Genomic DNA, 53,398 nt, shown 5'->3' with positions numbered 1-53,398 from the left:
GGACCTCTTCGACCGGGTGGCCCGGGAGGGCGTGGAGGATGACCGCCTCTACCGCCTGCTCAGCGCCTGTGGCCGGGCCCTCAAGGCCGACCCGGACAATGCCCTGGGCATCCTGGCCTACGCCGAGCACTGGCTGCTCCACTGCCTGGGCCTGCTGCCCCACCCGCGGGTCTGCGGGCGCTGCGGGAACGAGACGGCGCCCCTGGCCCTCCTCGACCCGGACCAGGGCTGGTGCTGCACGGCCTGCACGGCCGTGGATCCGGCCGAGGCCCTGCCCCCCGGCGCCCGGGAATACCTGCGCCGGCTGCGCACCAGCGGCGCCGAGACCGCCCCCCGCTTGGATCCCGGCGACGAGGGCCAGGCAGCCGTCACGGCCCTCCTGCGGGCCCGGCTCCTCCAGGAGCTGGGGGGCGGCCTCCGGAGCTACGACGTGCTCTGGCGAACGATCTGAACTTGCCTCCGCCGGCCCAGGCGACGATGGGATGCCATGGTTCGAGGGTGGACATGCGGCTGGGTGGCTTCTTGACGAGATGGGATGGCGGGACCCGCCGCTGGGCGGCCGACCTCGCCGTGCTCCCCTTCCTGGGCATCGTGGCCTACTTCCTGTTCAGGGCCTCGGACTCCCTGAAGCCCGGGGAGGCGGCGATCCTGATGATGGCGGCCGCCGGCCTCGTCCTGCTGGGGCGGCGGTGGTACGCCTGGCAGCAGGCCCTGGCCCCGGAGAGCCTCCTGTCCGATTGGGCTGCGCGCATCCTCCAGGGTGACCACGCGCGGATGGCGCCCCCGGCGGGCCTGGATCCCGAGACCCGCCAGGTGGTGGAGGCCCTCAACGCCCTGTTGGAGGAGAACCGCCGGGTCGGGGAGCAGCTGGCGTCCATCCACCGGGCCGTGGCCCGGGAATGGGTGGATCTGGATGGCCTGCTGGCGGAGATCCAGCGGCAGGCCATGGTGGACCGTGCGGCGCGGACCGGGGCGGGCGAGCGTTTGGCGGCCTACGGCCGGGACCTGAGGGAGACCGTGGAGGGCTCCCTGAGGTTCGATCGGATCGAGCTGGATCAGCGGCTGCGGGCAGGCCAGTACCAGCTCCTGGGCCGGACCTTCTGGACGGCGGTGGAACAGGCCCAGGGGCGGCTGGGGGAGATCGAGACCTTGCTGACGGAGCTGCGGGGCACCTTCCCGCGCCTGCAAAAGGAGGAGGAGGCGCTGGGCCGGCTCGCGGACGCCGGGCTCCGGCAGGGCGAGCGCCTGGACCTGGCGGTCAAGGGGCTGTCGTCCCACGCGCCCCGGCTCATGGAGGAAGTGAAGGCCCGCGGGGAGCAGCTCCGGAGGTTCCGGACCTCCGCCGATGGCGTGAGGGATCAGCTGGAGGCCCTGGGCCGGCGCATCGAGGCCTTCAGGGTGGAGTCGCAGCGTCGCATCCTGGCTTTCGGGGGAGCCCAGGGGGCCATCCATGCCATCGGCGAGGCGGCTCAGCAGACGGGGCTGCTGGCGGTGAACGCCGCGATCCTGGCCCAGCAGGGCGGGGGCGCGGCGGGCATGCAGGCCATCGGGGGGCGCCTCCGCGGCCTGGCGGACCAGACCTCCCGCGGGACCGCGGAGCTGGAGCGCGCCCTGGACGAGCACCAGCGGGGCATGGAGCGCGAGAGCAGCGGGCTGTGGGATCTCCAGGAGGTGGTTCAGGCCCTCGGCACGGACCTCCAGGAGCTCCTCCTGGCGGCAGGCCATGTGGACCGGCAGGGCCAGGACCTGGAGCGCGCCCTGGAGGCCCATGCGGGGCTGGTGGAGCAGGTCCGCGCAGCCTCGGAACGGGCGGGGAGGTCCCTCGCGGAGGTCGGCGGATGCTCGATGGCCTTCCGGGAGGCGCTGGGCCGGCAATGGGGCGTGGAGGCCAAGGCCGCCGTGGGGGTGGAGGAGCTGTTCCGGTCCGGCCGGCACATGGCCGATGTGGGCAGGGAACTCTCCAGGGCCAGCCGGAGGACCGTGGAGGAGATCGGGGAGATCCTCGACGGGCACCAGAAGCTGCGCCAGAGCGAAGCCTACCGCCAGATCGCCTCCGGCGACCTCGCCTGCCTGCTCGGCATGGAGGGAGCCGGGGAACCGGTCTGGAACCGGGCGGTCTGGGCCAGGGCCGAGCGACGCACACGCCTGCTGGAGGCGGGAGGCCCCCTCCCGCCCCTGGGCCGCCGGGAGTCCGCAGGCGGGCTCCGGCTGCTCCTGCTGGGGCAGGATGCCCTGGGGCGTCCTGAAGCCTCCGCCCTGGCGGCCTGGTCCTGCGATCCGGAAGCGAAGACCTGGCGGCTGGACCTGATCGATGGGCTGAGGACCGAGGACCACCGGCAGGCGCTCCAGGAGGTGCTCCGGGAGAGTGCCCTGGAGGCCTGCCTGCCGGGCACGGCCGTGCGGGTCGCGGAGACCGGCGTGGACCTGCGGCTGCCCTTCTCGTACCCCGGGTTCCCGCACTTCCTGGCGGGCCTGGGCCTGGAGCTGGCCGTGGATCCGGCGGAGTGGGATGCGCCCTTCCGGGAGGCGGAGCCGAGGGCGGTTCCCGTCCAGCCGTTCCTCTGGTGCGGGCCCGACATGGACCGGTCCAGCCGCCTTGGCCTCATGCGGCTGGTGCACACCTGGGTCCGCAACGATCCCCAGCACGAGAGCTTCATGCTCTGGCTGCCCTACGAAGGGCGGCGGCCTCCCTGTCCCAGGCTGGCGGAGGCCGAGGTGGAGCAGGGCCTGGAGGGGCGGCCGAAGGTCCGCTGCGTGGGTCTGGATGCCGATGCCTCGGGACTCCGGAGCCTGCTGGACCGCTTGGTCGAGGCCGGCGCCGAGGAGGGGGAAGGGGGCGCCGTCCTCTGCGCGGCGGGGCTGGGCCATGCCCATCCCGAGGCCCTGCTCCTGCGGCTCTTCCAATCCGGCGAGGGCATGGCGGATTCACCGCACCCGGACCTGGTGGCCCCCCGCGCCCGCTTCCGGGCCGAGGTGCTGGGTGGAGACGGAGACCCCCACTGGGCCGCCTGGCTCATTCTGGAGGACCTCCAGCGGAAGGGCTGGGCGCTGCCCCTACCGCAGGTATGAGGCCTTGATGCGGCCTGGACGGGGTTGACAGGGCCGCCGCGGCGCCGATACCTGATGCAAGCGATCTTTGGACCTCCTCCAGACGGTGTGTGATCCAGGGCCCGGGATTGCCGCCAACCAGCTTCCACTCCGGTGGCGGCGGGACTGCGGGAGGCCACGGAACGCCACCCACAGGAGACACCATGTCCAACTTCGCGCTCCGGCGCGGCCGGGGGCTTGCCTGCCCGGACCTGCCGCCCACCCTCCAGCCCCACGCCATCCTCGCCGCCGCCCCGGCTTCCGATCTGCGGCGCACGGCCGCGCTGTCCGGCCTGGTCTACCTCTTCCTCGCAGGTGGGGCCATCGCGCTCGCCTCGCTCGGGCCGAAGACGGTCCTGGCACCGATCCTCCCGCCCGCCCCTCCCTGGAGGCCGGTGGAGCTCGACGGGCCCCCGCGGGCGAGACCCCTCGAACGCACGGCCCCCGCGCCCGCCGGGGGCGGAGGCGGGGAGGCCACCGCCACCCACGCCGCCGCTCCCAGCCGCGAGGAGGATCCCCAGGTCCCCGCGGATGGCCTGTCCACGGTGGATCGCAGCCACGAGACACCCGGGGTGGGGCCCGCCCTTCCGGGACCCGCCGTGCCTGCGCCCGGGCCCACGGGAACCGGCACCGGTCCGCAGATCCACGACTTCACGGCCTCCGCGCCGGCCATCCTCCATCGTGTGGATCCCCTCTACCCGGAGCTGGCCCGCCGGGCCCGGGTCCAGGGCACGGTGGTGCTGATGATGGTCGTGGACGAGCGGGGCGTGCCCATGCAGGTGCGCGTCCTCGACGGCCCCGCGTCTCTGCAGGACGCCGCTCTGCAGGCCGCCCGGCAGTGGCGCTTCGAGCCGGCCCAGATGGATGGCCGTCCGGTGGCCGCGAGCTTCCGGCTCACCTTGAACTTCCGGCTGAGGTGAGGCGGCCATGGTCGGGAGACTCCGAAGCGACATCAATGTCACGCCCCTGGTGGACATCGTCCTGGTCCTGCTCATCGTGTTCATCACCCTGGTGCCGGCCCTGCCCCGCGCCCTGGCCACGGTCCTGCCCCGCAGCGGGACCGGGCCGGCCCCGGCCCTGATCCGTCTCACCTTGGCGGCGGACGGCACGCTCGCCATGGACGGCGCGACGATCACCCTCGCGGAGCTGCCCGGGCTGCTCCGCGCCACCACGGGGAAGGTGGTCCTGCGGGTCCATCCTTCGTTGCCGTTCCATCGCGCCACGAGCGTGCTGGATGCGGTGAAGGGGGCGAGGTCGGAAGCGATGCCCGCCCTGATCGCGGCGCCGGAGGATGCCTAGTTCGTGCTAGCCTCGACCCTTGTGGATCAGGGCGTCGCTGCTCGCAAGGGCAGAGGAAAGTCCGGGCTCCACAGGGTGCTGGGCCTGGCAACACCAGGGCGGGGCGACCCGACGGAAAGTGCAACAGAGAGCAGACCGCCGATGGATCCTCGGATCACAGGCAAGGGTGAAACGGTGGGGTAAGAGCCCACCGCCGGACTGGCAACAGGACGGGCACGGTAAACCCCCCAGGGAGCAAGACCAAATAGGCCGGCGCACCGCGCAAGCGGCGAGGGTTGACCCGACCGAGCCGGCGGGTAGGTCGCTAGAGGTGGGTGGCGACATCCATCCCAGAGGAATGACGCCCCGCGACAGAACCCGGCTTACCGATCCACCACGGCCCCCGCCAGGGGGCCGTGTTTATATTCTCCGGGGGTTCACCTTGCAGCGCATGCGCTGCAAGGATCTATCGGCGCGCTGCGCGCCTCCGCCTGACGCACGCCTTGCGTGCTCCCGCTCGCGAGCTCGCGGAGTCGGAGCCTCCCCCCGGACCTTCGCGCTCAGCCCGGCAAAGCCGGGCCTCTGCTTGACGATTCCCCCGAAGGTTCGGCTACGCTGATGGCTTCTCCGGATAGGCCTCTGACCCGCTTCCGCCATCGCTCCTGTTCCGCGCCTGGACTTGGCGCCGGGGCCCTGCGCCTGGGCTGACGCAAGGGCGCATTGCGCAGGCATTGCCGCCGCGCCTTCGGGCGGGCGGACCATCCCATTCCGGAGATTCCGATGTTCCATGATCCCCTCGGCCTGGCCCGCCGCCTCGAGCGCGCCCAGGTCCTTCAGAACGAACGCTTCAACCAGGCCGCCGGCGGCAGGAGCCTGCCGGTGGGCGGCGGCTTCGCGCACTTCCGCGGCGAGAGCCATCCCCTCAACCAGGCGCTGGGCCTGACCCGGCCCCTCGCCGAATCCGATCTGGAAGCCGTCGAAGGCTTCCTCGGCGCGCCCACGGTGCTGGAGCTGAGCCCTGCCGCCGATCCGTCCCTCTGGCCGATGCTGGCCCGGCGCGGCTACCGGCTCCAGGCCTTCCAGCAGCTCTGGGTTCGCGGGCTCGACGCTGCGCTCCCGCCGGAGGGTGGGGCGCGGATCCGTCTGGCGGAACCGGCCGAGGCCGGAACCTTCAACCGCCTGGTGGCTGCGGGCTTCCAGGAGCGCGATGCCTGGCGGGACCTGACACCACCCTTCGAGATGCCGCTGGGCGTCCCGGAGGCTTGGGGCTTCCTGGCCTTTGCGGGCGAGGAGCCCGCCGGGGGCGGCATGCTGGGAATTGTGGATGGGGTTGCCCTCCTGTCAGGCGACGCCGTGCTCCCGCGCTTCCGAGGCCGGGGTTTTCAGCAGGCCCTCATCGCCGCGCGGCTGGCTTTCGCGCGGGACCGGGGCTGCGACCTGGCGTGCGCCTCCACGGCGCCGGGGACCGCCAGCCAGCGCTCCTATGAGGCCTGCGGCTTCCGCGCGGCCTATCCGAAGGTGGAGATGGCGCGGGGCTGAAGGCCAGGGCGGAGAGGGCGGGATGCGATAGTGGGGGGATGCGCCGTCCCGCTCCCCCCACCGCCGCCCTCCTCGTGACGGCCCTGGCCTTCCATGTGGACATGCTCCTCTACTACCTGCTGGTGCCGCTGCTGCCCCGGTACGCGCGGGACCTGCACCTGAACCCGATGGAGGTGGGGATCCTCTTCGGGAGCTACGCGGTGGCCCTGCTGGCGGCCACCTTCCCCGTGGCCATCCTCACCGATCGCGTGGGCCGGAAGGCGCCCATGCTGTGGGGGCTGGCGGGGCTGGCCATCACCACCCTGGTCTTCGCCCTCTCGAAGCAGTACTGGCTGCTGGTGCTGGCCCGCTTCCTCCAGGGTGTGGCCGGGGCCGCCACCTGGCTGCCGGGCATGGCCCTGCTGGCGGACCACTTCCCCAGCGAATCCCGCGGCCGGGCCATGGGCACGGCCTTCGCCGCCGCCAACCTGGGCGTGCTCATCGGGCCGCCGCTCTCCGGCTTCCTCGATCAGCACGCCGGCCCCGCTTCCCCCTTCGTGCTGGGCGCGGTCCTGGTGGGCCTGGACGCGGCAGGCCGGGCCTTCCTGCTGCCCGAGGTGGAGCCGGACCGGGGGCCGCGGCTACCCTTCCGACAGCTGCTGTCCAATCCAACCATCCGGGTCTTCGCTGGGGCCATGGCCCTGGGCTCCTGTCTGTGGGCCCTGCTGGAGTCCACCCTGCCCCTGGACATGGACCGCCGCCTGGGCCAGTCCCCATCCCAGATCGGCCTGTATTTCGCCGCGGCGGCCCTGGCCCACACCTTCACCTCGCCCCTCATGGGCCGGCTCTCGGACCGCATCGGGCGGGTGCGGGTGCTGCGCATGGGGCTGTGCCTGGCCCTCGTGCTGATCCCGCTCCCGGTCCTGCTGCCGCGGCCCTGGATGGTGGCGCTGGCCATGATGGGCCTGGGCAGCACGGCCAGCTTCATCATGAGTCCCAGCAGCCCCGCGGTGGCGGACCAGGTGGAGCGCCAGGGAAGCCAGAGCTTCGCGTCGGCCTTCTCCATCCTGAACCTGGCCTACTCCGTTGGCCTCATGGTGGGCCCTCTGGTGGGCGGCGCCCTGGTGCAGGGCCTGGGCCTCCCGCTGGCCATGGGCCTCTGCGGCCTGGGCTTCGGCGCCTACCTGTTCGCCACCCGGGGCGTCACCGCCTGAGGGCCCGGTAGATCCACCGTTCCGCATCCCCGGTCCAGGCGCGCCCATCCAGGCCGCCGTAGGCCGCCGGGGCGCCGAAGCCGGCCTCCGCGAGACAGGCGCGGACCTCGGTATCCGTGGGGATCCAGATGTCGTGGCGGAAGGCCTGGCCCTGGCAGCGGCGCTCGGTGCGGATGCGCCGGCCATCGGGGGTCCAGGTCGCGCGTTCCTCGTAGCCTTCCTCCGGGAACTCCAGCCATTCCCCCTCCACGTCGGCCACGGCGTTCCGCAGGAACTTCCGGCCCGCCAGGTCCAGGAGGAGGGCGCCGCCGGGCCTCAGCACCCGGGCGAACTCCGCCAGCTGGCGGAGGTTCTCCGCCTCCGTGGCGAAGTAGCCCCAGCTGGTGTAGGCGCAGAAGACGCCGTCGGCGCAGCCATCGCGGAAGGGCAGGGCGCGGAAGTCCAGGCGGGCGAGGGGGGCGGGCTGCTCCGCCGCGTGGCGCCGGAGGTTCAGGGCGCTGAGGTCACCACCCGCCACCTCCAGGCCGCGGGCGCGGAGGTGCGGATGGAGGCGCCCCCAGCCGCAGGGCAGGTCGAGCACCCGGCTGCCCGGCGGCAGATCCAGCAGGGCCGCGAGTGCCGGCCCTTCCGTGGCGGCGTCCGCGGCCTTGTCCGCGTAGATCTGGAAGTAGGCAGGGTGGTCGAAGTCCCAGGCGAACCATTCCATAGATCGAGTGTGGCACGGCCCCGGGACAAAAGCAGAGAGCCGGCTCTGCCGGCTCTCTGCGCGGGGGGGCCGGGGGTGTGCGCGTAGCGCGGGACCCCCGGAGGGCATCAGGCCTCGTCGGAATCCGCCTTCACGAGCTTCACGATGGGCGTGGACTGGGGCGTGTTGACGATGCCCTTCCAGAGGTAGCGCGTGCCGCGCTTCTGGCCGCTCTTGGAGATCAGCTTGGTCTCCTCAAGCTCGGTGAACAGGCGGCGCAGGGTCGCCGGAGCCCAGTCGCAATCCTTGAGGTCGAGGGCCACCTGGGCCTCGAAGCTGCTGAGGGAGCCCTTGTCCTGGAGGAGGTGCATGAGGTCCTGCTTCAGATCTTCCAGCTCCGTCTTCGAGCGGCGTGCCTTGGCCTTGAAGGCCGGCGGGGCGGCCGGCGGGGGCGGCGCGGAGGGCTTGGGGGCAGGCGGCGCGGGGGCCTGCACAGCCGCAGGCGCCTGGGCCTGCACGAGCATGCCGTCGAGGTAGATGTCGCCCCGCTCGGGGCGGAAGAGCATCACCACGGAGCCGGGGGCCAGGCCTTCCTGCTGGAGTGCCGTGATCACCCGCTCCCCGATACGGGATTTCTGGTCGGCTGACAGACTTGGAGATTGGATAATGACGATGGCCATGACGACTCCACTATGTATACGGTGGATACATAATATCACCTCCGTATTTTTAAATCTGTAAAATACGAGACGCCGGGTGGACCGGATAGACTTCCTACCGAGGATCCCATGCGCAAGCCCAAGCCCGAACGTCCGGAAGAACAGCAGCGCTTCGAAACCTTTCTGCGGTCGCGCCAGCTCAAGCTGACCGGTGAGCGGCTCGAGCTGGTGGAGGAGGTCTTCGGCCAGGTCCACCACTTCGACGCGGACCAGCTGCACATGGCCCTCAAGCAGAAGGGCAAGGCCATCAGCCGGGCCACGGTGTACCGCACCCTGGACCTGCTGGTGCAGTGCGGCCTGGTGCGGAAGAGCAGCTTCGGCGACCAGCACGCGCACTACGAGGCCGTGCGCAGCAACGAGCACCACGACCACCTGATCTGCCTCAACTGCGACGCCATCATCGAGTTCTTCCGCCCGGACCTGGAGGCCCTCCAGGAGGCCATCTGCCACGAGTACGGCTTCCGGCCCATGCACCACAGCCACCAGATCTTCGGCCTGTGCAAGGAATGCCAGAGCCGCGAGACGGACGCGCCGACGCTGGCCCACCGGATGAGCCAGCTGAATGTTTAGCTGTCGGCCCTCGGCTGTCAGCTATCAGCGAAAGCGTGGGACGAGGCGATCTTCAACTGAGAGCTGACAGCTGACAGCTGACAGCTGATAGCTGACTGCCCCGCGAAGCGCTAGGCTAGGCCATGCCGAAACTCTCGCTCCAGGATCTCCAGCGCCTTCCGAAGACGGATCTGCACGTCCACCTGGACGGCAGCCTCCGCATCCCCACCATCCTCGACCTGGCGGAGCAGCAGAAGGTGAAGCTGCCCGCGGACACACCGGAGGGCCTGCGCCCCTTCGTGGAGGTGGGCGATGACTGCAAGTCGCTGGTGGAGTACCTCCGCGCCTTCGACGTGACGCTCTCGGTCATGCAGACCTACGAGAGCCTGGTCCGCACGGCCTTCGAGCTGGCGGAGGACGCGGCCAAGGAGAACGTCCGCTACATGGAGGTGCGCTACAGCCCCATCCTCCATCAGCAGAAGGGGCTCACGCTGCACGCCATCGTGCAGGCCGTGCTGGAGGGCCTGGCCCAGGCGGAGAGGCAGTACAACATCAAGACCGGCGTCATCCTCTGCGGCATGCGCCACATCTCGCCGGACATCTCGCTGCGCCTGGCGGACCTCACCGTGGCCTTCAAGAACAAGGGCGTGGTGGGCTTCGACCTGGCGGGCGCCGAGGAGAACTTCCCCGCCAAGCGGCACAAGGAGGCCTTCGGCCGGGTGCTCCAGAACAACATCAACTGCACCCTCCACGCGGGCGAGGCCTACGGGCCCGAGAGCATCCACCAGGCCATCCACCTCTGCGGCGCCCACCGCATCGGCCACGGCGTGCGGCTCATCGAGGACGGCGACCTGCTGAACTACGTGAACGACCACCGCATCCCGCTGGAGTGCTGCCCGTCGAGCAACGTGCAGACCAAGGCCGTGAAGAAGATGGCCGACCACCCCATCCGCCTCTTCTACGACCTGGGCCTGCGGGTCACCGTGAACACCGACAACCGCATGGTGACGAACACCACCGTGAGCCACGAGCTCCAGGTCATCCACGACGAGCTGGGCTTCACCCTGGAGGAGATCAAGGAGCTCATCATCATGGGCTTCAAGAGCGCCTTCCTGCCCTACGCCCTCAAGCGGGCGCTGCTGGCTGAGGTGGTGCACGAGCTGAAGGCCTTCAAGCCGGGCAGCCTCGAAAGTAAAAAGGAGCACCTCTGATATCCTGACTTCCGAGGTCAGGATTCATGCTGGATCGCTTTGCCGACTTTCTCGAGAACCACGCCAGGCTCCTTCTCACCACCCACGAGAACCCCGATGGGGATGGCGTGGGCGCGGCCGTGGCCCTGGCCGCCCACCTGAAGGGGCGGGGCAAGGAGGCCCGCATCGTCGTGGCGCCGGCGCTGCCCGAGAACCTGCGCTTCCTGGATCCGGAGGGCTGGATCGAGGCCTACGAGCCGGCCGGCGCCCACCGGGATCTGGCGGCCTGGCCCGATGCCTGGCTGCTCATCGACGCCTCGGAGCCCCACCGCATGGGCGCGCTCTTCGCGGCCTTCGAGGGCACCAGCGCCGAGCGGGCCTGCCTGGACCACCACCTGAAGGACGCTCCCCACGGCTTCGACGACGAGTTCACGGACTCCACGGCCAGCGCCAGCACCGAGCTGGTCTACGACCTGGTGCGGCCCCGCCTCGGAGGCGACCTGCCTCCGGTCATGGCCCAGGCCCTCTACGCGGGGATGGTGAGCGACACAGGCAATTTCCGCCACTCCAACACCACGCCCAAGATCCACCAGGCCGCCGCCGACCTTATCGCCCAGGGCGTCCATCCGGCTCGCACCTACAACGCCCTCTACCAGACCGCGACCCCGGCCAAGCTCAAGCTCTTCGGCCGGGCCATGGAGGGGCTCCAGATGCGGGATGGGGGACGCTTCGCCTACGTGGCCGTGACCACCGCGGACCTGGCCGCCTGCGGCGCCACCCATGAGGATCTGGACGAGCTGGTGGAGGAGCCCCGCAAGCTGAAGGGCGTAGAGGTGGCCGCCCTGTTCTCCGAGGCCGCGGACGGCCGGGCCAAGGTGAGCCTGCGGTCCCGCGAGCAGGTGGACGTGAACGCGGTCTGCCGCCTCTTCGGGGGCGGAGGCCACCGCCTGGCCTCCGGCGCCAAGGCTGCCATGCCCCTGCCGGCTTTCATCGCCCAGGTGGAGGCGGCGGTGCTGGCCCAGATGGAACGCGATATGGTCTAGCCAGGGATGGGACCGGACGGGTTGCCCTGAAAAGGCTCTGGTCCCAGACTTCATTTTCCCCTTGGGCGGCATCCAATGGATCAGCCGCACCTTCTCCCGGAACCCCATGGCCCCCAAAGAACCCAGCAGCGCCCCGAAACTCGAACTGTTCTGCAAGCTCCAGGCGGAGAAGGTCCCCTTCATCGCCAAGGCCAACGTGCCGTCCATCTTCGGCAAGTTCACGGTCTACGGCTTCCTGGAGCACGCCACGGGCAAGGAGCACCTGGCCATCGTGGCCGGCGAGATCGATGCCCGGCGCCGCATCCCGGTGCGCATCCACTCCGAGTGCTGGACCGGCGACGTGCTGGGCAGCCTCCGCTGCGACTGCCGCCAGCAGCTCGAAGAGGGGCTGCGCCACGTGGCCGAGCACGGCGGCATGGTGCTCTACCTCCGCCAGGAGGGTCGCGGCATCGGCCTCCTGAACAAGCTCAAGGCCTACGCCCTCCAGGAGCAGGGCCTCGACACCGTGGAGGCCAACCACTCCCTGGGCTTCCCGGATGATCTGCGCACCTACGACTGCGCCGTGGAGATGCTCAAGTTCTTCGGCATCACCAAAGTCAAGCTGCTGACCAACAATCCCCGGAAGATCGGGGCCCTGGAGTCCGCCGGCATCGAGGTGGAGCGGGAGCGCCACCAGCTGGCCTCCAACCCCCACAACCTGCGCTACCTCAAGACCAAGGCCCGCAAGAGCGGGCACATGCTGGATTTCGAGGAAGAGGCGCTTTAGGGGGCTGTCGGCTATCAGCTGTCAGCGAAAGAATGGGCCGAGGCCTGTTTTTAGCTGACAGCTGAGAGCCGATAGCTGATAGCTATAGACCCATGCCCAGTCCCACCCCGGTCTCGCCCCAGACCATCTCCGACATCTCCCACGTCATCCAGCTGTCGGTGGCGCCGGTGTTCCTGCTGACGTCCATCGGCACCATCCTGGGCGTGCTGTCCACGCGGCTGGCGCGCATCGTGGACCGGGCCCGGGCGCTGAAGGATCTCCTGGAGAAGGCGCCGGAGCGCCGGCACCGGGCCATCCACGACGAGATGCACACCCTGGCGCGGCGCCGGCGGTTCATCAACCTGGCCATCACCTGCGGCACCACCGCCGCGCTGCTGGTCTGCGTCAGCATCGCCGTCGTGTTCCTGGGGGCCGTGCTGAAGGTGGCGATCGCCGTGCCCGTGGCCTCGCTCTTCATCCTGGCCATGGCGGCCTTCGTGGCGGCCCTGGTGTTCTTCCTGAGGGAGATCCTCCTGGCGGTGCGGAGCCTGCACCTGGCCTGATCCCGGCCCCGTCCCCCGGCCGGGAGTGCCACAATGCCATCCAGGAGGATGCCCATGGCTCATGGACTGGAAGGCAAGGTGGCACTCGTGACGGCGGCCAGCAAGGGGCTGGGCCGGGCTTCGGCCGAGGCCCTGGCGCGGGCCGGCTGCGACCTGGCCATCTGCAGCCGGAACCAGGCCTCTGTGGAGACGGCGGCGGAGGAGATCCGCCGGGCCACGGGCCGCGCGGTGCTGCCCCTGGTCGCCGACCTCGGGCGAGCCGAGGATGTCCAGCGGGTGATCGAGGCCACCCTGGGCGCCTACGGCCGCGTGGACGTGCTGGTCTCCAACACGGGCGGGCCCCAGCCCGGCCCCTTCATGGCCTTCGACGATGCCGCCTGGCAGGGTGCCTTCGACGCGCTGCTCATGCCCGCGGTGCGCCTGGCCCGGGCCGTGGTGCCCGGCATGCAGGAACGGGGTTGGGGGCGCATCCTCTTCATCACCTCCAGCGCGGTCAAGCAGCCCATCCCCGCGCTGGTGCTGTCCAATTCGCTGCGGGCCGCGGTGACGGCCATGGCCAAGACCCTCTCGGGCCAGGTGGCGAAGGATGGCATCACGGTGAACTGCGTGGCGCCGGGGCGCATCTACACCGACCGAGTCCGCTTCCTGGACGGCGAGGCCGCCAAGGCCAGCGGCCGGTCCATGGAGGACATCCGCGCCGAGCAGGGCGCCCGCATCCCCGCCGGGCGCTATGGCGAGCCCCAGGAGTTCGGCGAGGCCGTGGCCTTCCTGGCGGGCCCCGGAGCCTCCTACATCACCGGCAGCACCCTCGCGGTGGACGGCGGGGCGATCTCGTCGCTCCTGTAAATCACTACCTGCCTCTCGTCGGGCCTCGGGTCAAAAAGATCTCCACGAAGGTCACGAAGGCACCCTGCGGATGTCCTGAGACGGAACGCTGGCGCTGGTCTTCGTGGCCTTTGCGCTCTTCTTCGTGCCCTTCGTGGAGGCTTTTGAAGCCCCTCGGTTGGCCGAGGTTCGTCGATGACCAGGAAACTACAGGCTCTTGATCGCCGCGATCTCCTGGGGGCTCAGGAAGCGCCAGGCACCGGGCTTGAGGAACTGATCGGCCAGGGGGCCGAACTGCACGCGGCGCAGCTTGCTCACGGGATGGCCCACGGCGGCGAACATGCGGCGGATCTGCTGGTTCTTGCCCTCGGTGAGGGTCACCTTCAGCCAGGGGTTGTCACCCTTCTCGGCGACCTCGATGTGGCAGGGCTTGAGGCGCCGCCCGCTGAGCAGGAAGCCCTCCTGGAGCTCCTTCATCAGCTCGGGCTTCGGCGTGCGGTGGACCTTCACCAGGTAGACCTTGGGGATCTCGTGCTCGGGTCCCATCAACACCTGGGCCAGGGCGCCGTCGTTGGTCATGAGCAGCAGGCCTTCGGAGTTGAAGTCCAGGCGGCCCACGGGGTAGAGGCGCCCCGGCACGCCCTTGAGGAGCGCCATCACCGTGGGGCGGCCCTGGTCGTCCCGCACCGTGGTGACGTAGCCCTTGGGCTTGTTCATGAGGATGTAGACCGGGGCCTCCTTGTGGATGGGGATCAGGTCCACGGTGATCTCGTCCCGGCGCGGATCGGCGCGGGTGCCCAGCTCGGTGACGGTCTTCCCGTTCACCTGCACGCGGCCGTCCAGGATGATCTGCTCGCAGGCGCGGCGGCTGTCGATGCCCGCGGCGGCGAGGATCTTCTGCAGGCGTTCCTGGCCTTGGGCCGCGGGACGGGCGGCGGGCCTGGGCGCGGTCTTGGCCTGGGTACCGGCCCGGGGCTTGGCTTGGGCCTGGGTTGGCCTGGGCTTGGCCGCAGGCCGGGGGCCGGGCCGGGAGGTGGCGGCATGGCGGGTGGCGGGCGCGGTGCGCGGCCCCTTCGGGGCGGGCTTTCTCATGGCGGCTCCTTCGGCGTCTCCCGACGCGGAAGGCCCAGTCTATCAGGCTTCTTCGCCGAACCAGGGATGGGCCCGGTAGTCCTCCAGCAGCTCCTCGGTGGCCACCTTCAACACCACGGCCAGGGGCACGGCGAAGACGAGCCCCAGCACGCCGAACCAGAAGCCGAAGGCCGTGAGGGCCAGCAGCACCTCCAGGGGGTGCAGGCGGCTGGCGCGACCCACCCAGACAGGAGTGAAGTAGAAGGCCTCGGCCTTCTGCACGGCGATGAACACGAGGGCGAGGGTCACGAGATGCCCCGTGCGCCCCCCATCCAGGTAGGCCAGCACCAGGGCGGGCGGCAGGGCGGTCAGGTAGGGGGAATAGGGCACCACGTTGGACACGCCGGCCACCAGGCCCAGCAGCCAGGCGTAGGGCACGCCGAGGATCGTGAAGGCCAGCCCCTGGAGCAGGGCCATGGCGGCGGCCACGGCGGCCTGGCCGCGGATGTAGCCGCCCAGGCGCTGGTGGATGGCTCCGCTCATGCGGTCCAGGCGCTCTCGGTGCCGCGGCGGCGCCAGACTCCGGAGGCTGGCCACGAGGGCCGGCCCTTCCAGAAGCAGGTAGTAGAGGATGAGCGGCACGAGGATGAGGGTCAGCAGATCGAGGAAACAGCCCAGGAGGCCGCCGCCCGTGGCGCGGAGGCCGCGCAGCAGCAGGCCCGGATCCAGGCCCTCCAAGCCGTGCTCCAGCCGCGCCTGCCAGGCCGGGTGGTCCTGGAACCAGGGCAGCAGCTTCGCCTCCAGGGCCTGCTTCCAGCCGGGCAGGGAGGCCGCCAGGCGCTCCCCCTGATCCACCAGCCAGGGCACCAGGAGCATGAGGAGGCCGGCGGCAGAGGCCACGAAGGCGATGAGCACCGCCACCACGCTCCAGGGCCGCCCCAGGCGCCCCTCCAGGCGGTCCACCAGGGGCCCCAGCAGGTAGGCCAGGACCATGGCGAAGAAGAAGGGGGCGAGGGCCCTCCGCAGCAGCCACAGCGCCAGCAGGGCGGCCGCGCCCGCCAGGGCGAACCGGAGGGGGATCCGGCTCCGGTCCGTCATCCCGCCGCGGCCGCCCGGGTGGCCCGGACGAAATAGTGGATGCCCGAGGCCAGCACCAGGGCTGCCACCAGCCAGTACATCTCCGGCAGGAAGGGGTCCATCCAGGGCCGGTAGCCCAGGGCGTTGAACAGCAGGGCCAGGGAGACGGCGACAAGCTGGGCGGCGGTGCTCAGCTTGCCCAGGAAGCTCGGGTGGAACTTGCTGTCGCTGAGGCGATCCACGGAGGCGAAGGCGTAGAAGGAGATCACCAGGTCCCGCGAGATGGCCAGGATGGCCACCCAGACGGGGATGGGGGCGGTCATGCCCTGGGTGCGCCAGGCCAGGAGGATGAAGGCCGTGGTCATCAGCAGCTTGTCCGCCGCCGGGTCCAGCACCGCGCCCAGGTCCGAGCCCTGGTCGAAGGCCCGCGCGATGAGGCCGTCCAGCAGGTCCGTGAACCCCGCGGCGGCGAAGAGGATGAAGGCCTGCCAGTGGTGCCCGTACCAGACCGCGATGGCGAAAAAGGGGATCGCCAGGATCCGCAGCAGGGTCAGTGCATTGGGCAGGGTAAGGGGACTGGAGGCTTTCATTGCGGTCCAGTTTAGACGGAGATCACATCCTTTGACTTAGACCTTGTTGCACCCTGAGGCTGAGCTACACTGGATCACGGAGTTGAGATTATGACTCAAAATCTATCAATCCCCCTGAGCGACCTCCAGCCGGGGGACCAGGGGGAGGTCGACCAGGTGAAGGCCCAGGGCCAGATCCGTCAGCGCCTGCTGGAGATGGGCTTCATCCGCGGCGTGCGCCTGCGGGTGGAGAAGCTGGCTCCCCTGGGCGACCCCATGGAACTCGTGATCAAGGGCTACCACCTGTCGCTCCGGCGGGATGAAAGCGCCTGCATCCTCGTCCACAAGGTGGTCTGATGTCCCTCACCATCGCCCTGGCGGGCAATCCCAATTGCGGGAAGACCACCCTCTTCAACGCCCTCACCGGGGCGCGGCACCACGTGGGCAACTGGCCCGGCGTCACGGTGGAGCGGCGCAGCGGCACCTTCGAGCAGGATGGTTCGGTGCTGGAGGTGGTGGACCTGCCGGGCACCTACTCTCTGGCCGCCCGCAGCGAGGATGAGCGCGTGGCCGCCGGGTTCCTGTCCTCCCCCGAGGTGGACCTGGTCCTGAACGTCCTCGACGCCTCGAACCTGGAGCGCAACCTCTACCTCAGCACCCAGCTGCTGGAGCTGGGCAAGCCCGTGGCCTTCGTCCTCAACATGGTGGACGATGCCGAGGCCCGGGGCGTCCGCATCGACGTGGCGGCGCTGGAGACCCTGCTGGGTGGCCCTGTGATCCCCACCGTGGGCAACCGGGAGCAGGGCATCCCCGAGCTCAAGGTCCTCCTGGCCGCCATGGCCCGGGGCGAGTCCAACCGCTGCCGCCGCATCACCGTGGACTACGGCCACGACATCGAGGGCGAGCTGGCCAAGCTCGAGACGGAGATCCGCCGCGACGAGAAGCTCGAGGCGGCCACGCCGCCCCGCTGGCTGGCCCTGCAGCTGCTGGAGAACAACGCCGAGGCCAAGCGGCGGGTGGCGGAGAGCCACGCCAGCGAGGCCATCAGCCAGCAACTGGCGAAGAGCTTCGCCTTCCTGGAGCCGCATCTGGGCGCCGACGGCGCCACCCTGATCGCCGAGCGCCGCTACGGCTTCGCCCACGGCCTGGTGAAGGAGGTGGCCACGGCGCCGGAGGAGCGGCTCACACCCACGGCCCGCCTGGACGCGGTGCTCACCCACCGGTGGCTGGGCATCCCCATCTTCGTGGCCATCCTGGCGGCGGTGTACTCCGTGTCCTTCATCCTCGGGAAGATCCCCCAGGACTGGATCGCCGAGGGCTTCAAGACCCTGGCGGACTTCGCCGGCGCCCGCCTGCCCGCCGGTGAGCTCACCAGCCTGCTGGTGGACGGCGTCATCCCCGGCGTGAGCGCGGTGATCGTCTTCGTGCCCGTGATCATGATCCTCATGGGCTGCATCGCCTTCCTGGAGGACACGGGCTACATGGCCCGGGCGGCCTTCATCATGGACCGGCTCATGCACGTCATGGGCCTCCACGGGAAGAGCTTCATCCCCCTCATCATGGGCAGCGGCTGCAACGTGCCGGCCGTCCAGGCGGCCCGCACCATCGAGAGCCGCCAGGACCGCCTCATCACCATCCTGGTGACGCCCCTGGTGAGCTGCTCCGCGCGCCTGCAGGTCTTCATCGTCATCGCTGGGACCTTCTTCACGCCCTTCAAGGCCGCCCTGGCCATCATCGGCATGCACTTCCTGGGCCTGACCCTTGCGGTGCTCATGGGCCGGATGCTGCGCAGCGCCCTGTTCAGCGGCCCCAGCTCCCCCTTCGTGATGGAGCTGCCCCCCTACCGCCTGCCGGTCCTGAAGGCCACGCTCGTCCACATGTGGGAGAAGGGCTCCATCTTCCTGACCCGTGCCGGCACCACCATCTTCGCGGGCGCCACGCTGATCTGGTTCCTCTCGCGCTATCCCGGCATCGCCAACCGCGAGTGGACCGCCGAGTACCTGCAGCAGCGGCAGGCCGTGGCCACGCTGAACCTGCCCCAGGCCGAGGCAGAGGACCGCCTGCGGGCCCTCCAATTGGCCCATGAGAGCCGCATCGTGAACACGAGCCTGGCCGCGCGCCTGGGCCAGAAGGCCTCCCCTCTCCTGCGGCCCATCCTGGATCCCGACCACAAGCGCCCCGAGGCCTGGAAGGACGTCATCGCCCTCACGGCGGGCTTCGTGGCCAAGGAGATCGTGGTCTCCACCATGGCCGTCATCCACCAGGCCAGCGAGGAGCCCAAGGAGGGCGAGCGTCTCAGCCCGCTCCAGGTGGCCCTGCGGGACAACTCCGGCCTGAGCCCCCTCACCGCCCTGGCCTTCATGGTCTTCACCCTCATCTACACGCCCTGCCTGGGCACCGTGGCCATGATCCGCCGCGAGGCTGGAACCTGGGGCTGGGCGGGCTTCACCATCGTCTACGGCTTGGCTCTGGGCTGGGGGCTGGCCTGGATCACCGTGGTCGCCGGCCGCGCCCTCGGCTTCGCGTGAGGTGGCCATGAGACTCCAGATCCTGCTCACCGCCTCCGCTGTCGCCTGGGCCGCCTACTACTTCCTGCACGGGGCCTACCAGGATCTCAAGGCGGGGAACGCCTGCTCGCACTGCAGCGCCGGGGGCGGCTCCAGGGGCTGCCCGGCCGCGAAGCGGCGCTGACGGTCATCTACTTTAGAGGCCCCGCGCCCACTCGGGCCGCAGGGGCACTTGGCCTGCGAGGGCCGCGTCCAGCAGCTCGAGCATGGCCTCCCGGTCCCTCGGCAGGCGACCGCCGATGGGCAGGTAATTCGAGGCGTGGTTGGACCGGAAGATGGCGTTGCCGGGGTGGGCCTCCTCCAGGAACCAGCGCAGCTCCGTCAGCAGCCCCCGCTGGTCCGGGAGCTCGAAGCGCCCCTGTTCCTCCAGGGCGGCGAGGGGCGTGTGGGGCACCACCGTGAGGGTCAGCGTGGAGAGGAAGCGTGGGTCCATGGCCGTGGCCAGGCGGCCCGAGGCGCGGGCATGGGCCTCGCTCCGCGCCTGTCCCCCAGCGCCCAGCAGGAAGATGAGGGACTGGTCCATGCCCGCCTCCCGGGCCTTGCGGGCCGCCTCGATGTGATCCTCCGCCGTGGCGCCCTTGGCGATGCGGCGCAGCGTCTCGTCATCGCCCGACTCCGGGCCGAGGTAGAGCAGGGACAGGCCCAGCTCCCGGAGCCGCTTCAATTCCCCGGGCGACTTCTCCAGCAGGTTGCGCGCCGTGGCGTAAGTGCTGACGCGGCGCAAGCGGGGGAAGGCGGCGGCCAGGGCCCGGAGGATGGGCTCCCAGTGGTCCGTGGCCATGCCCAGGGGATCGCCATCTGCCACGAAGACGTGCCGGACGTCCTCCGGGAAGCGGTCACCCGCCTCGGCGATGTCGGCCAGCACATCCGCCAGAGGCCGCTCCCGGTACCGCTTGTCCCGGTACATGGCGCAGTAGGTGCAGGCATTCCAGGAGCAGCCCAGGGTGGCCTGGAGGATGAACGACTCGGCCTCGCTGGGGGGGCGGAAGAGCGGCTCGTCGTAGCGCACTCAGCAGCCCCTCCGCCGGGCCTCGGACACGAGGTGCAGGGCCAGGTCCACCGGATCCACGGAGAGGTGGGGCAGGCCGGCCACGAAGCCCGGGCGGCCCACGCGGTCATCCAGGGGCGCCTGGGGGCAGAGGGCCTGGAACCGCGCCGCGAGCTGGGCGAGGTTGGCCAGGGTGGCGGGGCGCATGTCCGCGCCGAGGCACCGGTAGTCCATGCCGTGCTCGTAGACCATCAGGTCCGGCAGGCCGTCGCCGCGCTGGACCAGGAGGAAGGGCTCCTTGGCGTGGGTGGTGCGTTCCTCCACCTTCTCCACCTTCTTGGTCATCAGGAGCCCCCCGCTGAGGACGGCCTTGCCCAGGTCGAACCGGGTCTCCTTGGTCTTGTGGATCTCCGTGGTGCTCTGGGTGCGGGCCCCCCGCTGCAGGAGGCGGACCGCGGCCAGGGGGCACGGATGGGCCCGGCCCTGAGCGTCCACGACCCGGAAGCCCTCCGCTTCCCAGTCCAGGCTCCGCACCACCACGCGAGCGCTGTCGGTGGGGACGGCAGAGGGCTCCGCGGTCCAGGCGAGGAAGCCCTCCGCCGCCAGGGCCGCCACGATGGCCCCACCCTCCGTCGTGGCCCGCAGGAGGATCCGCGGCGGGGTGCCCGCCAGCATCCGCGTGGCGTCCGGCAGGGCCAGGCCCGCGATCCGCGCCGCCCGGGCGACGGCCTCGGGATGTCCAGGAACCTGCCCCACCGCCACGAACATGGGACGAGTATGAGGGGCTCTGGACCCCGGCGATAGAATGAGGTCGTACCCGCGAGGCCTCCATGCGAGTTTTCCGGGGAAGGGCCAGGTCCCAGGCGCGTTCGGCGGGAACCCTCCGCCTGATGGTCCGCTGGGTCTTCGCCACGCTGGCTTTACTGGGGGCCTGGGGCACGCCGGTGCCGGAGCGGCAGGTCTGCGTGGCCCGGGTCCAGGGCACCATCGGTCCCGCCACGGCCGATTACCTTGCGCGGGCCATCGGCGAGGCCGCGGGCCGGAACGCCCAGTGCCTGGTCATCGAGCTGGATACGCCGGGCGGGCTCCTGGATTCCACCAAGGAGATCATCCAGAGCTTCCTGCGGTCCCCCGTCCCCACGGTCGTGTTCGTGTCACCCCAGGGCGCCTGGGCGGGGAGCGCAGGGTGCTTCATCACCATGGCCGCGGACGTGGCGGCGATGGCGCCCTCCACCAGCATCGGCGCGGCCCATCCCGTCGGCCTGGGCCCCGGCGGCGGCAAGCAGGACGACGTCATGAAGCAGAAGCTGGAGAACTTCACTTCCAGCTACCTGGAGGCCATCGCCGGCCGGCGCCACCGCAACATCGAGTGGGCGCGGGCTTCGGTGCGGGAGAGCGCCGCCATCAGCGCGGACCGGGCCCTCGAGCTGAACGTGGTGGACCTCCTCGCCGACGACCTGCCGGACCTGCTCAAGCGCCTCGACGGCCGGGAGGTCGGCGGGCGGCGGCTGGAGACCGCCGGAGCCACGGTGTCCGTGATCCCCCTCTCGGTGCGGGAGAGGGCCTTCCAGGCCATCGCCCATCCCCAGGTGATGCTGATCCTGATGCTGGTGGTGGTGTACGGCATCATCGGCGAGCTGACGAGCCCCGGCGCCATCCTGCCGGGCGTGGCGGGCGTGATCGCGCTGCTCCTGCTGCTCTACCTCTCCTCGGTCCTGCCCATGAGCATCACCGGACTGGCGCTGGTCGCCGTGGCGATCCTGCTGTTCCTGGTGGATGCCTTCGCACCGACGCACGGCGTGCTCACGGCGGGCGGCACCCTGGCCTTCTTCCTGGGGTTGTTCATGCTGTTCGACCGGAGCGAGCCGTTCCTGCGGCTGTCGCTGCTGTGGATGGTGCCCGCCACCGTGGTGACGGTCCTGTTCTTCAGCTTCGTGATCGCAGCCGGCCTGCGCGCCCAGGGCCTGCCTTCCCGGGCTGGGGCCGAGGCCATGCTGGGGCGGACGGTCACGGCCCTGGAGCCCATCGGCGAGGGCGGCGGGCGTGTGTTCATCGAGGGCGAGTACTGGAATGCCGTCAGCGCCGGGCCCATCGAGGCGGGCCAGATGGTCGAGATCACCGCCCGGGACGGCCTGACCTTGACGGTGGAACCGGTGGGGACTTCCAAGGAGGAACGGCCATGAACGGATTCGTGCTGTACCTGGGCCCCTGGATCGTCGTGATCCTCGCGCTCGGGTTGATCGTCCTGCCCCAGGCCGCGCGCATCCTGCGCGAGTACGAACGGGGGGTGATCTTCCGCTGGGGCAAGCTCAAGGGTGCCAAGGGGCCGGGCCTGATCTTCCTCATCCCCTTCATCGACCGCATGGTGCGCATGGACCTGCGCGTGGTGACCATCGACGTGCCCAAGCAGGAGGTCATGACCCGCGACAACGTCCCCGCCACGGTGGACGCGGTGGTCTATTTCCGCGTGGTGGATCCTGAAGCGGCGGTGGTCAAAGTGGAGAACTTCCTCAAGGCCTCCTCTCTGATCGCTCAGACCACGCTGCGCAAGGTGCTGGGCCAGTCGGAGTTGGATGAACTCCTCGCCCACCGCGAAAAGATCAATGTCCAGCTGCAGGAGATCATCGACCGCCAGACCGCGCCGTGGGGCGTGAAGGTGAGCACGGTGGAGGTGCGCGACGTGGTGCTGCCTGATGGGATGAAGCGCGCCATGGCCAAGCAGGCCGAGGCGGAGCGGGAGCGCCGCGCCAAGGTGGTCAACGCCGAAGGCGAGTTCCAGGCTGCGGAGAAGATGGTGCAGGCCGCCGCCATGATGGCCGAGCAGCCCATCGCCCTCCAGCTGCGGTTCCTCCAGACCATGGTGGAGATCTCCAGCGAGCACAACACCACCAGCTTCATCCCCCTGCCCAGCGAGTTGTTCAGGCCGTTTGTGCAGAAAGGGTAGGGGCTTGGCGAGGACCTCTCTCGGAGGCCTGCCGCTCTCCGCCTTTCGCGCCGACCCATCCGGTCACGATTTGAACTGGGCCCGCTGCGCGATCCCCGGTCTCGCTCCCGGCCCTCCCCCGGAGGGCCTCCGAGATCCCACTCGCAGGTTCAAATCCTGCCGCTCTCCGCCTTTCGCGCCGACCCCCCCGGTCACGATTTGAACTGGGTCCGGCTTCGCCGTCCCCCGGTCTGCTCCGGACGCGACATCAAGTCGCGTCCTCCACATCCCACTCGCAGGTCCAAATCCTGCCCGTCCGTCATGGGCGTACACGAAAACCGGAGCACTTGGCTCCGGTCACCGGTTCGATTGGTAGCGGGGGCAGGATTTGAACCTGCGACCTTTGGGTTATGAGCCCAACGAGCTACCGGACTGCTCCACCCCGCGGTAGGAAATCCAGTGTAGCAGGGATCCGGGAGGTGGCAAGGACGCAGGGCGGGGGGTGTTGGTAGACTCGGTGGACGCTCTGGAGGATGTGATGGTACGCCGCATGGTGGCTGCGCTGGTGCTGTTCGCGGCCATGGGGCTGGGCGCGTCGGCGCGGACCTGGACGCCGGAGAAGTGGTTCGACAAGCCGAAGTCGCCGCGCATCGCCAACTACCGGATCGACGCGGTGCTGGATTTCGAGCATAAGACGCTGGAGGCGACGGAGACCCTGTCCTGGCGGAACACGGGCACGGCCCCCACGCAGGAGCTGCCGCTGCACCTGTATCTCAATGCCTTCAAGGGGCCGCAGAGCCTCTTCGTCAAGGAGAGCGGCGGCCGCCTGCGGAACGACCGCCAGGACCGGCCCTCCGAGTCCACCTCCTGGGGCTACTGCCGCCTCATCAGCGCCCGCATGGACGGCCGGGACCTCCAGGGCCACACGGGCGAGGACGAGACGGTCCACTGGCTGAAGCTGCCGCGCCCGGTGGCGCCGGGCGAGACCATCCAGGTGGAGATCGCCTGGGAGAACCGCTATCCGAAGGTCTTCGCCCGCAGCGGCTGGGCGGAGGACTTCCTGATGTCGGGCCAGTGGTTTCCCAAGGTGGGTGTCTACCAGGGCGACCGTTGGAACTGCCATGCCTACCACGCCAGCACGGAATATTTCGCGGACTTCGGCGTCTACGACGTGTCCCTGTCCCTGCCGAACGCGCTGGGGCTGGCCCATACGGGGACCCAGACCAACTTCGTGACGGAGATCGAGCAGGATCCCAAGCGGCCCCTGAACGTCATCTGGCGGCTGCACGCGGAGGATGTCCACGACTTCGCCTGGGCCGTGATGCCGCGGGAGAGCTGGCGCAAGCCCGCCATGGTCGAGTACCGGGGGGTGCAGGTCTTCTACTACATCAACGACCGCAACCGCGGGAACTTCCAGCGCCAGCGCCGCGCCGTGGAGAACGCCCTGCGCTGGAGCGAGGAGTGGTATTTCAAATACCCCTATCCCACGCTCACGGTCATCGACACGCCCAGGGAGGCCGCGGGGGCCGACGGCATGGAGTACCCGACGCTGATCACCGCCGGCTCCGTGGCCTTCGATCCGCTCCAGCAGCGCTTCGAGCCGGAGGTGGTGGCCACCCACGAGTACGGCCACCAGTTCTTCTACGGGATGCTGGCCAGCAACGAGTTCGAGGAGCCCTGGCTGGACGAGGGGATCACCAGCTGGTTCACGCACAAGGCCATGGAGCGCAGCTACCACAGCCTGCTGGGGGGGCGGCGCTTCCAGGTGCCCACGGACTTCCTGGAATGGCAGGGCTACTGGAGCCTGCCCTCGGCGGATCCGCTCACCCGCTTCGGCTTCCGCACACTCAACCTGCACAGCTACTTCGCCTCGGTCTACGACAAGTCCACCGTGGCCCTGAACCAGCTGGAGGCCATGCTGGGCCGGCCCGTGATGGAGCAGGTCATGCGGGCCTACGCCCAGGAGATGGCCTTCCACCACCCCACGCGGCAGGACTTCCGGCGGATCGCCGAGCGGGTGTCCGGCCGGGACCTGTCGGCCTTCTGGCGGGACTTCGTGGAGGGGACCGAAGTCCTCGACTACGCCATCCGCGGGGTGAAGGTCCGGGAGGTCACGCAGGGCGGCTGGCTCTTCTCGGACAAGGCGCCGGTCTTCGCGGCCCCCCAGCCCGCGGCGCCGGGCCGGGTGGGCTCCATCACCCTCGAGCGGCGGGGGGGGATCCAGGTGCCCATCACCCTCTGGGTGCGGCTGGAGAACCGGGACGAGCAGCGGCTCGTGTGGGACGGCCAGGACCGCTGGATCACCTACGAGTTCGACTCCCCCGTGGCCGCGGCCGTGCTGGACCCCGACGGCAACTACCCCATGCTCAAGGACCGGCTCCACGCCAGCTACACGCCCCGGTCCGTGAAGCGGGGCTTCTACTACTGGTCGCAGATGGTCTGGGGCGCCGTGGCCGGCTGGCTTCAGGGCTGCGGCATCGGCTGAGGACCGAGGTTCATCTTCCAAAGATTTCAAAGACCTGCACGAAGGACGCGAAGAAGCAGATCAAGGCCACGAAGACAGGCCCTGGCGTCCAGCTCAGGACATCCGGGCCGTCGGCCTCGGGCGCGCGTTGCGCGACCGGCTTTGCGGGCGGCGATCCCGGGCGGCTTCCAGGGCCGCCATGGCCGCCGCCCGCAAAGGGATGTCCGCGGTGGGTCGAGACCCATTCGTGTTCCTTCCCTGCCCGGAAGGGCGCCTTCGTGGCCTTCGTGGTGATCTATTTGCTTTTTGATCGTGAAACCGCCTCAGGGCTTCCGCGGCGCCGCGTCGCCCATGCGGACGGACCGGAGGTTCCCCTGGCCGTCCAGCTCGATGAGGATGGGGAACCAGGCCATGCCGAGGTCCTCGAAGGCGGCCCGGCTGGGGACGAAGCGGGCGCTCCGGCCCGCGGCGCGGAGCCGGTCGGACAGCGACCGGGCCTCGGCCGCCAGGCCGCCGGGAATGCTCGCGCTACGGTCATCCTGGCCGGCGTCGAGGCTGGGGATGATCCAGGCCACGTCCACGGGGAGGTCCGGCAGGGTCTCCGCATCGGCGGGAAGGATCCACAGGCGGGGCGCCCCCAGCTCGTCCAGCCGGAGGTCCTGGTAGTCCAGGCCGGGCAGGCTCCACAGGCGCAGCACCGGCGAGCGGCCGCCCAGCAGGCCGAAGAGGCGCTGGAAGCGGGACACGACGGGTGTGGCGGCCTCGTCCGCCCGGGCCTTGATCGCCGCGAAGCGCGCCTCGTCCTGCTCGGCCAGGGCCCAGCAGAGGGCGTGGCGGAGGGCGTAGCCCCGGGTGAGGCCGGGTCCCTTCGCCAGCAGGCGGTCCTCCCAGGCCCGGCGCAGGCCGGGGCTGAAGCGGCCATCGCGGACCTGGGCCTGGCCCCAGCGCCACAGGGCCAGGGCTGTCCCCGCCTGGCGGAGGGGCAGGGCGGCGAGCCGCGGGGCCACTTGGCCCTGCGGCGCCTTCAGCAGGGCCCGCAGGGCCTCCGCCTCCCGGCGGGAGGTTCCCGCGGGGAAGGGATCGGCCGGCGCTTCCTTCAGGGGATCGAAGGCGGCCGCGGCCTGGAGCCAGCGGTGGGCCGCGGCGCCGGGGCCCTTGGGCGCCGCGGGCAGGGGGCGGCCCCAGTCGTAGGCGTCCAGCGCCTGGTCCAGCAGCGCGGCGGCGGTGGGGGGCGCGGGACGGACCTCGGCGGGTGGCGTGGGCGGCGGGGCGGTCAATGGCACGGAGACACCTTGGTGGCAGAATGGTTCTCCGCATCATACGGGAGTCGTCCTTGAATCCAGCCCCATCCACCCTCACGCCCCGGGAGCGCCTCGTGGTGGCCCTGGACCTGCCCACGGCGGCGGAGGCCCTGGCCATGGCGGAGCGGCTGGCGGGCCGCGTGGGCATGCTGAAGGTGGGGCTGGAGCTGTTCTGCGCCGAGGGGCCCGCCTTCGTCCGGGAACTGCAGAAGCGGGTGCCGGTCTTCCTGGACCTGAAGCTCCACGACATCCCCACCACCGTGCGCCGGGCCCTGGAGGCCGTCCTGAAGCTGGATCCGCGCCTGGTCAACGTCCACGCCCAGGGCGGACCCGCCATGCTGGAGGCGGCCGTGGAGGCCGTGCGGGCCCATCGCGCCGCTGGAGGCCGGACGGAACTGCTGGCCGTCACCGTGCTCACCAGCCTGGACCGGGAGGCCCTGGCGGCCCTGGGCCACGCGGGGCGCCCGGAGGACTTGGCCCTGGCCTACGCGAAGCTGGCCCACCAGGCCGGCTGCGGCGGCGTCGTGTGCTCCGCCTGGGAGGCCGCGGCCATCCGCGACGCCTGCGGGGAAGGCTTCCACCGCCTCACGCCGGGCATCCGCCCCGCCGGGGCCGCCACCCAGGACCAGGCCCGCGTGATGACGCCGGCCCAGGCCCTGAAGCAGGGCTCCACTTGGCTGGTGGTGGGCCGCCCCATCACCCATGCGCCGGATCCCGCCGCTGCGGCGGAGGCCATCGTGGCGGAGATGGAAGCCCGATGAGCGTCGGGTCGCCCCTCATCTACAGACCCTCCTTCGCCCAGCGGGCCATGGCCGTACTGCTCTTCGCCGGATCCTGGCTGGTGGGCGTCCGCGCCCTGGCCCAGATCCTGGAGCGCCTGCCCGTCCTGCGCGTCTCCCTGAAGGTGGCCGAGGCCGCCGGGGAACCCACCTGGTCTTTCTGGGTCGCCATCGTCGCGGCCTTCGGCGCGGTGGTGGCGGGGAGCCTCCTCCTCCTGGCCACGCTCCTGGGCCTGCTCCTGGTGGAGGGTTCCCAGGTGCTCGTGGACGAGATGGGCCTCAGCGTCGAGCACAATGCCCTCCCGGCGCCCCTGGCCCGGAAGCTGGGCGCCGGCCGCCTGCTCTGGAAGCGGATCTCCCGCCTCGAGCGCTCGGGTCCCTTCTTCGTGCTGCGGGGCGGCGGCGAGCCCGGCCACACGGGCCCCATGGACCCCACCCTCCGCTTCCTCATGGTGGACCACCTGGAACGGCTGATCCTCACGATCCTGGAGCGCAGCCCAAACCTGAAGCACGAGGACTGATGCCCAGCGGGATGGAAGTCTTCGGGTTCCTGACGGGTGCCGCCTGCGTGGCCCTGCTGGTCCGGGAGAACATCTGGAACTGGCCCGTCGGCATCGCCAACAACCTGGTGTTCATCGCGCTGTTCTACCGGGCGGGGCTCTACGCGGATGTGGGGCTCCAGGCCTTCTACATCGCCATCTCGGTCTACGGGTGGTGGAGCTGGCTGCACGGGGGGCGCGACCACGGGGCTCTCACCGTGAGCCGTGTCCGTCCGGTTCCGGCGGTCCTGCTGGCCCTGATGGTGGCCGCCACCACTGCCGTCCTGGCCTGGCTGCTGCGCCACTACACGAACAGCACCGTGCCCGTGCTGGATTCCCTCATCACGGCCCTCAGCCTCGCGGCCCAGTTCATGATGACCCGCAAGTGGCTCGAGAACTGGCTGGTGTGGATCGCGGCCAACTGCCTTTCCGTGGGGCTGCTGATCTACAAGGGGCTCTACGTCACCAGCGGCCTCTACCTGGTCTACCAGGTGCTCTGCGTGCTCGGCTGGGTGGCCTGGCGCCGCGCGCTCCGGGCCGGGATCGCCGTGCCGGGGCAGCCCGTGGGCGTCACATCTTCGGCCGGCTGAGGTAGGCCTCGGCGCCCTTCATCTCGGCCGTGGGGCCGTGGGCGGGCTTCTTCACCCGCGCCTTGTGCTGCTTGAGTCCCCAGAGGGTGGCCAGCTCCGTGGCCTCGGGGTTGCCCGGGGCCAAGGCCAGCACTTCGGTGAGGTCCGCCCGGGCCTGATCCATCCGGCCCAGCTTCTCCCGCAGCAGGGCGCGCTTCAGGAAGCCCCAGGAATTGGCAGGCTCCTTATCGATGATTTCGGCGTACTCCGCCTCGGCCTCGGTGAAGCGGCCCTCCTCCTCGGCGGCTTCACCGCAGAGCAGGTTGGTGACTGAACAAAAGCCAAGCCAGCGTTTCTGCTCGGCGAACTCGGCGGGACTGAAGTGGGATTTCGCCTTGGCCCGCTGGGCCTCGCGGTCGATGTGGCGCAGGGCCTTCTCCGTGTGGCCGTCCACCCGGGCGAAGATCTCGGCGTCGCCGCTGGCCCGGTAGAAGTCCTTCTGGATGCGGCCCTCGGCGCGGTACTGGTCGAACATGCGGGTGCCGGGGTAGAGGGCCAGGGGGCTGATCTGGCAGTCCTGGGGCCGGGTGTCGCGGATGAAGGCGGCGGTCTCCTCTACGTCCGCCCAGGTCTCGCCGGGGATGCCCGTGATGAGGTAGATGCCCAGGTTCATGCCCACCTTGCGCACCAGGCCCAGGGCGCGCCGGGCGTGGCGCAGGTTGGTGCCCTTGTCCAGCAGCTGCAGCACGCGCTCGCTGCCGTGTTCCACGCCGAACTGCATGAACTCGCAGCCCGCGCGCTTCATGGCCACCAGCCGGTCCTCGTCCACCAGGTTTACACGGCTCTGGCAATTCCACAGGGGGTGCAGGCCGCTCTCCTGGATGCCCTTCATCAACGTCAGCACGCGGTCGCGGTTGGCGGTGAAGGTGTCGTCCCGGAAGCTGAAGTAGGTGAGGCCGTGCTTCTCGCGCAGCAGCCGCATCTCGCGCAGCACCGAGGGCGCGCTGCGGAAGCGGATGGAGGTGCCCCAGAACTCCGGCGTGTTGCAGAAGTTGCAGGTGGCCGGGCAGCCGCGGCTGGTGCTGAGGTAGGCCAGCTGGCCCACGTCGTTCAGGAAGTCCGCCTCCAGGTGCTCGGCGGGGATGCCGATGGCGTCCAAGTCCTCCAGGGGCGGCTGGGGCAGGGTGCGACCGTCGCGGAGGATGAGGCCCGGCGTGCGCTTCCACAGGTCCGAGCCCGGGGCCGTCCTGAGCCGCTCGGCGATGCCCAGCAGCACGGCCTCGCCCTCGCCCTGCACGATGGCGTCCAGGGCCGGGCAGTCCTCGAAGACCTCGTCCGCCAGGTGCGTGGGGTGCGGCCCGCCGGCCAGCAGGATGGCGCCGGGGCAGGCCTCCCGGGCCCAGGTCAGCAGCTCGTAGGAGCGCTTGCGGTTGAAGGTGAACATGGAGACGCCCACCACCGCCGGGTTCTGGGCCCTCAGGTAGGCCAGGATATCCTTGCGGCCCTTGCCGCTCAGGTTCGCCACGCGGCAGGGCAGGTCCCGGGCCTTGAGCATGGCCTGCAGGTAGCCCAGGCCGATGGGCAGGAAGGTCATCCACTCGTCCCCGAAGCCGCTGCGGGGGGCGCTGTAGGCGAGCAGGGTGCGGGGAGGGGTCATAGGCTCCGAGTGCGTGACTTTCCAGTGTACGGAAAGGGATTCCTGAGGGAAGCGGACATTCCCACGGGCGGGCCCCTGGCGCAAATACCAGCTTGCGTTAGGAGATACAGAGCCACCACGGAGGCACGGAGCATGGGCACACGGGAGGCGCCGGGCCCGGATTCTTCTTGGGGCATCCGGGTCCGGCGCCTCCCGTGGCTTCCGGCGAAGCCGGAAGTGGCCTCTGGCCTGCCCATGATGGAGGACCACGGAGGCCTCCGTGCGCCCTCCGTGATCTCCGTGCCTCCGTGGTGGCTCCCTGACCCTCCAATGCGAGTCGGTGTCAAGCCTCGTCCGGAAGGCCCGGAACCGCTAGAATCAAGGCTTCCGGAGCCTCCATGTCCGTTGCCCACGAACCGGCCGTCACTGAATCCCTGGCTCTGGAGCTGGGTCTCTCGAAGGATGAGTGGCAGGTCCTTCTGCGCCTCCTGGACGGGCGGATGCCCACCTACCCCGAGCTGGGCGTGTTCAGCGCCATGTGGAGCGAGCACTGCTCCTACAAGTCCAGCCGCATCCACCTGAAGAACCTGCCCACGGAAGGCCCCCGGGTCATCCAGGGTCCCGGCGAGAACGCGGGCGTGGTGGACATCGGCGATGGCTGGGCCGTGGCCTTCAAGATGGAGAGCCACAACCACCCCAGCTTCATCGAGCCCTACCAGGGCGCCGCCACGGGCGTGGGCGGCATCCTGCGCGACGTCTTCACCATGGGCGCCCGGCCCCTGGCCAACCTGAACAGCCTGCGCTTCGGGGAGATCGATGCGCCGCGCATGAAGGGCCTGGTGAAGGGCGTGGCCGCGGGCATCGCGGGCTACGGCAACTGCATGGGCATCCCCATGCTGGGCGGCGACTGCGCCTTCGACGCCAGCTACAACGGCAACATTCTGGTGAACGCCTTCACGCTGGGCGTGCTGCGCAGCGACAAGATCTTCAAGGGCTTCGCTTCGGGCATCGGCAACAAGGTGATGTACATCGGCTCGAAGACAGGCCGCGACGGCATCCACGGCGCCAGCATGGCCTCGGCGGAGTTCGGCGAGGGCAGCGAGGAGAAGCGCCCCACGGTGCAGGTGGGCGATCCCTTCACCGAGAAGCTGCTGCTCGAGGCCTGCCTGGAGATCTTCCAGACCGACTGGGTCATCGGCATCCAGGACATGGGCGCCGCGGGCCTCACCTCCAGCAGCTTCGAGATGGCCAGCCGCGCCGGCACGGGCCTGGAGATCCGCCTGGACCAGGTGCCCCAGCGCGAGGAGGGCATGACGCCCTTCGAGCTCATGCTCAGCGAAAGCCAGGAGCGCATGCTGCTGGTGGCCCGCCCCGGCTGCGAGCCGAACATCATCCAGGTGCTGCACAAGTGGGGCCTGGACGCCTGCGTGGTGGGCGAGGTCACCGACAGCGGCCGTTTCATCGGCAGCTGGCACGGTGAGCCCGTCATCAACCTGCCCATCCAGCCCCTGGTGGACGCGGCGCCGAAATACGACCGGCCCCGCCAGCGCCCCGGCTACCTCGATGCGGTGAACGCCGCGCCGCTGCCTGCGGATCTCAAACCCGCCGAGGTGGAGCGCACCCTGCGCCAGATCCTCCAGCAGCCCACCGTGGCCAGCAAGCGGTGGATCTTCGAGCAGTACGACGGCACCGTGCGCAGCAACACGCTGCTGGGCATGGGCCGCGGCGATGCCGGCATCATCCGCGTGAAGGACGAGGCGGGCCAGGACACGGGCAAGGCCGTGGCCATGTCCAGCGACTGCAACAGCCGCTTCTGCTACCTGGATCCCTTCTGGGGCGCGGCCCACGCGGTGGCCGAGGCCTGCCGCAACCTGGCCTGCGTGGGCGCCGAGCCCATCGGCCTCACGGACTGCCTGAACTACGGCAACCCCGAGAAGCCCGAGAACATGTGGACCTTCGAGCAGGGCTGCCTGGGCATCCGCCAGGCCTGCCTGGCCCTGGACGTGCCCATCGTCAGCGGCAACGTGAGCCTCTACAACGACACCGAAGGCCAGAGCATCGCCCCCACGCCCATGATCGCCGCCGTGGGCCTCATCGAAGACTGCGCGGGCCCGGTCGCCATCGACGCGCCGGACGCCACGGCCCTCGCCAAGGTGGGCAACCGGCTCTGCGGCTCGAGCTTCCGGGCCGCCCATGACGGCATCTTCCTGCTGGGCGAGACCCGCGACGAGCTGGGCGGCAGCGAGTACCTGAAGCTGCGCACGGGCAAGGTGCAGGGCGCCTGCCCCGAGCTGCGGCTGGACGAGGAGCTGCGCCTCCAGGCCTGCGTGCGCGAGGGCATCCGCCTGGGCCTCATCCGCAGCGCCCACGACACCAGCGAGGGCGGCCTGCTGGTCGCTGCGCTGGAGAGCGCCTTCGGGGCGACCACGGGAGGGGGTGACGGCGAAGGCATGGGCTGCCAGCTGATGCTGGCGAAGGGCGCCCTGCGTCTGGACAGCCTGCTCTTCGGTGAGACTGCCGGCCGCATCGTGGTCAGCGTGAGCCCCGAGGCCGAGGGCAGCCTGGCCACCCTCTGCCAGACCCACCGCGTGCCCTTCGCCAAGATCGGCGCCACGGGCGGGTCGCGCATCACCGTCGCCGTGGATGGCCAGCCCTTGCTGGATGCGGATGCCGCCGACCTGAAGGGCCTCCACGCCGGGGCCCTGGAGGCGGCGCTGGGTTGACAGGCGGCTGCGGCCCCGGGAACCCTGGGGGATTCCCCGGGGGTCCCATGCGTCTGCCGATCCTGCTGCTTCTGGCTTCCTCGCTGCTCGTCGCCGGCGCGCCCGCGAAGGCCGGGAAGACGAAGGCCTCGGCCGCCGGGGCCGAAGCCACCCGCCTGGAGGGGGAGGCCAAGCGCGCCAAGGCCTCGGCGGAGCGCCTGAAGGCCGGCGCCGCCAAAGCTGAGTCGCAGGCGAAGGCGGCCGCGGCCAAGGCCAAGGAGGCGGAAACCCGCGCGGCGGACCTTCAGATCCGGGCGTCGGAGGCCCGCGCCAAGGCGGCGGAGGCCGAAGCGAAGGCTGCGTCCGACAAGGCCACCGAGGCCCGGGCCAAGGCGAAGGAGGCCCAGCAGCGGGTGGTCAACCTCAAGGGGGCCAAGGCGAAGCCCAAGCCCGCCAAGCCGGCGGCGAAACCCGAGGAAGCCCCTGCCGCCAAGACCGAATCCAACCCCAAGACCGAGCCCGCCCCGAAGCCCGAGCCGGAGGCCGTCCCCAAGTGAGGGGCTTCAGATCCCCATGGCCGCCGGAGCCTTGAGCTTGACGGCGAGCTTCTGCATCAGCTCCTGATCGGCCTTGAGCGTGGCCCTGAAGGCCGCATGGTCCGTGTGGTGGATCTCCCGCCGGATCTCTTCGAGGCTGTGGTCGAGGATCCGTGTCAGGAGCTCGGTCTCCTTGGCGTCCAGGTAGAGTTCCATGGTCCCTCCCGCTCGCGTGGCCGCGTCCCGGTGGGCCGCGTTCATGGCCAAATATCAGCTCCCGGGGCTCCTTACGCCAGCCGTCCCCCCAGGAGCCTGGCCGGGAGCAGGAAGAGACCCTTCACGAGCCCGAACACCCCCTCCACGGCGAAGCCCAGGAGCCGGAAGGGCAGGAGCAGCAGCCAGACCAGCGGGTAGAGGATCAGGGCCAGGAGCGCCAGGGGCCAGCAGACCACCAGCAGGATGAGCCAGAGCAGGAACGCGGCCATGGAAGCCTCCGACCGGGCCAGGATGGGGCGGTCCACCCTCCCGTGCGGGCCGGAATCGGCCAACGGGCGCCGTGAACCGGCGGGCGGCGGGAGGTATGATCCACTCACACCACCCCGAGGAAACCATGCCCCACCGAGATGATCCCCTGTCCCTCGACCGCCGCGCCTTCCTGGGCGCCGGGTTGGCCACGGCTGCGGTGGCGGCGGTGGGGGGCGACCTGAGGGCGCCTTCGGCGGGGAAGGGCCTGGCGCTGGAGGAGGCCACCATCGAGGCGCTCCAGGCCGGCATGGCGGCGGGGCGCTGGACGTCGGCGGACCTCGTGCGGCGCTACCGGGCGCGCATCCGCGCCCTGGACCAGGCGGGGCCGAGGCTGAACTCGGTCCTCGAGCTGAACCCGGACGCCCTGGCCATCGCCAAGGCGCTGGATGCGGAGCGGAAGGCCGGGAAGGTGCGCGGGCCCCTCCACGGCATCCCGGTACTCATCAAGGACAACCTCGACACTGCGGATCGCATGAAGACCACCGCCGGTTCCCTGGCCCTGGCGGAGGCGCCGGTCCCGAAGGAGGACGCCACCGTGGTGAAGCGGCTGCGGGAGGCGGGCGCCGTGATCCTCGGCAAGACCAACCTCAGCGAGTGGGCCAACTTCCGCTCAACCCGCAGCAGCAGCGGCTGGAGCGGGCGGGGCGGGCAGACCCGGAACCCCTACGCCCTGGACCGCAGCCCCAGCGGTTCCAGCTCCGGCTCGGGCGTGGCCGCCGCCGCCAGCCTCTGCGCCGTGGCCGTGGGCACGGAGACCGACGGCTCCATCGTGAGCCCCTCCAATGCCAACGGCCTGGTGGGCTTGAAGCCGACGGTGGGCCTGGTGAGCCGCTTGGGCATCATCCCCATCTCCAGCACCCAGGACACGGCGGGGCCCATGGCGCGCACGGTGCGCGACGCCGCGATCCTGCTGAACGCGCTGGCCGGGGCCGATCCGGCAGACGCCGCCACCGGCGTGGCCGCCGCCCGCCGGGAGAAGGACTACACCCGGTTCCTCCTGGCCGACGGCCTCAAGGGTGCGCGGCTCGCAGTGGTGAAGAACCTCCTGGGCGTGCATGCCCATGTGGATGCCGTCATCCAGCCCGCCCTGGAGCTGCTGAAGGCCCAGGGCGCCGCACTGGTGGAGGTGGAGCTGAAGTCCTCGGCCTACGACGACGCCGAGTTCGAGGTACTCCTCTACGAGTTCAAGGCTGGCCTCGACGCCTACCTGGGCGGCCGCGGCGGCGCCGTGAAGGACCTGGCCGCGCTGATGGCCTTCGACGAGCGCGAGAAGGCGAGGGAGATGCCCTTCTTCGGCCAGGAGATCGTCTTCCAGGCCCAGGCCAAGGGACCGCTCACGGACCCCGCCTACCGGAAGGCCCTGGAGACCTGCGCCCAGGCCCGGAAGGACATCCTCGGCCTGCTGGAGAAGCACGGGGCCCAGGCCCTGGTGGCTCCCACCGGCGGTCCCGCCTGGCTCATCGACCACCTCAACGGCGACAGCTCCAGCCTCAGCTTCTCCAGCCCCGCCGCCGTGGCAGGCTGCCCGCACATCACGGTTCCCGCCGGGTTCGCCTCGGGCCTGCCCGTGGGGTTGTCCTTCGTGGGCGCGCCCTGGCAGGAGGGCACCCTGCTGAAGCTGGCCTACGCCTACGAGCAGGCCTCCCGGGCCCGCCGTCCGCCCCGCTTCGCCGCTTCCGCCTCCGTGCCCCGTTGACAGGGCGGAGGCGTGGGGATCACCCTGGCTCCACCTTTAGAGGAGAAACCATGAACCGCGCCCTGTTTGCCCTGCTTCTGGCCGCCTCCATCCTGGCCGTGGCCCAGGAACCCAAGACCAAGCCCGCCGAGCCCAAGACCGCCGCCGAGAAGAAGGCCGAGAAGAAAGCCAAGAAGGCCGAAGAGAAGGCCAAAAAGGCCGAGGAGAAGAAGAAGGAGGCCGAGGCCAAGGCCGCCCCCGCGAAGCCTGCGCCCGCTCCCGCACCGGCCGCTGCCGCGAAGCCTGCGCCCGCTCCCGCACCGGCTGCCGCCAAGCCCGCGCCTGCTCCGGCCCCCGCGCCCGCCGCGGCCGCGCCCAAGCCCGCTCCCGCCGCCGCCCCGGCCGCCGCTGCGGCCAAGGCCGCCGCACCCAAGGCCGCGGCCGTCTCCACGGCCATCGTGGCCAACAAGGACTCCAAGATCTACCACCGCGCCGACTGCAAGCTCGCCTCGAAGATGAAGGATGCCAACAAGGTCTCCTTCGCCTCCGCCGCCGAGGCCGACAAGGCCGGCTACAAGGCCTGCAAGGTGTGCAAGCCTTAGGCAGTCTTCAGTCCTCGGTCTTCAGTCTTCAGTGTGCTGGGAGGTTCCGATGAAGGTGGCTCTGCCGCTGCTGTTGGGCGCTTCGCTGACGCTGGGGGCCCAGGTTCCCACGAAGGCCGATCTCAAGGGCGCCGCGGATTCCGCGGTGGACAAGGGGAAGGCCAAGACCGATGAGAAGGGCGACCAGGCCAAGGCCAAGGCCGATCAGAAGGCGACCGACGCGAAGGCCAAGGCAGACGCCAAGGCCGGCTCCGTTCCGGTGGCCGGCGATCAGGTGAAGGTCGCCACCGCCAAGGGCGAGGGCGCCGCCAAGTCCGGCACCGCCAAGGCCAAGGCGAAGTCGAAGAAGGGCACCACCAAGGGCGCCGACAAGGCCAAGACGGTCACCGAGAAAGCGGTCAAGTGACATCCGGGGGTTCCGCGCTACGCGCATACCCCCGGACCCCCGCGAAAAAGCCCGGCGAAGCCGGGCTTTTTCTTGTCCTGACCTGGGGTGTCTGATCGAACGGAAGCGCTACTTCTTCGGGAACTGCCGGTCGTAGGCTTCCTGGGCGTATTCGCTGGGGGGGACGCCGAAGCGGCGCTTGAAGGCGCGGGTGAAGGCGCTGGCGTCGTAGAAGCCCAGGATCTTGGCCACGTCGCTGGGGCGCTCGCCGTTGGCCAGCAGCGTCACGGCCCGCTGGAGGCGGCGCTCGATGAGGTACTGGTGGGGCGTGGTGCTGGTGGCCTCGCGGAAGAGGCGGATGAAGTGGTCCGGCGTGCAGCGGGCCATGGTGGCCAGCTCCGGCACGCTGTTCTTGGAGCCGATGTGGACTTCCATGTGGTCCAGCACCAGCTGAAGGGTGGAGCGGTTCAGGCGGTAGGGGAAGCGGCCCCGGTCCTCCTTCTCCGTCAGGCGCGACAGCTCGGCCCCCAGGAGGATGAGGAACAGCTCGCGCGTCATCAGCTGCACGCCGTCGGGGTTGGACAGCTCCTGGGTGAAGATGCTGAACAGCTGCTTGAGGCTGAGGCTGCGCAGGACGGCGAAGCTGGACTCCTGCCACTTGCGGGGCGGGTTCTGGAGCGACGACAGCAGCGGCTCGGGGAAGGGTCCCTCCATGAACAGCGCCGTGAAGCCGAAGGGCGCGTTCGCGTGGTGGCGCTTCAGCGTGTGACCGAAGCCCGGCAGCAGCAGGGCCAGGTCGCCCGAGCGGATGACGCCCTCCTCGCGGTCCTCGCTGGTGCAGACGCGCACCGCGTGGGTGGGCTGCAGCAGCGTCCAGGCGTCCCGGGCTGGCAGCAGCTTCGTGGGCACGGGATCGCGCTTGAGGACGGCCAGGCGGAGAGGACCGCTGGTGTAGGTCTGGAGGTTCTTGGCTTCTGAGTCGCTCATGGGTCAGGAATAAACAGGCATGCCCATCGGGGCCTTCCGGAAGGATGACAGGAAAACTTTTCGTCTGCCGGGAAATTTTCACACGCCCGGCATTATTTTTTTCCAGGACCCCCCAGGCGCCGCCTCGGGAACCTGCCTCAGACCCGGGCGAAGACCGCTTCCAGGCTCCGGAACATGCCCAGGCCGCCGGTGGGGCCCAGCTTGGGGTCCACGGCCCGCTCGGGGTGGGGCATCATGCCCAGCACGTTGCCCTTGAGGTTCACGATGCCGGCGATGCCGTTCATGGCGCCATTGGGCACATGGTCCGCGCCGATCTCGCCCTTGGCCGAGCAGTAGCGCAGGGCCACCCCGCCCCGAGCCTCCAGGTCCGCCAGGTCCGCGGGCTCCAGGGTGAAGTTGCCCTCCGCGTGGGCGATGGGCACCCGGAACACCTCGCCGGCCTTCATGGCCCGGGTGAAGGGCAGGTCGGCCCGTTCCACCCGAAGGTGGACGTCGGTGTGGATGAACCGCAGGGACTCGTTGCGCAGCAGGGCGCCGGGCAGCAGCTGGGCCTCGCAGAGGATCTGGAAGCCGTTGCACACGCCCATCACCAGGCCGCCGTTGTCCGCATGGCGCTTCACGTCGGCCATGATGGGGGCCAGGGCCGCGATGGCGCCGCAGCGCAGGTAGTCGCCGTAGCTGAAGCCGCCGGGGATGAATACCAGGTCCGTGTTCTCCGGCAGGCGGGCCTCCTGGTGCCAGACGGGGACCGTGTCCCAGCCCATCACCGTGCCGCAGGCATGGAGGGCGTCGTGGTCGCAGTTGGAGCCCGGGAAGACCGGGACGGCCACGCGCATCACAGCACCTCGATGGAGGCCTTCTCCATCACGGGATTGACCAGCAGCTTGTCGCACATGGCCTGGGCCTTGGCCTTCACCTCGGCGGGATCGGAGCCCGGAATGTCCATCTCGATGAGCCGGCCGATGCGGACATGCTCCACCTCGAAGGCGAACCCGTGCAGGCCCTGCTCCACCGCCTTGCCCTGGGGATCCAGGATCCCCGGCTTCAACTGCACCGACACGCGCACCTTCATGGAGCCCTCCGGCCTCCAGTGTACCTGCAAAGATTCACCACGGAGGCACGGAGGCCACCGAGAAGAGCACTGAGAAAAAGCGCGGAGAAGGGCCGTATACAAGCGATTCCTCTGTGAGCCTCTCCGTGTTCTACCTCCGTGCCCTCCGTGTCTCCGTGGTGTCCTGTCTTCGGGCCGTCGGTTGCCACCGGTGGGCCTCCAGATCCAGGTTGCCCTGGTCGTCCACCTCGATGCCCTCGTCCCGCAGGCGGCCGATCTGCTGCATGGCGCCCCACCAGCGGCCCCGGCTGGGCACGTAGCCCCGGGTGTTCACGACCCGGTGCCAGGGCAGGTCCGTGCCCTCGGGCAGGCCCGACAGCACCATGCCCACCTGGCGGGGGCGCTGGGGGAAGCCCGCCAGCAGGGCCACCTGCCCGTAGGAGGCCAACCGCCCCCTGGGGATGCGCGCCACCACCGCCAGCACCGCCGCGCGGAAGTCCCCCGGCGGGGCCTTGGGTTCAATGCGCTTCGTGGGCCTCACTGCCATTCGGCGACTCCGGATCGAACGTTTCAGAAAAAGACACTCGCTGAGGATGCGGGGGGAACGGAGGTCCGCGGAGGAAAAACGGGCGAAGTCCTCAGCGATCCTCAGCTACCTCCGCGATCTCGGCGAGTGTGGTTCCTTCGCAGCCACGCGCTCAGGCCTGCACGCCGGGCCGCTGGTCCGCGGGCACGCGGGAGCGGAAGCCGCCTTCGTAGCTGTGCCAGTGGTCCAGCGCCTCCTCGGGATAGGCCCAGCACCAGTAGCCGTCGCCGGAGTCGAAGTCCACGAGCCACAGGCCCTTCACGTCGGCCTCCAGGTCCTGCATGCTCCGCTGCCAGGACTCCACCAGGGCCTGCAGGCGGTCGCGGAGCTCCGACACCCGCGCCTCGTCCCGGGCCTCCTCGGCCTGGGTCAGTTCCTCGGCGAGGCTGACGGCCAGTGTGTAGACAGGTTCCGTCACCGCCCTGACCTGCGGCATCAGGGCCCGGGCTTCGTCGAGGGTGAAAATGCGGCCCATGGCGCCTCCATTGCTCCATGATAAGCCGATGCGGTTCGTGCCCCAGATTCCGTCCACCTCCGATCCCGGGTCCTGGCTTCCCTTCGCGCCCCTGGCGCTGCGCTGGGAGGGCGGGGCGCATCCGGACTGGGCCGGGGCCGTGCGCCGGGGCCTGGCGGTCCATGCCGTCCACCTGCCGGGCCAGTCCCCGGTGGAGGAGGCCCTGGAGGTCCTCCGCCACAGCCTCGGACCGGACTTCCTGGTCCTGCCCGCGGCACTCCCTGCGAATCGCGAGGCGGGCTTCCGCCTCCTGGGCCACCTGGAGGCGCTGCTGGAGGCCACCAGCGGCCGGGGCGTGAAGCTCGCCCTGCGGATCGAGGGCGGGGCCGAGGCCGCCGTGGTGGACCTGCTCCGCCAGGCCCGGGCCGAGGCCGTGGGCTACTGCTGGCACCCCGGCACCACGGACGCGGAGCTGCTGGCGGACCGCCTCTGGTGCGGCGTCTGCGAGCCCGGCTCGGACCTGCGGCCCCTCCAGAAGCTGGGCTACCGCTGGGACATGGCCCTGCCCGCCGAAGATCCCGCCACCTTCCGCGCCCAGGCCGCGGCCCTGGAGGCCGCCCACCCGCCGGTGCTCTTCCCCGCGGAGCTGCCCACGGAGATCCTGGGCCGCCCCGTGGTGCCCGACGACAACGTGGTGCTGGGCCGGCACTGGGACCGTTCATGACGCGGACCCTGCTGGTCATCGCGGGCGAGGACTCCGGCGACCTGCACGGCGCGGAGCTGCTGCGGGAGCTGAAGGCCCGCCGCCCGGACCTGCGCCTCGTGGGCGTGGGCGGCCCGCGCATGAGCCCCTTCCTGGACCGCAAGCTGGCGGACGTGAAGGACCTCGCGGTGGTGGGCTTCGTGGAGGTCCTCAAGCACCTGCCGCGCCTGAACCGGCTCTTCAAGGCCATCCTCGCCGCCGCGGCGGAGGAGGGGATCGCCGGCGCCCTGCTCATCGACTACCCGGGCTTCAACCTCCGCCTGGCCAAGGCCCTGCGGAAGCAGCTGCCCGCCGTGAGCCTGCACCAGTACGTGTGCCCCCAGGTGTGGGCCTGGAAGAAGGGCCGCATCCCCACCCTGGGCACCCTGCTCGATACCCTCTACTGCCTCTTCGACTTCGAGCCGGAGCTGTTCCGCGGCTACCCCGTGGACGCCCGCTTCGTGGGCCATCCCCTGGTGGAGGTGGTGAAGCCCGAGTGCGACCGGGCCGCCTTCTTCGCGGAGACGGGCCTCGACCCCGCGCGCCCCCTGGTGGCCCTGCTGCCCGGCAGCCGCACGGGCGAGATCGAGCGCCTGCTGCCGCCCATGGCGGAGCTGGCCCGCCGCTGGCGCGCCGCCCGGCCCGAGGTCCAGTGGGTGCTGCCCGTGGCGCCCACGCTGGATCCGGCCTTCGTGCGCGCCCACGCGGGCGACGCGCCCATCACCCTCGTGCAGGACCGCCCCTACGCCGCCCGCGCCCACGCGGACGCGGCCCTGGTGGCCTCGGGCACCGCCACCCTGGAGACGGCCCTGCTGGGCACGCCCTTCGCCATCGTCTACAAGCTGAACGCCCTCACCTACGAGCTGGCCAAGCGCGTCGTGAAGGTCCCCCACTTCGGCCTGGCCAATGTGGTGGCCCGCCGCGAAGTGGCCCCCGAGCTGCTCCAGGGCGACGTGAACCCCGAGCGGCTGGGGGTGGAGCTGGCGCGGCTGCTGGAGCCGGAGACGGCCCGGCGCATCCGCGCCGAGTTGGGGGAAGTGCGTGGCCACCTGGGAGAGCCAGGGGCGGCTGGGCGCGTGGCCGAGGATCTGCTCCGCAAGCTGGAGAAGTGACCGCAAAGAACAGCCTCTTTCCTGCTGATCGGCGAACCTCAGCTGGAAAAGCGGAACGCAGAGGGCGCAGAGACGCCCTTCGGGCGCGCGGAGAGCGCGGAGGGGACTCGACCCACCCCGCGCGGGCCCGCCGCAGGCGGCCTCCGGCGGTGCCGGAGGTCATGGGGGGCGCCAGGGTCGCGCTCCACTTGGGGCCCGCAGCCCTGGCGCCCCCCATGGAGCCCGCGCTTGTGAAGCGGCACCCCCAAACCAGCCACAACCCCGTTTCCAATCCGTGTGAACCCGCGAAACCTGTGGATCCGCGGCTTTTTCTCCGCCATCTCCGGCTCCAGCCTTTCATCTTGCGAACCTTGGGCCGGGCCTGGCCAATCAGCAGGTCGGCCTTTTTGTGTTCCTTGTGGCTGAATTCTTTCGAGGCGGGACCTTCGCGGATCGAATGGCGAAGGCATGCACAGATTCGGCAGGTTCTGCCCTCACACCGTCCCACCAAAGCGACCGATTCCGTTCGCCGGGGTTTTGATACCGTTCGGCGAAGATGTGATCCGGTGATCCGCAATGGCGGTATTGTTCCTCATCTTCCATCGACGGCAGACTCATGACGGATAGGCCGTCTAATACAAAGTTAGGCCTTCCCGGGGGCGTTTATGCTCGTAGAAGGAAATTATCTCTAAAAGGTGAATCCTATGGTCAGTTCCCTCATCTCGGGCCTAATCGGTTCAATCATCGGCGGATTGATCGCCGGATTCTTCTCGCTTCGAGCCGTGAGTAACGCCGAGGAAGCTGATCGAAAAAAGAGAACCGAAGTAGATGCCAAAATAATTTTGAGCCTCCTTCAGGCACTCCATGATGAATTGGATTCAGTCTTCGCAACTTATCAAGAACGAATTGGAGCCCGCGTGGAAGCTCTGCCTGAAGGGCAACCTCTTCTTTTCTATTATCCAGTAATCAATGATTTTTTCACTGTTTACAATGCGAATGCCTATCTCATCGGAAGGATCGAAAACAACGACCTTCGAAAAGCACTTGTTCAAACCTATGTACTTGCGAAGGGGATGGTCGATTCCTTCAGAATGAATAACGAACTGCTTTCCAAATTCGAACATTGGCACGCATTGGCGGCAGAAACCAACAATCCGGTTCACAAACAAAATGCCAAGGATCGATTCTCAAATCTCGCGTCCTATGCCACTCAAATAAGGAAAGGGCACATAGAAACTAAAAAATCTCTGAGTGAGTTGATGCGAATGATGCATAAACATGGTGTCCTTCATGAGGCCTAACCCTCCGCTCAACTCGGACCCCGCCTGCATTGCCTTTCGCTCTCTCTACATCTCGCTTCCGCGGCTCCGCTCGTCGTCTCGGTGCAGGCGGGGCCGGTTAGCTTCCTTCGTCAGGGCTCACGCATGAATCTCAACATTTCTCGTAACATCGTTACCATCACGCTCGTAGCGCTCTTGCCCGTGGGATGCAACCGTTCCACCAAAAAGGATCCACCAAGCAAGGTCGCATCCGCTTCGGCACAGAATGCCAAACCAACCGTTCACATTGAAAAGAATTCCCAGAATGGGATCACAATTCAAGATTTGAACGAAGAAGAATCTTTTTCAGGTGCTGGAACGGCCTTTTCTTTAGCCTCTGCCCCCGAATCCAGCAATGGAATCATCTTTGGGTACAGCTCCGACGATGACGCAACTGGTGTTCGTGTGAACGATCACCTTTACAAATTGAAGCAGATTGGGACAAAGGTCATAAAAAAGGGTAAAGGTGAGCAAGGTCTCGGTGAGCGGTGCACTGAAATCTGGTCTGGCGATGGCATTGTGGTTGAGTTCGATTACACAACCACCTCAGCCGGTGAAGGTGGTTCTGGCTACAAGGGTCAAGTAAACATCACGCTTGGCAGTCAAAAAGCAACGTTCGAAATCATCGGTGGGAGTGGTTGTTGAACGCCCTAACCTTTCGCTCAACTCGGACCCCGCCTGTATTGCCACCCCCGCAATCTTTCAACTCCCTGCTTCCTCGGTTCCGCTCATCGCCTCGGTGCAGGCGGGGCCGGTGTGCTTCATTCGTCAGCTGCTTGTGCCATTTTTTCTCAGGAGCATCCATGTTTAAAAACAATCGCATTTTTTATGTTGTAATGGCACTTGTCATTACTGCAGCGTGCGGAGGAGGCGGAAATAGTAATAATAGCGTTGGTCCGGCTGGCACTAGCATTCCAAAACAGCCGAGCTTCACAATTTCAAACCTCAGCATTTCGCCGAGCTTATTTACCCAGAGTGAGCACGCTTTGGCCTACGTATATGTAGATGTGAGCCCTTCGGTTGGGGCAATAAAACGAATGAATCTAATCAAAGGCAACGGGAGTATTGACCCATCCTTGGGGATCATATATGGTCCTAATGTCAATACAATTGTGGGTAAACTCCAGGTTGATAATACTTCTGTCGGTATGTTTACCAATGAGATCCAGCTGGAAACCACCACGGGAAACATATCAAACACCTTGAATCAAAACATAACTGTCGTTGCCTTTCTTCCTGATTTAAATATGATTGCGCCTTCAAACGCAATTGTAGGGTCAGATGGGTTTACACTGACTGCCACTGGGACTGGATTTTCTCCCAATTCTATCGTTATGTGGAACTCAAGCTTCTCGCCTCCTGCCTATCCGCTCAAAACAACTTATGTCAGTTCCACCGAGCTACAGGCGCAGGTTCCAGCGAGTGCCCTGACAAGGGTAGAAGTCGTTGGCATTTTTGTCTCAACTCCAGATGTCTCGTCGACCGCATCCCAATCTTTCTCCATCCACAATCCATGAAATATGATTTTTAGGGCATCCCCATGATCTCCATCCGACATCTGCTGGCCGCAGGGCTTTCGACCTTGGCGCTCCTGGGCCAGGCCCCTCCCGCCTCCAAGTCCGAGGGGGCCCCCGCCGCCCCCGTCCAGGCTCCGCAGGGGCTGCGTCCCGCCGAGGGGTTCCAGGCCCGGATCGGCCAGCCGGTGGGCGAAGTCCAGTTCACGGACCTGGCGGGGAAGGCGTGGTCCCTGTCGGCCCTGCGGGGGAAGGTGGTCTACCTCAACGTCTGGTTCACGGGGTGCCCGCCCTGCGTGAAGGAGATCCCCGACCTCAACGCCCTCCACGCCCGGCTCGGATCCCATCCGGACCTGGTCATGCTGGCCCTCGCCTACGACGACGAGCTGAAGGTCCGGGAGTTCCTGAAGACGCGGCCCTTCCAGTTCCCGGTGGCCTGCATCCCGTTCGCGGCGCTCAAGCAGCTGGCCATGTCGGGGTCCAGCGTGGCGTTCCCGACGCACCTGATCCTCGACCGCCAGGGGAACCTCGCCGTGGCCAGCACCGGGGGGAGTTCGCAGATCAGCCAGCAGCTGGCCTTCTCGCTCAGCCAGGTGCTCGGAGCCCAGGCAGGCCCTTCGACCGGGCGTTGAGACCCGGTCCGGGTGCCTGGGGACGCCTGGCCGCGGCCGAGTCTGGTCACTTTCGCATCTTCCGCGCCACCCAAATGAGGAGGAGGGCCCGATGACGGTATCCGTGTTTGTGGGGGCGAGCGTGGATGGGTTCATTGCGCGCCTGAACCACGACCTGGATTGGCTGCCGGAGGAGGGCGGGGAGCCGCACGGGTATGAGGAGTTCCTGGCGGGCGTCGATGCCCTGGTCATCGGCCGCAAGACCTTCAAGAAGGTGCTGACCTTCAACCCCTGGCCCTACGGCGCCAAGCGGGTGGTGGTGTTGAGCGGGCGGCCGCTCCAACTGCCGAGTGCCGTCGGCGGCACGGTCGAGCAGATGGCCGGTTCGCCGGCGGAGATCGTGGCCCGGCTGGCGGCGCGCGGGGCCACGAACCTGTACGTGGACGGCGGCATCACCATCCAGCGGTTCCTGCGGGCGGGGCTGGTGGACCGCCTCATCATCACGCGGGTCCCGGTGCTGATCGGCGAGGGCATCCCGCTCTTCAGCACCTTGCCCCACGATGTGCGCCTGCGCCACGTCGCCACCCGATCCTTCACGAGCGGGCTGGTCCAGAGCGAGTACGAGGTGCTCCGCTGACCGGGTGGCGGCCTCTGCCTGAGGGCGGTGCCTACTTGCCCGCGAGGTGGTTGTCGTACTTGCCAGGCTGCTCCACGTAGACCACGGCGCCGTCGGGCTGGCTGTTCGAGTGGGGGTGGCCGCCGGGGACGAAGACGTAGGAGCCCGGCCCGTAGGGTTGCTCATGCTCCGGGTCGGAACCGAAGCGGAAGGTGCCGGAGACCACCACGAGCCTGAGGTCGCTGGAGTGGGTGTGGACGCCGCTCTTGCTGCCCACGGGGAACTTGACGAAGCCGTGCCAGGGCCCCTGGGCGTGCTGGCCCTGGACATCGGCCACCAGCACGCCGGCCCCCTTGGCGGCCAGGTCCTCCCAAGGGAGCTTGTCGGCGGCGAGGGCGACTTCCCTGCCGCGGCCCTCGCCGGGGGCGTGGGCGGGGGCCAACGCGCAGAGGGTGGCAGCCAGGGGGAGTGCGACCGACCGGAACGGCTGGATATTCATGTGGCCTCCTTGGATAAAGCCCGCAAATGGCTGCCACAAGATAGTCATTGACCATGCTTGTTTCAACAGGATTGTTGCCAGATCCGGGATGACGCCACGGGCGGGGCCGGAGAATCTGCCCGAGCCCTCAACCTGCCCCATCTTTGGAGCATCCTAGGGATGGATGCCTCGGAGGTGCCCCATGCTACCTGTCCTGCTGATGGTTCCCGCCGCACTCGCCCAGGCCCCGGCTCCCCTGCCGGTGGTGGAGGCGAAGGATCTTCCCAGGGCCCCGCGGGGGCCCATGGTGCCCCATCGGCCGGATCCCGGCGGCGAAGGCAGCATCATCGGCGAGACCCGGCGCGGCGCCCGGCGGGGACCGTCCATCCCGGCCCTGCAGCTGCCGGCGGGCAGCGTGCGGGTGCAGGACAAGATCCCCGACCTGGCCGGCTGGCGGGCCTACGCCATCGAGGTGCCCGCGGGCGCCAAGGTGAAGGTCCACGTGGTGGAGGGCCGGAAGGCCTGGTTCCGCGTGCTGGGCGTGAACGCCTGGGGGCGGGAGGAGCCGGGCCTGCTCCAGAACCGCATCCCCACCGGCGAGCCCCAGGCCAGCTACGAGAACCCCACGAAGGAGACGCGCACCATCTACTTCATCGTGGACACCCTCGACGTGAACATGGTCGGTGAGCCCTACACCCTCGACGTCATCCGGGGCTGAAAGGACTCATCGGCTTTTGAAGGCCGATCCGGCCCTACAGCGCCTTCGGTGGATCTCCGGGCAGGCGCTGGAGGCGGAGGGGCAGGGCGTCTTGGAAGATCTTGCGCAGGCCGTCCGGAGCGCTCTTCCAGGCCTTCAGGGCGGCGGCGCGGGTGGGGTAGGCGCCGTAGCAGGCCTGCCACCAGCGGAAGCCGTCCGGGCGCACGTAGGGCAGCACCAGCACATCCGGGGCCTTGGGGCCTGCGGCCCGGGCCACCTGCTTGAGGCCCTCGGCGCGGCCGGACACCACCAGGCGCAGGGTCCAGGAGCCCTGGGGCGCGGCGGCCCGCTGGGCGGCGCCGCGGTGCAGGGCCTCCTGCAGGTCCATGTGCTCCAGGGGCTTCACGGCCTCGACGGGATCCGCCAAGTCCTTTTCCGTGAGCACCCGGCGCGGCGCCTCCACCTGGACTTCGATGCTGCGGGAAGAGCCGCCCAGGAGGTCGCTGACGCTGAGGGTGTAGACCGTCGTCCGGTCGGGGACCACGGCGATGCTGGACTGGCCGTCCAGCTCCAGGCCGCCGGGCTCCAGACGCACCTTGGCGTCGCCCTGGCAGATCCAGCGGAGGTCCACCTGCTCGCCGGGCTTCACCACGGTGCGGCTGGCCTCGAAGCTGCAGACGGCGGCCGTAGGCGCCTTGGCGGCCTTGGCGAGGGCCAGGGCCTGATGGCCCAGCACGGACACCTCCAGCGTGCGGCTCTGGCCGCCGGCGGCGTTGTTGGCGGTGATGGTGTAGCGGGTGCTCTCCAGGGGCGTGACAGTCACCTCGCTCTTGCCGTCCAGCTCCAGGCCGCCGGGCTCCAGGCGCACCTTGGCGCTGCCGGCGCACTCCCACTTGAGCACCACGGGCTCGCCGGGCAGCACGGACTTCGCGCTGGCGTCGAAGGCGCAGATGCGCGCCGCCTCGCCCAGGGGCAGGCCGGGGGTGACGCGCACCTCCGCGCGGCCCAGCTCGGCGCTGGCGGGCCCGGCACTGACTGACCCGGCGTTGGGCCCCGCGTCGAAGAGGCGGTAGGTGGTGGTGTAGGTGGGGCGGAGGGTCACCTGGGAGCGGCCCGGCAGGATCATGCCGCCGGGCTCCAGGCGCACCTGCCCGGCCCCCGGGCAGGACCAGGTGAGCAGCACCGATTCGCCCGGCCGCACCTCCCGGGGCTCGGCGGTGATGGACGCCGCAGGTGGGCCCGGGAGGGGGGCCTGGGCGCAGAGGGCCACCAGGGGCAGGAGCGGAAGCATCCAGGGAGTGTACCGCCGGTTGGGCCTCCCCGTGCGGGCTCCCCCTGGCACGGTCGAAAGCCTGGATCATTGATGCGTGATGTAGACTTTTTCGACCACCTCCGCTTCAGGAAAGGACGGGCATGCCGCCCGGGCAGGAGGTGCGCCGACTCCGACCACCCATGCCCACCATGACAGCCAGTCCCCTCCAGCCCGGTGATGTGGTCGGCCGCTACCGGGTGGAGGCCTTCGTGGGCGAAGGCGGCATGGGGCGCGTGTACCGGGCCTGGGACATCTCCCTGGAGCGGCGGGTGGCCCTCAAGGTCATCCGCGCGGACCATGCCCGCAAGACCGGCGCCCTGGACCGCTTCCAGCGGGAGGCCCAGATCCTCGCCCGCCTCGACCACCCGGGGATCTGCCGCGTCTACGACTGGGTGGACCACCAGGGGATGCTGGTCATGGCCATGGAGTGGGTGGACGGCACCCTCCTGTCGGAGCTCCTGGAGCTGGGGCCGCTCCCCCTTCCGCAGGCCGTGCGGGTGCTGCGGGAGACCGCCCTCGCGCTGGCGGCGGCCCACGCCAAGGGCGTCATCCACCGGGACCTGAAGCCGTCCAACATCCTCATCGCGCCCACGGGCGCCGCCAAGCTCATGGACTTCGGCCTGGCCAAGGATTTCCGGGACCCGTCGTCGGAGGACCAGCGCAGCACGGACCCGATCCCCATCCTGGAGGAGGCCACGCAGGCCACCCGGCCCCAGGCCCTGCGCCGTCTCACCCAGCCCGGCATGGTCATGGGCACCCGGGGCTTCATCGCGCCGGAGCTGCTGCTGGGGGAGCCCGCCACGGCGGCCACGGACATGTACGCCCTGGGCGTGTCGGCCACCCTGATCCTGTCGGGCGATCCGCCGCCCGGGCTGGGCAAGGCCCGGACGCCCTGGACCCGGCGGGTGCTCAAGTGGCGCTCGGGGCCGGGCTACGCGCCGCCGTCGCTCCCCCACACCCTCCGCACGCTGGTGGATCGCCTCCTGTCCCTGGATCCGGACGCCCGCCCGGGGGCCCAGGAGGTGGTGGAGATCCTGGACCAGTTCCAGGCCCCGGCCTCGCCGATCTGGTGGGCCGCGGGCGCGGCGGTGGTCACCCTGGGGCTGGCGGGACTCGGGTTCTGGGCCTACGGCCGCGGCGCGCTGCCCGAGTTCTCCGCCTCCCACCAGGCCCGCCTGGTGGTGGTGCCCGTGCGGGACCTCACCCGGTCGCCGGGCCAGACCGCCGGGCGGGAGGTGGCCACCACGGACCTGCTGGAGCACGTGCTCCGCCGCTTCCCCCAGGTGCAGGTGGTGCAGGACCGGGAGCGGGGCCAGGCCCCTCCGCGGCTCCAGGCCTCGGACCCCGAGGTGCCCGGCGAGGCGGAGCGGGAGTTCGTCCGCCGCCTGGTGGCCCGGACTGGGGCGGACCTCGTGATGCTCGGCGAGATGACCCGGTCCCAGGGGGCCGAGCGGGTGGCCCTCCGGGTGCGGCTGGTGGACCGCCAGGGACGCCTGCGGGCCAGCCAGGAGGTCCTGTCCCCGACCGCGGTGTTCGAGCCCAACCGGGCGGTGCCCGCCGTGCTCCAGGAGCTGAACCGGACCCTCTCACCCCTGGGCCGCTCCCCGGTCTTCCCGCAGGTGCCCGCCCGGGAAGTGCTCGACACCTACGGACTCGGCCTGGACCTGGCCCAGCATGGGGACGCCACCCGGGCCCTCCCCCTCCTGGAGCGGGCCGCCTACCAGGCCCCCAGCTTCGGGCCGGCGCTGACGGTCTATGGCTGGACCCTCCTCGTCAAAGGCGATCCCAAGGCCTTCCCCACCCTCATGTGGGCGAGGGTGGCGGCGCGGGAGGCGGGGGACCGCTACTCAGAGGCCGAGGCCCTCATCAACCTCGCCCTGCTCGCCCGGCGGAACGCCAAGCCCGAGGTGGAGGCCTCCCTGCTGGACGAGGCCCTGGTCCTCGCCCGGGCCTCGGAGGACCGCGACCAGCAGGCCCGGGTGCTGGACGAGATCGGCGTCCTCCGGGTCAACCGGGGCGACTACGACGCCGCGGAGCTGATGCTGAACCCGGCCCTGCAGCTGGCCACGGAGGTGGGGAACCGGCGCCTGCGCGCCCACATCCTGGTGAACCTCGCCAATGTGGCCAAGTACCGGGGCCAGAGCGCCCGGGCCCGGGACCTGTACACCCAGGCCATCGCCGATGCCGGGATCCTGGAGGATCCCCGCCTGGAGGCCCTCAACCGGAACAACCTGGCCATCCTCGACCTGGAGGAGGGCTCCCTGGGGTCGGCGGAGCAGGCCTTCCAGAGGGTCCTGGAGCTGCGGCGCGGCCTCGGGGACGTGGAAGGGGAGTGCCGGGTGCTGATGAACCTGGGCATCGTGGCCTTCATGGATGGGGCCTACGAGCGGGCGACGGCGCGCTACGAGGAGGCCCTGGACGGGGCCCGGAAGCACGACCTGCTCCTGGTCCAGGGCCGCTGCCTCTACCGGCTCGGGGACGTCCTGAGGGTCCAGGGGAAGCTGGCGCCGGCGGCCCACCGCCTGGAGGAGGCCCTGGGGCTGCTGCGCACGAAGGGCACGCCGGGGAACCAGGCGGAGACCCTGGCGGCCCTGGCGGAGTGCCGGGCGCGCCTGTCGGACACCGCCGGGGGCGAGCGCCTCCTCGAGGAGGCCCGGCAGGCCGCCGGGGACCGGCCCCAGATCTGGCGGGCCGCGGCCTGGATCCACCACCTGCGGGGCCAGCCGAACCAGGCCCTGGACTGCCTGTCCCGGGCCCTGGAGGATCCGCAGAAGGATGATCCGGAGCACCGGGCGGAAGTGCGCACCCTGATCTCCACCTGGCGGAAGCGGTCTTGACAGAAGCCGCCCGTGGGTTGATGGTGAGCCGGTTTTAAACCATTTCCATCCTAACTTTGAGGAGGATTCATGTCGAAACGAACCTGGACCTGGAACCCCAACAAGTCCATCACCATCACCCTCCGGGCCGATGGCGAGTGGACCCTGACCGGCCCGGACGGGAGCACTCAGCAGGCCGCGGGCGAGTACACGCTCTCCTTCAGGGCGAAGTCCCCGACCTCCCTGGCCTCCCTCGTCATCGACCCGGATCCCGGGGGCGGGACTCCGGGCTGAGGGATCCTCAGTTTCCCAGGTAGGTGAACCAGAAGCGCACGCCCAGGTACGAGCCCTCGTAGCCCTCGGGCAGGCGCTGGAGGGGAGCAGAGCGCAGCACGGCCATGCGGGCGCTTTCGTCCATGGCGGCGTTGCCGCTGGGGATCTCCACGCGGACGCGGTCGAGGCTGCCGTCCCGGGCGATGCGGAAGTAGATCTGCACGCGGCCCTGGGAGCTGGACACGCGGTTCCAGTTCGAGGTGATGCGGGTCTGGACCTGCTGCAGGTACCAGACAAAGGGGAAGTTGCCGTCCACGCCCCCCACGAGGCCCACGCCGCCCTGGACGCCGGCGGTGGGGTTCAGCCCCGGAACGCCCGAGCCTGCGCCGAAGGCGGCGCCGTTGCCCGAGCCCACGGCGCCGGCCACGGGGTTGGGGGAGGCGGTCTTGCCCTTGGCGGCTGTGGTGCCCGTGCCGGTGCTGGCGGCGTCCTTGTTGTCCCCCTTGGCGGCGGACTTGGTGGTCTTGGTGGCGAAGGGATCCGGGGCCGTGGCGGAGGGCGAGGTGTTGCGGACGGGCGCCACCTCCTCCACGCGCCGCAGGCGCTCGCCGGTCTTGCCCACCTCCATGGCGTCGGAGCCGCCGGACTGGCCGCCCATGGCCGCGGGCAGGTTCACCCAGGTGACCTTGACCTCCTCGGCCTGGCCCGCGCCGCCGCCGCGGGGCCAGAAGAAGGCCACGCCGACGGTCAGATGCAGGGCCAGGCTCAGGGCCAGCCCCGGACCCCAGCGGAGCTCGCCCAGGTGGGAGCGGCTGCGGAGGTAGGCCTGGAGGTCCTGGCTCATTTCACGGTCGGGGGGGCGGCGATGGGCGCGGCGGCGGTGACGAAACCCACCTGGGTGAAGCCCGCCTCGCGGATGGCGTCCACCACCTGGATGACGCGGCCGTAGGGCACGTTGTGGTCCGCCCGCACCAGCACGGGCCGCTTGCCGCCGGACTGGGCCCGGGCCTTCAGCTGGTTGGCCAGGACGGGCAGGGCCAGGAAGGCCTGGTCGAACTGGAGGCGGCCGTCGAAGGTGATGCTCACCGTCAGGGCCTCGCTCTCCAGGTTCCGCCCCGTGCGGCTCTCCGGCAGCTTCACGTCCACGCCCGTCGTCATCATGGGTGCCGCGATCATGAAGATGATCAGCAGCACCAGCATCACATCGATGAGGGGCGTCATGTTGATATCGGCCATGGCGCCGCGCCTGCTGCCTGGTGTGAATGACACGGGGACCTCGCTCGGGGAGGCTCCAGTTTAGCGCGCGGGCGGCCTGCTCCGGATGCGCGCCTACTTGGGCTGCCCGCGCCTGAAGATCCGCGCGAGGATCGCCTGCCGCCTGGAGGGGCCCACGGGGGCGCTCGCGATGGCCACGGGGGGAGGGGCGTCCTCGGAGATCGGGTGGGTGCCGCTCACGGGGCCCTCCCCCTTCAATCCGGCCAGGAGGATGGGCCGGAGGAGCCTCCGCGCCATGGATTCAAGGCTGCCCAGGGAGCCCGCCGGGTAGGCCATGGCCACCTCGGCGACCCCGCGCACCACGTGCAGGCTCAGCTGGGCCGCTGGAGCCGCCGCATGCTTCGGGAAGCGGTTCCCGTAGCGTCTGAGGATCTCCTCCTGGAGGGCACGATCCAGCTCCTCGGCGTGGACGGAGCGGGTGCGCAGCTGATGGGTGCGCAGGTAGACGGATACCGTCGACTGGAGCTGGAAGTTCTCCCTCAGGTTCCCGATGGTGGCCCGGGCCAGGGAGGCGGCGAGCGCCTGGGTGATGGCCTCGGGGTCCGTGAGGGAATCCCAGGCCAGGGTCTGGATGTGGCTGCGGAAGGCCTCCTCGTCGGCCCGCCGGAGCCGGTCGAACAGGGCGATGGCCACGTCGTCCCGCCCTGCGGGGAAATAGTTGTAGAGGGTCTGATTGCTGACACCCGACAGGGCGATGATGTCCCGCAGGGTGATGGCGTCGGCCGGGAACTGCTGGAACAGGCCGGCGGCTGCTTCGATGATGGCCAGGTAGGAGCCTCGGCCCGCATGCTTCGGCTCCAGACCTTGAAGGAACCGGATCCGCTCGTCCATGACCAGCCCCTCCGCACCACCTCCACCATACGGGTGGCTGGACCAGCCGAACCTAGAATCATTGCAAATGCAATTAATGTAAACGTATGTAGATGTGCCACTAGTTGTCGCGGCCAAGGACGTTGTTCAGCTTTTGAGCGGGGGCGAGACCGCCGAGGGCTGAGTGGGACCTGTGGTGATTGTAGTGGTGGAGCCAGGCTTTGAGGGCTTGGCTCCGCTGTTCTGAGGATTGGTAGGCCAGGCGGTAGGCCCACTCGCGAAGGGCTGTCTGGATGAACCGTTCGGCCTTGCCGTTGGTCTGAGGGCGGTAAGGCCGGGTGAAGCTGTGCCGGATGTCTTGGGCCTCGCAGACAGCTTGGACCAGCTTCGAGTGGTAGCACATGCCGTTGTCGGTGAGGATGCGCTGAACCCGGACGCCCTG

58 protein-coding genes, 1 tRNA gene and 1 other RNA gene (1 of these 60 cut by a window edge) are annotated in these 53,398 nt (G+C 69.6%); 37 read left to right on the top strand and 23 right to left on the bottom strand.

Going from position 1 to position 53,398, the window contains the following annotated elements; genetic code table 11:
* The 7 genes from recO to G398_RS0114345 form a co-directional block, all read left to right on the top strand.
* A protein-coding gene (gene recO, locus G398_RS21110; protein WP_026854112.1) for a DNA repair protein RecO crosses the window boundary here: on the top strand, nt 1-451 show its 3' portion. Its footprint begins 287 nt before the window's first position; only the last 451 of its 738 coding nucleotides appear in the window; its start codon lies beyond the left edge, outside the window; the stop codon is at nt 449-451.
* A 71-nt stretch (nt 452-522) separates the two neighbouring features.
* On the top strand, nt 523-3,069 hold the full coding sequence (locus G398_RS0114365; RefSeq protein ID WP_157492438.1) for a methyl-accepting chemotaxis protein: 2,547 nt from the start codon (nt 523-525) through the stop codon (nt 3,067-3,069).
* A 182-nt stretch (nt 3,070-3,251) separates the two neighbouring features.
* Entirely contained in the window at nt 3,252-4,007 is a 756-nt protein-coding gene (locus G398_RS19965; protein WP_026854110.1) for an energy transducer TonB, read from the top strand.
* Between the two features lie 7 nt (nt 4,008-4,014).
* Nucleotides 4,015-4,386, top strand: coding sequence for an ExbD/TolR family protein (locus tag G398_RS18745; protein ID WP_052572057.1), 372 nt, complete (start codon nt 4,015-4,017; stop codon nt 4,384-4,386).
* An 18-nt stretch (nt 4,387-4,404) separates the two neighbouring features.
* An RNA gene (gene rnpB / locus G398_RS20020) (RNase P RNA component class A) lies at nt 4,405-4,767 on the top strand.
* 378 nt (nt 4,768-5,145) lie between these two features.
* Entirely contained in the window at nt 5,146-5,904 is a 759-nt protein-coding gene (locus G398_RS18740) for a GNAT family N-acetyltransferase (RefSeq protein ID WP_043485499.1), read from the top strand.
* Between the two features lie 38 nt (nt 5,905-5,942).
* Complete coding sequence (locus tag G398_RS0114345) at nt 5,943-7,097, top strand: MFS transporter (RefSeq protein ID WP_026854109.1); 1,155 nt, start codon at nt 5,943-5,945, stop codon at nt 7,095-7,097.
* Here the strand turns inward: G398_RS0114345 and G398_RS19960 are convergent.
* Nucleotides 7,087-7,803, bottom strand: coding sequence for a class I SAM-dependent methyltransferase (locus G398_RS19960; protein WP_052572056.1), 717 nt, complete (start codon nt 7,801-7,803; stop codon nt 7,087-7,089). The genes G398_RS0114345 and G398_RS19960 overlap by 11 nt on opposite strands.
* A gap of 107 nt (nt 7,804-7,910) precedes the next feature.
* On the bottom strand, nt 7,911-8,462 hold the full coding sequence (locus G398_RS18730; protein WP_157492436.1) for a hypothetical protein: 552 nt from the start codon (nt 8,460-8,462) through the stop codon (nt 7,911-7,913).
* A gap of 108 nt (nt 8,463-8,570) precedes the next feature.
* Between G398_RS18730 and G398_RS18725 the strand changes: the two genes are divergently transcribed.
* From G398_RS18725 to G398_RS0114305, 6 genes are all read left to right on the top strand, one after another.
* Nucleotides 8,571-9,071 carry a Fur family transcriptional regulator gene (locus G398_RS18725; RefSeq protein ID WP_052572055.1) on the top strand — a complete coding sequence of 167 codons (501 nt, stop codon included), beginning with the start codon at nt 8,571-8,573 and terminating at the stop codon, nt 9,069-9,071.
* A 122-nt stretch (nt 9,072-9,193) separates the two neighbouring features.
* Complete coding sequence (add, locus tag G398_RS0114325; RefSeq protein ID WP_026854108.1) at nt 9,194-10,261, top strand: adenosine deaminase; 1,068 nt, start codon at nt 9,194-9,196, stop codon at nt 10,259-10,261.
* A 26-nt stretch (nt 10,262-10,287) separates the two neighbouring features.
* Nucleotides 10,288-11,283 carry a DHH family phosphoesterase gene (locus G398_RS0114320; RefSeq protein ID WP_026854107.1) on the top strand — a complete coding sequence of 332 codons (996 nt, stop codon included), beginning with the start codon at nt 10,288-10,290 and terminating at the stop codon, nt 11,281-11,283.
* Nucleotides 11,284-11,389: 106 nt separating this feature from the next.
* Nucleotides 11,390-12,049 carry a GTP cyclohydrolase II gene (gene ribA, locus G398_RS0114315; RefSeq protein ID WP_084512797.1) on the top strand — a complete coding sequence of 220 codons (660 nt, stop codon included), beginning with the start codon at nt 11,390-11,392 and terminating at the stop codon, nt 12,047-12,049.
* 92 nt (nt 12,050-12,141) lie between these two features.
* Entirely contained in the window at nt 12,142-12,591 is a 450-nt protein-coding gene (locus G398_RS0114310) for a DUF2721 domain-containing protein (RefSeq protein ID WP_043485494.1), read from the top strand.
* Between the two features lie 54 nt (nt 12,592-12,645).
* Nucleotides 12,646-13,437, top strand: coding sequence for an SDR family oxidoreductase (locus G398_RS0114305; RefSeq protein ID WP_026854104.1), 792 nt, complete (start codon nt 12,646-12,648; stop codon nt 13,435-13,437).
* A 186-nt stretch (nt 13,438-13,623) separates the two neighbouring features.
* On the opposite strand, the gene G398_RS0114300 is transcribed toward G398_RS0114305, so the two are convergent.
* The 3 genes from G398_RS0114300 to pgsA are packed head-to-tail and all read right to left on the bottom strand — an operon-like array spanning nt 13,624 to nt 16,154.
* Entirely contained in the window at nt 13,624-14,508 is an 885-nt protein-coding gene (locus G398_RS0114300) for a pseudouridine synthase (RefSeq protein ID WP_211229101.1), read from the bottom strand.
* 42 nt (nt 14,509-14,550) lie between these two features.
* Nucleotides 14,551-15,585, bottom strand: a complete 1,035-nt coding sequence (locus G398_RS0114295) for an AI-2E family transporter (RefSeq protein ID WP_026854102.1) — start codon at nt 15,583-15,585, stop codon at nt 14,551-14,553.
* A complete protein-coding gene (gene pgsA, locus G398_RS18720; RefSeq protein ID WP_043485491.1) occupies nt 15,582-16,154 on the bottom strand; it encodes a CDP-diacylglycerol--glycerol-3-phosphate 3-phosphatidyltransferase in 573 nt (190 codons plus the stop codon). The genes G398_RS0114295 and pgsA overlap by 4 nt, the downstream gene beginning before the upstream one ends.
* A gap of 90 nt (nt 16,155-16,244) precedes the next feature.
* Between pgsA and G398_RS0114285 the strand changes: the two genes are divergently transcribed.
* From G398_RS0114285 to G398_RS20925, 3 genes are read left to right on the top strand one after another with little or no spacing between them, the layout of a single operon-like run.
* Entirely contained in the window at nt 16,245-16,490 is a 246-nt protein-coding gene (locus G398_RS0114285; RefSeq protein ID WP_084512775.1) for a FeoA family protein, read from the top strand.
* Nucleotides 16,490-18,661 carry a ferrous iron transport protein B gene (gene feoB, locus G398_RS0114280; RefSeq protein ID WP_026854100.1) on the top strand — a complete coding sequence of 724 codons (2,172 nt, stop codon included), beginning with the start codon at nt 16,490-16,492 and terminating at the stop codon, nt 18,659-18,661. The genes G398_RS0114285 and feoB overlap by 1 nt, the downstream gene beginning before the upstream one ends.
* Nucleotides 18,662-18,668: 7 nt before the next feature.
* Nucleotides 18,669-18,824 carry a hypothetical protein gene (locus G398_RS20925; RefSeq protein WP_157492435.1) on the top strand — a complete coding sequence of 52 codons (156 nt, stop codon included), beginning with the start codon at nt 18,669-18,671 and terminating at the stop codon, nt 18,822-18,824.
* Nucleotides 18,825-18,836: 12 nt separating this feature from the next.
* Here the strand turns inward: G398_RS20925 and G398_RS0114270 are convergent, their stop codons facing one another.
* Nucleotides 18,837-19,709 (bottom strand): radical SAM protein, encoded by an 873-nt coding sequence (locus tag G398_RS0114270; protein ID WP_026854099.1) that lies wholly within the window; start codon nt 19,707-19,709, stop codon nt 18,837-18,839.
* On the bottom strand, nt 19,710-20,456 hold the full coding sequence (locus G398_RS0114265) for a hypothetical protein (protein WP_026854098.1): 747 nt from the start codon (nt 20,454-20,456) through the stop codon (nt 19,710-19,712).
* A gap of 122 nt (nt 20,457-20,578) precedes the next feature.
* On the opposite strand from G398_RS0114265, the gene G398_RS18715 reads away from it, so the two are divergent.
* On the top strand, nt 20,579-21,871 hold the full coding sequence (locus G398_RS18715) for an NfeD family protein (RefSeq protein WP_043485488.1): 1,293 nt from the start codon (nt 20,579-20,581) through the stop codon (nt 21,869-21,871).
* A complete protein-coding gene (locus G398_RS0114255; protein ID WP_043485486.1) occupies nt 21,868-22,632 on the top strand; it encodes a slipin family protein in 765 nt (254 codons plus the stop codon). Before G398_RS18715 ends, G398_RS0114255 begins: the two co-directional genes overlap by 4 nt.
* A gap of 349 nt (nt 22,633-22,981) precedes the next feature.
* Here the strand turns inward: G398_RS0114255 and G398_RS0114250 are convergent.
* A tRNA-Met gene (locus tag G398_RS0114250) sits at nt 22,982-23,058 on the bottom strand.
* Nucleotides 23,059-23,149: 91 nt separating this feature from the next.
* Here G398_RS0114250 and G398_RS18710 point away from each other — a divergent pair.
* On the top strand, nt 23,150-25,096 hold the full coding sequence (locus tag G398_RS18710; RefSeq protein ID WP_043485483.1) for a M1 family metallopeptidase: 1,947 nt from the start codon (nt 23,150-23,152) through the stop codon (nt 25,094-25,096).
* Nucleotides 25,097-25,398: 302 nt separating this feature from the next.
* On the opposite strand, the gene G398_RS0114240 is transcribed toward G398_RS18710, so the two are convergent.
* Nucleotides 25,399-26,358, bottom strand: coding sequence for a hypothetical protein (locus G398_RS0114240; RefSeq protein ID WP_157492434.1), 960 nt, complete (start codon nt 26,356-26,358; stop codon nt 25,399-25,401).
* A 20-nt stretch (nt 26,359-26,378) separates the two neighbouring features.
* Here G398_RS0114240 and pyrF point away from each other — a divergent pair, with 20 nt between their 5' ends.
* The 3 genes from pyrF to pnuC are packed head-to-tail and all read left to right on the top strand — an operon-like array spanning nt 26,379 to nt 28,284.
* Nucleotides 26,379-27,137, top strand: coding sequence for an orotidine-5'-phosphate decarboxylase (pyrF, locus tag G398_RS0114235; RefSeq protein WP_052572053.1), 759 nt, complete (start codon nt 26,379-26,381; stop codon nt 27,135-27,137).
* The gene (locus G398_RS0114230; protein ID WP_026854094.1) at nt 27,134-27,676 is read left to right on the top strand and encodes a hypothetical protein; all 543 of its coding nucleotides are present in this window, start codon (nt 27,134-27,136) and stop codon (nt 27,674-27,676) included. The genes pyrF and G398_RS0114230 overlap by 4 nt, the downstream gene beginning before the upstream one ends.
* Nucleotides 27,676-28,284, top strand: a complete 609-nt coding sequence (pnuC, locus tag G398_RS18705; protein WP_052572051.1) for a nicotinamide riboside transporter PnuC — start codon at nt 27,676-27,678, stop codon at nt 28,282-28,284. Before G398_RS0114230 ends, pnuC begins: the two co-directional genes overlap by 1 nt.
* Here pnuC and G398_RS18700 read toward each other — a convergent pair.
* The gene (locus G398_RS18700; protein ID WP_052572050.1) at nt 28,265-29,920 is read right to left on the bottom strand and encodes a B12-binding domain-containing radical SAM protein; all 1,656 of its coding nucleotides are present in this window, start codon (nt 29,918-29,920) and stop codon (nt 28,265-28,267) included. The two genes, pnuC and G398_RS18700, sit on opposite strands and share 20 nt — an antisense overlap.
* Before the next feature lie 377 nt (nt 29,921-30,297).
* On the opposite strand from G398_RS18700, the gene purL reads away from it, so the two are divergent.
* Together purL and G398_RS18695 are read left to right on the top strand one after the other, a co-directional pair.
* Nucleotides 30,298-32,622: a phosphoribosylformylglycinamidine synthase subunit PurL gene (gene purL / locus G398_RS0114215; protein ID WP_026854093.1), complete on the top strand. Its 2,325-nt coding sequence runs from the start codon at nt 30,298-30,300 to the stop codon at nt 32,620-32,622.
* A 47-nt stretch (nt 32,623-32,669) separates the two neighbouring features.
* The gene (locus G398_RS18695) at nt 32,670-33,158 is read left to right on the top strand and encodes a hypothetical protein (RefSeq protein WP_052572048.1); all 489 of its coding nucleotides are present in this window, start codon (nt 32,670-32,672) and stop codon (nt 33,156-33,158) included.
* Between the two features lie 6 nt (nt 33,159-33,164).
* Here G398_RS18695 and G398_RS0114205 read toward each other — a convergent pair whose 3' ends face one another.
* Both G398_RS0114205 and G398_RS0114200 read right to left on the bottom strand, forming a co-directional pair.
* On the bottom strand, nt 33,165-33,353 hold the full coding sequence (locus G398_RS0114205) for a hypothetical protein (protein ID WP_026854092.1): 189 nt from the start codon (nt 33,351-33,353) through the stop codon (nt 33,165-33,167).
* A 71-nt stretch (nt 33,354-33,424) separates the two neighbouring features.
* Nucleotides 33,425-33,622, bottom strand: a complete 198-nt coding sequence (locus G398_RS0114200; RefSeq protein WP_026854091.1) for a hypothetical protein — start codon at nt 33,620-33,622, stop codon at nt 33,425-33,427.
* 125 nt (nt 33,623-33,747) lie between these two features.
* Between G398_RS0114200 and G398_RS0114195 the strand changes: the two genes are divergently transcribed.
* From G398_RS0114195 to G398_RS18685, 3 genes are read left to right on the top strand one after another with little or no spacing between them, the layout of a single operon-like run.
* Complete coding sequence (locus G398_RS0114195) at nt 33,748-35,358, top strand: amidase (protein ID WP_084512796.1); 1,611 nt, start codon at nt 33,748-33,750, stop codon at nt 35,356-35,358.
* A 50-nt stretch (nt 35,359-35,408) separates the two neighbouring features.
* Nucleotides 35,409-35,939, top strand: coding sequence for an Ada metal-binding domain-containing protein (locus G398_RS18690; protein WP_052572046.1), 531 nt, complete (start codon nt 35,409-35,411; stop codon nt 35,937-35,939).
* Nucleotides 35,940-35,988: 49 nt separating this feature from the next.
* On the top strand, nt 35,989-36,345 hold the full coding sequence (locus tag G398_RS18685; RefSeq protein WP_043485478.1) for a hypothetical protein: 357 nt from the start codon (nt 35,989-35,991) through the stop codon (nt 36,343-36,345).
* 108 nt (nt 36,346-36,453) lie between these two features.
* Here the strand turns inward: G398_RS18685 and G398_RS19955 are convergent, their stop codons facing one another.
* The 5 genes from G398_RS19955 to G398_RS0114160 all read right to left on the bottom strand — a co-directional run bounded on the left by G398_RS19955 (nt 36,454) and on the right by G398_RS0114160 (nt 39,423).
* Nucleotides 36,454-37,311 (bottom strand): AraC family transcriptional regulator, encoded by an 858-nt coding sequence (locus tag G398_RS19955; protein ID WP_026854089.1) that lies wholly within the window; start codon nt 37,309-37,311, stop codon nt 36,454-36,456.
* A gap of 137 nt (nt 37,312-37,448) precedes the next feature.
* Nucleotides 37,449-38,147, bottom strand: a complete 699-nt coding sequence (purQ, locus tag G398_RS0114175) for a phosphoribosylformylglycinamidine synthase subunit PurQ (RefSeq protein WP_026854088.1) — start codon at nt 38,145-38,147, stop codon at nt 37,449-37,451.
* A complete protein-coding gene (gene purS, locus G398_RS0114170) occupies nt 38,147-38,383 on the bottom strand; it encodes a phosphoribosylformylglycinamidine synthase subunit PurS (RefSeq protein WP_026854087.1) in 237 nt (78 codons plus the stop codon). The genes purQ and purS overlap by 1 nt, the downstream gene beginning before the upstream one ends.
* Before the next feature lie 130 nt (nt 38,384-38,513).
* Nucleotides 38,514-38,909: an MGMT family protein gene (locus G398_RS18675; RefSeq protein ID WP_052572045.1), complete on the bottom strand. Its 396-nt coding sequence runs from the start codon at nt 38,907-38,909 to the stop codon at nt 38,514-38,516.
* Nucleotides 38,910-39,060: 151 nt separating this feature from the next.
* Nucleotides 39,061-39,423 (bottom strand): DUF2203 domain-containing protein, encoded by a 363-nt coding sequence (locus G398_RS0114160; protein WP_026854086.1) that lies wholly within the window; start codon nt 39,421-39,423, stop codon nt 39,061-39,063.
* Between the two features lie 28 nt (nt 39,424-39,451).
* On the opposite strand from G398_RS0114160, the gene G398_RS0114155 reads away from it, so the two are divergent.
* The 7 genes from G398_RS0114155 (at nt 39,452) to G398_RS0114135 (ending at nt 45,316) form a co-directional block, all read left to right on the top strand.
* Complete coding sequence (locus tag G398_RS0114155; RefSeq protein WP_026854085.1) at nt 39,452-40,126, top strand: hypothetical protein; 675 nt, start codon at nt 39,452-39,454, stop codon at nt 40,124-40,126.
* Nucleotides 40,123-41,256: a lipid-A-disaccharide synthase gene (gene lpxB, locus G398_RS0114150; protein WP_026854084.1), complete on the top strand. Its 1,134-nt coding sequence runs from the start codon at nt 40,123-40,125 to the stop codon at nt 41,254-41,256. Before G398_RS0114155 ends, lpxB begins: the two co-directional genes overlap by 4 nt.
* Before the next feature lie 683 nt (nt 41,257-41,939).
* Nucleotides 41,940-42,536, top strand: a complete 597-nt coding sequence (locus tag G398_RS20920; RefSeq protein WP_157492433.1) for a hypothetical protein — start codon at nt 41,940-41,942, stop codon at nt 42,534-42,536.
* Between the two features lie 123 nt (nt 42,537-42,659).
* A complete protein-coding gene (locus tag G398_RS20915) occupies nt 42,660-43,199 on the top strand; it encodes a hypothetical protein (RefSeq protein ID WP_157492432.1) in 540 nt (179 codons plus the stop codon).
* A gap of 158 nt (nt 43,200-43,357) precedes the next feature.
* Nucleotides 43,358-44,071, top strand: a complete 714-nt coding sequence (locus tag G398_RS20910; RefSeq protein ID WP_157492431.1) for a hypothetical protein — start codon at nt 43,358-43,360, stop codon at nt 44,069-44,071.
* Nucleotides 44,072-44,094: 23 nt separating this feature from the next.
* Nucleotides 44,095-44,700 (top strand): TlpA family protein disulfide reductase, encoded by a 606-nt coding sequence (locus G398_RS0114140; RefSeq protein WP_026854083.1) that lies wholly within the window; start codon nt 44,095-44,097, stop codon nt 44,698-44,700.
* 91 nt (nt 44,701-44,791) lie between these two features.
* Nucleotides 44,792-45,316 carry a dihydrofolate reductase family protein gene (locus G398_RS0114135; RefSeq protein WP_026854082.1) on the top strand — a complete coding sequence of 175 codons (525 nt, stop codon included), beginning with the start codon at nt 44,792-44,794 and terminating at the stop codon, nt 45,314-45,316.
* A 31-nt stretch (nt 45,317-45,347) separates the two neighbouring features.
* On the opposite strand, the gene G398_RS19950 is transcribed toward G398_RS0114135, so the two are convergent.
* Nucleotides 45,348-45,794, bottom strand: coding sequence for a DUF4437 domain-containing protein (locus G398_RS19950; protein WP_052572044.1), 447 nt, complete (start codon nt 45,792-45,794; stop codon nt 45,348-45,350).
* Nucleotides 45,795-45,975: 181 nt separating this feature from the next.
* Here G398_RS19950 and G398_RS18665 point away from each other — a divergent pair, with 181 nt between their 5' ends.
* The gene (locus G398_RS18665; protein WP_043485476.1) at nt 45,976-46,491 is read left to right on the top strand and encodes a hypothetical protein; all 516 of its coding nucleotides are present in this window, start codon (nt 45,976-45,978) and stop codon (nt 46,489-46,491) included.
* Between the two features lie 34 nt (nt 46,492-46,525).
* On the opposite strand, the gene G398_RS0114120 is transcribed toward G398_RS18665, so the two are convergent.
* Nucleotides 46,526-47,761 (bottom strand): hypothetical protein, encoded by a 1,236-nt coding sequence (locus G398_RS0114120; RefSeq protein ID WP_026854081.1) that lies wholly within the window; start codon nt 47,759-47,761, stop codon nt 46,526-46,528.
* A gap of 161 nt (nt 47,762-47,922) precedes the next feature.
* Here G398_RS0114120 and G398_RS19945 point away from each other — a divergent pair, with 161 nt between their 5' ends.
* Nucleotides 47,923-50,619: a protein kinase domain-containing protein gene (locus tag G398_RS19945; protein ID WP_052572043.1), complete on the top strand. Its 2,697-nt coding sequence runs from the start codon at nt 47,923-47,925 to the stop codon at nt 50,617-50,619.
* Nucleotides 50,620-50,688: 69 nt separating this feature from the next.
* On the top strand, nt 50,689-50,892 hold the full coding sequence (locus G398_RS0114110; RefSeq protein WP_026854080.1) for a hypothetical protein: 204 nt from the start codon (nt 50,689-50,691) through the stop codon (nt 50,890-50,892).
* A 7-nt stretch (nt 50,893-50,899) separates the two neighbouring features.
* On the opposite strand, the gene tolA is transcribed toward G398_RS0114110, so the two are convergent.
* From tolA to G398_RS0114090, 4 genes are all read right to left on the bottom strand, one after another.
* The gene (gene tolA, locus G398_RS0114105; protein ID WP_026854079.1) at nt 50,900-51,715 is read right to left on the bottom strand and encodes a cell envelope integrity protein TolA; all 816 of its coding nucleotides are present in this window, start codon (nt 51,713-51,715) and stop codon (nt 50,900-50,902) included.
* Nucleotides 51,712-52,107, bottom strand: coding sequence for an ExbD/TolR family protein (locus tag G398_RS0114100; RefSeq protein WP_052572042.1), 396 nt, complete (start codon nt 52,105-52,107; stop codon nt 51,712-51,714). Before G398_RS0114100 ends, tolA begins: the two co-directional genes overlap by 4 nt.
* Nucleotides 52,108-52,200: 93 nt before the next feature.
* Nucleotides 52,201-52,977: a TetR/AcrR family transcriptional regulator gene (locus G398_RS0114095; protein WP_026854077.1), complete on the bottom strand. Its 777-nt coding sequence runs from the start codon at nt 52,975-52,977 to the stop codon at nt 52,201-52,203.
* 100 nt (nt 52,978-53,077) lie between these two features.
* Nucleotides 53,078-53,398: integrase core domain-containing protein (locus tag G398_RS0114090; RefSeq protein ID WP_026854076.1), on the bottom strand; the 321-nt coding region annotated here is incomplete at its 5' end.

The sequence above is a fragment of the Geothrix fermentans DSM 14018 genome (assembly GCF_000428885.1).
GTDB lineage: Bacteria > Acidobacteriota > Holophagae > Holophagales > Holophagaceae > Geothrix > Geothrix fermentans.
The sequence above is the reverse complement of the archived record's forward strand: the minus strand, read 5'-3'. Positions and strand labels throughout refer to the sequence as shown.

What these genes read in the sequence shown, in the direction of transcription:
- G398_RS19965 (WP_026854110.1), top strand. Translation starts at nt 3,252, where the DNA reads ATGTCCAACTTCGCGCTCCGGCGCGGCCGGGGGCTTGCCTGCCCGGAC.
- G398_RS18745 (WP_052572057.1), top strand. Translation starts at nt 4,015, where the DNA reads ATGGTCGGGAGACTCCGAAGCGACATCAATGTCACGCCCCTGGTGGAC.
- G398_RS18740 (WP_043485499.1), top strand. Translation starts at nt 5,146, where the DNA reads ATGTTCCATGATCCCCTCGGCCTGGCCCGCCGCCTCGAGCGCGCCCAG.
- G398_RS0114345 (WP_026854109.1), top strand. Translation starts at nt 5,943, where the DNA reads ATGCGCCGTCCCGCTCCCCCCACCGCCGCCCTCCTCGTGACGGCCCTG.
- G398_RS19960 (WP_052572056.1), bottom strand. Translation starts at nt 7,803, where the DNA reads ATGGAATGGTTCGCCTGGGACTTCGACCACCCTGCCTACTTCCAGATC.
- G398_RS18730 (WP_157492436.1), bottom strand. Translation starts at nt 8,462, where the DNA reads ATGGCCATCGTCATTATCCAATCTCCAAGTCTGTCAGCCGACCAGAAA.
- G398_RS18725 (WP_052572055.1), top strand. Translation starts at nt 8,571, where the DNA reads ATGCGCAAGCCCAAGCCCGAACGTCCGGAAGAACAGCAGCGCTTCGAA.
- add (WP_026854108.1), top strand. Translation starts at nt 9,194, where the DNA reads ATGCCGAAACTCTCGCTCCAGGATCTCCAGCGCCTTCCGAAGACGGAT.
- G398_RS0114320 (WP_026854107.1), top strand. Translation starts at nt 10,288, where the DNA reads ATGCTGGATCGCTTTGCCGACTTTCTCGAGAACCACGCCAGGCTCCTT.
- ribA (WP_084512797.1), top strand. Translation starts at nt 11,390, where the DNA reads ATGGCCCCCAAAGAACCCAGCAGCGCCCCGAAACTCGAACTGTTCTGC.
- G398_RS0114310 (WP_043485494.1), top strand. Translation starts at nt 12,142, where the DNA reads ATGCCCAGTCCCACCCCGGTCTCGCCCCAGACCATCTCCGACATCTCC.
- G398_RS0114305 (WP_026854104.1), top strand. Translation starts at nt 12,646, where the DNA reads ATGGCTCATGGACTGGAAGGCAAGGTGGCACTCGTGACGGCGGCCAGC.
- G398_RS0114300 (WP_211229101.1), bottom strand. Translation starts at nt 14,508, where the DNA reads ATGAGAAAGCCCGCCCCGAAGGGGCCGCGCACCGCGCCCGCCACCCGC.
- G398_RS0114295 (WP_026854102.1), bottom strand. Translation starts at nt 15,585, where the DNA reads ATGACGGACCGGAGCCGGATCCCCCTCCGGTTCGCCCTGGCGGGCGCG.
- pgsA (WP_043485491.1), bottom strand. Translation starts at nt 16,154, where the DNA reads ATGAAAGCCTCCAGTCCCCTTACCCTGCCCAATGCACTGACCCTGCTG.
- G398_RS0114285 (WP_084512775.1), top strand. Translation starts at nt 16,245, where the DNA reads ATGACTCAAAATCTATCAATCCCCCTGAGCGACCTCCAGCCGGGGGAC.
- feoB (WP_026854100.1), top strand. Translation starts at nt 16,490, where the DNA reads ATGTCCCTCACCATCGCCCTGGCGGGCAATCCCAATTGCGGGAAGACC.
- G398_RS20925 (WP_157492435.1), top strand. Translation starts at nt 18,669, where the DNA reads ATGAGACTCCAGATCCTGCTCACCGCCTCCGCTGTCGCCTGGGCCGCC.
- G398_RS0114265 (WP_026854098.1), bottom strand. Translation starts at nt 20,456, where the DNA reads ATGTTCGTGGCGGTGGGGCAGGTTCCTGGACATCCCGAGGCCGTCGCC.
- G398_RS18715 (WP_043485488.1), top strand. Translation starts at nt 20,579, where the DNA reads ATGGTCCGCTGGGTCTTCGCCACGCTGGCTTTACTGGGGGCCTGGGGC.
- G398_RS0114255 (WP_043485486.1), top strand. Translation starts at nt 21,868, where the DNA reads ATGAACGGATTCGTGCTGTACCTGGGCCCCTGGATCGTCGTGATCCTC.
- G398_RS18710 (WP_043485483.1), top strand. Translation starts at nt 23,150, where the DNA reads ATGGTACGCCGCATGGTGGCTGCGCTGGTGCTGTTCGCGGCCATGGGG.
- pyrF (WP_052572053.1), top strand. Translation starts at nt 26,379, where the DNA reads ATGGTTCTCCGCATCATACGGGAGTCGTCCTTGAATCCAGCCCCATCC.
- G398_RS0114230 (WP_026854094.1), top strand. Translation starts at nt 27,134, where the DNA reads ATGAGCGTCGGGTCGCCCCTCATCTACAGACCCTCCTTCGCCCAGCGG.
- pnuC (WP_052572051.1), top strand. Translation starts at nt 27,676, where the DNA reads ATGCCCAGCGGGATGGAAGTCTTCGGGTTCCTGACGGGTGCCGCCTGC.
- G398_RS18700 (WP_052572050.1), bottom strand. Translation starts at nt 29,920, where the DNA reads ATGACCCCTCCCCGCACCCTGCTCGCCTACAGCGCCCCCCGCAGCGGC.
- purL (WP_026854093.1), top strand. Translation starts at nt 30,298, where the DNA reads ATGTCCGTTGCCCACGAACCGGCCGTCACTGAATCCCTGGCTCTGGAG.
- G398_RS18695 (WP_052572048.1), top strand. Translation starts at nt 32,670, where the DNA reads ATGCGTCTGCCGATCCTGCTGCTTCTGGCTTCCTCGCTGCTCGTCGCC.
- G398_RS0114205 (WP_026854092.1), bottom strand. Translation starts at nt 33,353, where the DNA reads ATGGAACTCTACCTGGACGCCAAGGAGACCGAGCTCCTGACACGGATC.
- G398_RS0114200 (WP_026854091.1), bottom strand. Translation starts at nt 33,622, where the DNA reads ATGGCCGCGTTCCTGCTCTGGCTCATCCTGCTGGTGGTCTGCTGGCCC.
- G398_RS0114195 (WP_084512796.1), top strand. Translation starts at nt 33,748, where the DNA reads ATGCCCCACCGAGATGATCCCCTGTCCCTCGACCGCCGCGCCTTCCTG.
- G398_RS18690 (WP_052572046.1), top strand. Translation starts at nt 35,409, where the DNA reads ATGAACCGCGCCCTGTTTGCCCTGCTTCTGGCCGCCTCCATCCTGGCC.
- G398_RS18685 (WP_043485478.1), top strand. Translation starts at nt 35,989, where the DNA reads ATGAAGGTGGCTCTGCCGCTGCTGTTGGGCGCTTCGCTGACGCTGGGG.
- G398_RS19955 (WP_026854089.1), bottom strand. Translation starts at nt 37,311, where the DNA reads ATGAGCGACTCAGAAGCCAAGAACCTCCAGACCTACACCAGCGGTCCT.
- purQ (WP_026854088.1), bottom strand. Translation starts at nt 38,147, where the DNA reads ATGCGCGTGGCCGTCCCGGTCTTCCCGGGCTCCAACTGCGACCACGAC.
- purS (WP_026854087.1), bottom strand. Translation starts at nt 38,383, where the DNA reads ATGAAGGTGCGCGTGTCGGTGCAGTTGAAGCCGGGGATCCTGGATCCC.
- G398_RS18675 (WP_052572045.1), bottom strand. Translation starts at nt 38,909, where the DNA reads ATGGCAGTGAGGCCCACGAAGCGCATTGAACCCAAGGCCCCGCCGGGG.
- G398_RS0114160 (WP_026854086.1), bottom strand. Translation starts at nt 39,423, where the DNA reads ATGGGCCGCATTTTCACCCTCGACGAAGCCCGGGCCCTGATGCCGCAG.
- G398_RS0114155 (WP_026854085.1), top strand. Translation starts at nt 39,452, where the DNA reads ATGCGGTTCGTGCCCCAGATTCCGTCCACCTCCGATCCCGGGTCCTGG.
- lpxB (WP_026854084.1), top strand. Translation starts at nt 40,123, where the DNA reads ATGACGCGGACCCTGCTGGTCATCGCGGGCGAGGACTCCGGCGACCTG.
- G398_RS20920 (WP_157492433.1), top strand. Translation starts at nt 41,940, where the DNA reads ATGGTCAGTTCCCTCATCTCGGGCCTAATCGGTTCAATCATCGGCGGA.
- G398_RS20915 (WP_157492432.1), top strand. Translation starts at nt 42,660, where the DNA reads ATGAATCTCAACATTTCTCGTAACATCGTTACCATCACGCTCGTAGCG.
- G398_RS20910 (WP_157492431.1), top strand. Translation starts at nt 43,358, where the DNA reads ATGTTTAAAAACAATCGCATTTTTTATGTTGTAATGGCACTTGTCATT.
- G398_RS0114140 (WP_026854083.1), top strand. Translation starts at nt 44,095, where the DNA reads ATGATCTCCATCCGACATCTGCTGGCCGCAGGGCTTTCGACCTTGGCG.
- G398_RS0114135 (WP_026854082.1), top strand. Translation starts at nt 44,792, where the DNA reads ATGACGGTATCCGTGTTTGTGGGGGCGAGCGTGGATGGGTTCATTGCG.
- G398_RS19950 (WP_052572044.1), bottom strand. Translation starts at nt 45,794, where the DNA reads ATGAATATCCAGCCGTTCCGGTCGGTCGCACTCCCCCTGGCTGCCACC.
- G398_RS18665 (WP_043485476.1), top strand. Translation starts at nt 45,976, where the DNA reads ATGCTACCTGTCCTGCTGATGGTTCCCGCCGCACTCGCCCAGGCCCCG.
- G398_RS0114120 (WP_026854081.1), bottom strand. Translation starts at nt 47,761, where the DNA reads ATGCTTCCGCTCCTGCCCCTGGTGGCCCTCTGCGCCCAGGCCCCCCTC.
- G398_RS19945 (WP_052572043.1), top strand. Translation starts at nt 47,923, where the DNA reads ATGCCCACCATGACAGCCAGTCCCCTCCAGCCCGGTGATGTGGTCGGC.
- G398_RS0114110 (WP_026854080.1), top strand. Translation starts at nt 50,689, where the DNA reads ATGTCGAAACGAACCTGGACCTGGAACCCCAACAAGTCCATCACCATC.
- tolA (WP_026854079.1), bottom strand. Translation starts at nt 51,715, where the DNA reads ATGAGCCAGGACCTCCAGGCCTACCTCCGCAGCCGCTCCCACCTGGGC.
- G398_RS0114100 (WP_052572042.1), bottom strand. Translation starts at nt 52,107, where the DNA reads ATGGCCGATATCAACATGACGCCCCTCATCGATGTGATGCTGGTGCTG.
- G398_RS0114095 (WP_026854077.1), bottom strand. Translation starts at nt 52,977, where the DNA reads ATGGACGAGCGGATCCGGTTCCTTCAAGGTCTGGAGCCGAAGCATGCG.